47 protein-coding genes (1 of these 47 running past the window's edge) are annotated in these 57,671 nt (G+C 66.0%); 21 read left to right on the forward strand and 26 right to left on the reverse strand.

The genetic code is table 11. The features are described 5' to 3' along the window. A partial coding sequence (locus tag AC1HIY_RS16135; RefSeq protein WP_479577829.1) for an FtsW/RodA/SpoVE family cell cycle protein occupies window positions 1–3,361 on the forward strand: 3,361 nt, incomplete at its 5' end. A gap of 74 nt (window positions 3,362–3,435) precedes the next feature. Then, window positions 3,436–4,866, forward strand: a complete 1,431-nt coding sequence (locus AC1HIY_RS16140) for a Swt1 family HEPN domain-containing protein (protein WP_479577830.1) — start codon at window positions 3,436–3,438, stop codon at window positions 4,864–4,866. Here AC1HIY_RS16140 and AC1HIY_RS16145 read toward each other — a convergent pair. Then, window positions 4,863–5,687, reverse strand: a complete 825-nt coding sequence (locus AC1HIY_RS16145; protein ID WP_479577831.1) for a PP2C family protein-serine/threonine phosphatase — start codon at window positions 5,685–5,687, stop codon at window positions 4,863–4,865. The two genes, AC1HIY_RS16140 and AC1HIY_RS16145, sit on opposite strands and share 4 nt — an antisense overlap. 243 nt (window positions 5,688–5,930) lie before the next feature. Here AC1HIY_RS16145 and AC1HIY_RS16150 point away from each other — a divergent pair, with 243 nt between their 5' ends. Next, window positions 5,931–8,660, forward strand: a complete 2,730-nt coding sequence (locus AC1HIY_RS16150) for a PAS domain-containing sensor histidine kinase (RefSeq protein WP_479577832.1) — start codon at window positions 5,931–5,933, stop codon at window positions 8,658–8,660. Window positions 8,661–8,687: 27 nt separating this feature from the next. Here the strand turns inward: AC1HIY_RS16150 and AC1HIY_RS16155 are convergent, their stop codons facing one another. Together AC1HIY_RS16155 and AC1HIY_RS16160 are read right to left on the reverse strand one after the other, a co-directional pair. Next, on the reverse strand, window positions 8,688–9,764 hold the full coding sequence (locus AC1HIY_RS16155; protein WP_479577833.1) for a hypothetical protein: 1,077 nt from the start codon (window positions 9,762–9,764) through the stop codon (window positions 8,688–8,690). 23 nt (window positions 9,765–9,787) lie between these two features. Continuing rightward, entirely contained in the window at window positions 9,788–12,121 is a 2,334-nt protein-coding gene (locus AC1HIY_RS16160) for a S8 family peptidase (RefSeq protein ID WP_479577834.1), read from the reverse strand. A gap of 490 nt (window positions 12,122–12,611) precedes the next feature. Between AC1HIY_RS16160 and AC1HIY_RS16165 the strand changes: the two genes are divergently transcribed. Then, window positions 12,612–13,205, forward strand: a complete 594-nt coding sequence (locus AC1HIY_RS16165) for a hypothetical protein (protein ID WP_479577835.1) — start codon at window positions 12,612–12,614, stop codon at window positions 13,203–13,205. 209 nt (window positions 13,206–13,414) lie between these two features. On the opposite strand, the gene queG is transcribed toward AC1HIY_RS16165, so the two are convergent. The 3 genes from queG to rpsT form a co-directional block, all read right to left on the reverse strand. Then, window positions 13,415–14,386, reverse strand: a complete 972-nt coding sequence (gene queG / locus AC1HIY_RS16170) for a tRNA epoxyqueuosine(34) reductase QueG (protein ID WP_479577836.1) — start codon at window positions 14,384–14,386, stop codon at window positions 13,415–13,417. A 148-nt stretch (window positions 14,387–14,534) separates the two neighbouring features. Continuing rightward, the gene (locus AC1HIY_RS16175; protein WP_479577837.1) at window positions 14,535–15,479 is read right to left on the reverse strand and encodes a PKD domain-containing protein; all 945 of its coding nucleotides are present in this window, start codon (window positions 15,477–15,479) and stop codon (window positions 14,535–14,537) included. A gap of 266 nt (window positions 15,480–15,745) precedes the next feature. After that, window positions 15,746–16,000 carry a 30S ribosomal protein S20 gene (rpsT, locus tag AC1HIY_RS16180; protein WP_479577838.1) on the reverse strand — a complete coding sequence of 85 codons (255 nt, stop codon included), beginning with the start codon at window positions 15,998–16,000 and terminating at the stop codon, window positions 15,746–15,748. A gap of 167 nt (window positions 16,001–16,167) precedes the next feature. On the opposite strand from rpsT, the gene AC1HIY_RS16185 reads away from it, so the two are divergent. From AC1HIY_RS16185 to AC1HIY_RS16235, 11 genes are all read left to right on the forward strand, one after another. Then, on the forward strand, window positions 16,168–17,076 hold the full coding sequence (locus AC1HIY_RS16185; protein ID WP_479577839.1) for a M23 family metallopeptidase: 909 nt from the start codon (window positions 16,168–16,170) through the stop codon (window positions 17,074–17,076). Window positions 17,077–17,152: 76 nt separating this feature from the next. After that, entirely contained in the window at window positions 17,153–17,596 is a 444-nt protein-coding gene (locus tag AC1HIY_RS16190) for a bactofilin family protein (RefSeq protein WP_479577840.1), read from the forward strand. Then, window positions 17,571–17,918, forward strand: coding sequence for an AtpZ/AtpI family protein (locus AC1HIY_RS16195; RefSeq protein WP_479577841.1), 348 nt, complete (start codon window positions 17,571–17,573; stop codon window positions 17,916–17,918). Before AC1HIY_RS16190 ends, AC1HIY_RS16195 begins: the two co-directional genes overlap by 26 nt. A gap of 170 nt (window positions 17,919–18,088) precedes the next feature. After that, on the forward strand, window positions 18,089–18,394 hold the full coding sequence (locus tag AC1HIY_RS16200; protein WP_479577842.1) for a hypothetical protein: 306 nt from the start codon (window positions 18,089–18,091) through the stop codon (window positions 18,392–18,394). Window positions 18,395–18,441: 47 nt separating this feature from the next. Continuing rightward, the gene (atpB, locus tag AC1HIY_RS16205; protein WP_479577843.1) at window positions 18,442–19,659 is read left to right on the forward strand and encodes a F0F1 ATP synthase subunit A; all 1,218 of its coding nucleotides are present in this window, start codon (window positions 18,442–18,444) and stop codon (window positions 19,657–19,659) included. Window positions 19,660–19,728: 69 nt separating this feature from the next. Further along, entirely contained in the window at window positions 19,729–19,956 is a 228-nt protein-coding gene (atpE, locus tag AC1HIY_RS16210) for an ATP synthase F0 subunit C (protein WP_456424482.1), read from the forward strand. Between the two features lie 160 nt (window positions 19,957–20,116). After that, window positions 20,117–20,626, forward strand: a complete 510-nt coding sequence (gene atpF, locus AC1HIY_RS16215; protein ID WP_479577844.1) for a F0F1 ATP synthase subunit B — start codon at window positions 20,117–20,119, stop codon at window positions 20,624–20,626. Window positions 20,627–20,673: 47 nt separating this feature from the next. After that, window positions 20,674–21,228 (forward strand): ATP synthase F1 subunit delta, encoded by a 555-nt coding sequence (atpH, locus tag AC1HIY_RS16220; RefSeq protein ID WP_479577845.1) that lies wholly within the window; start codon window positions 20,674–20,676, stop codon window positions 21,226–21,228. A gap of 76 nt (window positions 21,229–21,304) precedes the next feature. Further along, on the forward strand, window positions 21,305–22,897 hold the full coding sequence (gene atpA, locus AC1HIY_RS16225) for a F0F1 ATP synthase subunit alpha (protein ID WP_479577846.1): 1,593 nt from the start codon (window positions 21,305–21,307) through the stop codon (window positions 22,895–22,897). A 73-nt stretch (window positions 22,898–22,970) separates the two neighbouring features. Then, entirely contained in the window at window positions 22,971–23,894 is a 924-nt protein-coding gene (atpG, locus tag AC1HIY_RS16230) for an ATP synthase F1 subunit gamma (RefSeq protein WP_479577847.1), read from the forward strand. A 163-nt stretch (window positions 23,895–24,057) separates the two neighbouring features. Continuing rightward, complete coding sequence (locus AC1HIY_RS16235; RefSeq protein ID WP_479577848.1) at window positions 24,058–26,769, forward strand: methyl-accepting chemotaxis protein; 2,712 nt, start codon at window positions 24,058–24,060, stop codon at window positions 26,767–26,769. A 91-nt stretch (window positions 26,770–26,860) separates the two neighbouring features. Here AC1HIY_RS16235 and AC1HIY_RS16240 read toward each other — a convergent pair whose 3' ends face one another. Continuing rightward, the gene (locus tag AC1HIY_RS16240) at window positions 26,861–30,517 is read right to left on the reverse strand and encodes a multifunctional oxoglutarate decarboxylase/oxoglutarate dehydrogenase thiamine pyrophosphate-binding subunit/dihydrolipoyllysine-residue succinyltransferase subunit (RefSeq protein ID WP_479577849.1); all 3,657 of its coding nucleotides are present in this window, start codon (window positions 30,515–30,517) and stop codon (window positions 26,861–26,863) included. Between the two features lie 195 nt (window positions 30,518–30,712). Continuing rightward, the gene (locus AC1HIY_RS16245; RefSeq protein ID WP_479577850.1) at window positions 30,713–31,375 is read right to left on the reverse strand and encodes an HAD family hydrolase; all 663 of its coding nucleotides are present in this window, start codon (window positions 31,373–31,375) and stop codon (window positions 30,713–30,715) included. A 162-nt stretch (window positions 31,376–31,537) separates the two neighbouring features. Here AC1HIY_RS16245 and AC1HIY_RS16250 point away from each other — a divergent pair, with 162 nt between their 5' ends. Next, window positions 31,538–33,499, forward strand: coding sequence for a HAMP domain-containing methyl-accepting chemotaxis protein (locus AC1HIY_RS16250; RefSeq protein ID WP_479577851.1), 1,962 nt, complete (start codon window positions 31,538–31,540; stop codon window positions 33,497–33,499). A gap of 28 nt (window positions 33,500–33,527) precedes the next feature. On the opposite strand, the gene AC1HIY_RS16255 is transcribed toward AC1HIY_RS16250, so the two are convergent. From AC1HIY_RS16255 to AC1HIY_RS16295, 9 genes are all read right to left on the reverse strand, one after another. Then, a complete protein-coding gene (locus AC1HIY_RS16255; RefSeq protein WP_479577852.1) occupies window positions 33,528–34,523 on the reverse strand; it encodes an NAD-dependent epimerase/dehydratase family protein in 996 nt (331 codons plus the stop codon). Then, window positions 34,520–35,926, reverse strand: coding sequence for a 23S rRNA (uracil(1939)-C(5))-methyltransferase RlmD (gene rlmD, locus AC1HIY_RS16260; protein ID WP_479577853.1), 1,407 nt, complete (start codon window positions 35,924–35,926; stop codon window positions 34,520–34,522). Before rlmD ends, AC1HIY_RS16255 begins: the two co-directional genes overlap by 4 nt. A 61-nt stretch (window positions 35,927–35,987) precedes the next feature. Next, window positions 35,988–36,584, reverse strand: a complete 597-nt coding sequence (locus tag AC1HIY_RS16265; RefSeq protein ID WP_479577854.1) for a Crp/Fnr family transcriptional regulator — start codon at window positions 36,582–36,584, stop codon at window positions 35,988–35,990. A gap of 227 nt (window positions 36,585–36,811) precedes the next feature. Next, complete coding sequence (locus tag AC1HIY_RS16270) at window positions 36,812–39,310, reverse strand: BamA/TamA family outer membrane protein (RefSeq protein ID WP_479577855.1); 2,499 nt, start codon at window positions 39,308–39,310, stop codon at window positions 36,812–36,814. 41 nt (window positions 39,311–39,351) lie between these two features. Then, complete coding sequence (locus AC1HIY_RS16275) at window positions 39,352–39,570, reverse strand: DUF2795 domain-containing protein (protein ID WP_456429690.1); 219 nt, start codon at window positions 39,568–39,570, stop codon at window positions 39,352–39,354. 200 nt (window positions 39,571–39,770) lie between these two features. Beyond that, window positions 39,771–40,748 carry a peptidoglycan DD-metalloendopeptidase family protein gene (locus tag AC1HIY_RS16280; RefSeq protein ID WP_479577856.1) on the reverse strand — a complete coding sequence of 326 codons (978 nt, stop codon included), beginning with the start codon at window positions 40,746–40,748 and terminating at the stop codon, window positions 39,771–39,773. Between the two features lie 332 nt (window positions 40,749–41,080). Beyond that, window positions 41,081–41,509 (reverse strand): FKBP-type peptidyl-prolyl cis-trans isomerase, encoded by a 429-nt coding sequence (locus AC1HIY_RS16285; RefSeq protein WP_479577857.1) that lies wholly within the window; start codon window positions 41,507–41,509, stop codon window positions 41,081–41,083. 76 nt (window positions 41,510–41,585) lie between these two features. After that, a complete protein-coding gene (locus AC1HIY_RS16290) occupies window positions 41,586–41,981 on the reverse strand; it encodes a RidA family protein (RefSeq protein WP_479577858.1) in 396 nt (131 codons plus the stop codon). Window positions 41,982–42,008: 27 nt separating this feature from the next. After that, the gene (locus AC1HIY_RS16295; protein WP_479577859.1) at window positions 42,009–42,917 is read right to left on the reverse strand and encodes an alpha/beta fold hydrolase; all 909 of its coding nucleotides are present in this window, start codon (window positions 42,915–42,917) and stop codon (window positions 42,009–42,011) included. 223 nt (window positions 42,918–43,140) lie between these two features. Here AC1HIY_RS16295 and AC1HIY_RS16300 point away from each other — a divergent pair, with 223 nt between their 5' ends. Next, window positions 43,141–43,932, forward strand: a complete 792-nt coding sequence (locus tag AC1HIY_RS16300) for an SDR family oxidoreductase (protein WP_479577860.1) — start codon at window positions 43,141–43,143, stop codon at window positions 43,930–43,932. Here the strand turns inward: AC1HIY_RS16300 and AC1HIY_RS16305 are convergent. From AC1HIY_RS16305 to AC1HIY_RS16320, 4 genes are all read right to left on the reverse strand, one after another. Beyond that, complete coding sequence (locus AC1HIY_RS16305; protein WP_479577861.1) at window positions 43,898–44,368, reverse strand: HD domain-containing protein; 471 nt, start codon at window positions 44,366–44,368, stop codon at window positions 43,898–43,900. The genes AC1HIY_RS16300 and AC1HIY_RS16305 overlap by 35 nt on opposite strands. Window positions 44,369–44,420: 52 nt before the next feature. Next, entirely contained in the window at window positions 44,421–44,900 is a 480-nt protein-coding gene (locus tag AC1HIY_RS16310; RefSeq protein WP_479577862.1) for a nuclear transport factor 2 family protein, read from the reverse strand. Window positions 44,901–44,929: 29 nt separating this feature from the next. Beyond that, a complete protein-coding gene (locus AC1HIY_RS16315; RefSeq protein WP_479577863.1) occupies window positions 44,930–46,177 on the reverse strand; it encodes a TolB family protein in 1,248 nt (415 codons plus the stop codon). A 98-nt stretch (window positions 46,178–46,275) separates the two neighbouring features. Then, window positions 46,276–48,354: a prolyl oligopeptidase family serine peptidase gene (locus AC1HIY_RS16320; RefSeq protein WP_479577864.1), complete on the reverse strand. Its 2,079-nt coding sequence runs from the start codon at window positions 48,352–48,354 to the stop codon at window positions 46,276–46,278. Window positions 48,355–48,621: 267 nt separating this feature from the next. Between AC1HIY_RS16320 and AC1HIY_RS16325 the strand changes: the two genes are divergently transcribed. Further along, complete coding sequence (locus AC1HIY_RS16325) at window positions 48,622–49,725, forward strand: T9SS type A sorting domain-containing protein (protein ID WP_479577865.1); 1,104 nt, start codon at window positions 48,622–48,624, stop codon at window positions 49,723–49,725. Window positions 49,726–49,807: 82 nt separating this feature from the next. Here AC1HIY_RS16325 and AC1HIY_RS16330 read toward each other — a convergent pair whose 3' ends face one another. The 4 genes from AC1HIY_RS16330 to AC1HIY_RS16345 form a co-directional block, all read right to left on the reverse strand. Beyond that, window positions 49,808–50,875 (reverse strand): phosphotransferase, encoded by a 1,068-nt coding sequence (locus AC1HIY_RS16330; RefSeq protein WP_479577866.1) that lies wholly within the window; start codon window positions 50,873–50,875, stop codon window positions 49,808–49,810. Window positions 50,876–50,963: 88 nt separating this feature from the next. Continuing rightward, window positions 50,964–51,182, reverse strand: coding sequence for a YgaP family membrane protein (locus tag AC1HIY_RS16335; protein WP_479577867.1), 219 nt, complete (start codon window positions 51,180–51,182; stop codon window positions 50,964–50,966). A gap of 217 nt (window positions 51,183–51,399) precedes the next feature. Next, window positions 51,400–52,080, reverse strand: coding sequence for a Crp/Fnr family transcriptional regulator (locus AC1HIY_RS16340; RefSeq protein ID WP_479577868.1), 681 nt, complete (start codon window positions 52,078–52,080; stop codon window positions 51,400–51,402). Between the two features lie 150 nt (window positions 52,081–52,230). Continuing rightward, window positions 52,231–53,583: an OmpP1/FadL family transporter gene (locus tag AC1HIY_RS16345; protein ID WP_479577869.1), complete on the reverse strand. Its 1,353-nt coding sequence runs from the start codon at window positions 53,581–53,583 to the stop codon at window positions 52,231–52,233. Between the two features lie 282 nt (window positions 53,584–53,865). Between AC1HIY_RS16345 and AC1HIY_RS16350 the strand changes: the two genes are divergently transcribed. From AC1HIY_RS16350 to AC1HIY_RS16360, 3 genes are all read left to right on the forward strand, one after another. Beyond that, complete coding sequence (locus AC1HIY_RS16350) at window positions 53,866–54,657, forward strand: GntR family transcriptional regulator (RefSeq protein WP_479577870.1); 792 nt, start codon at window positions 53,866–53,868, stop codon at window positions 54,655–54,657. 127 nt (window positions 54,658–54,784) lie between these two features. Continuing rightward, window positions 54,785–55,312, forward strand: coding sequence for a rhodanese-like domain-containing protein (locus AC1HIY_RS16355; protein WP_479577871.1), 528 nt, complete (start codon window positions 54,785–54,787; stop codon window positions 55,310–55,312). A gap of 26 nt (window positions 55,313–55,338) precedes the next feature. Continuing rightward, entirely contained in the window at window positions 55,339–56,784 is a 1,446-nt protein-coding gene (locus AC1HIY_RS16360; protein ID WP_479577872.1) for a serine hydrolase, read from the forward strand. A 6-nt stretch (window positions 56,785–56,790) separates the two neighbouring features. Here AC1HIY_RS16360 and AC1HIY_RS16365 read toward each other — a convergent pair whose 3' ends face one another. Next, a protein-coding gene (locus AC1HIY_RS16365) for a serine hydrolase domain-containing protein (protein WP_479577873.1) crosses the window boundary here: on the reverse strand, window positions 56,791–57,671 show its 3' portion. Its footprint extends 178 nt past the window's final position; only the last 881 of its 1,059 coding nucleotides appear in the window; the start codon falls outside the window, past its right edge; the stop codon is at window positions 56,791–56,793.

Genomic DNA, 57,671 nt, shown 5'->3' on the forward strand with positions numbered 1-57,671 from the left:
CGCGCTGCCCAACGTGGGCTTTCTGAACACGAGCGCGCTCGCCGTGCCTGCCCGGGAGGCCGAACGCGGCGGCCGGGCCTTCCGCGCGCGACTGGCGCGAAGCCGCGAGCGCCTCGGCCTGACGCCCGACGGCCGCGTGCGACACGACACGACCACGACGGTCTTTGCCGCCACGGGCACGCTCCGCGTCGAGGGGCGCGTCCGCGACGCGGCGGGCCGGCCGATGGCGGGCGTGACGGTGACGGCGCGCGGCAACCGCACCGCCGAGACACGAACGGACGCAGACGGTCGGTTCCGCCTGGTCGGCTTCAGCCGGGGCGACAGCCTCGTGGTGCGGCCCGTGGCGCAGTACCACGCCTTCACACCCGCCATCTTCCCGCGCCTCGACGGAAACACGCGCGCCCGCTTCGAAGCGAGCGAGCACCGCATCCCCCTCTTCGAGAGCGCCGCCGCCCTTCAGCGCGTCAAGCCGCGCCTCGTCGTGCGCGACCCGGCGACGTACACCCGGCGCTTCTGGGGACTGGCCTTGGTCTACTTCGCCGTTTTCTATGGCCTGCACCTCTTCTGGTTTTTCCGCCGCTTCGCGGGCGACGCCGTGCTCCTGCCGGTGGCGCATCTGCTCACGGGGCTGGCGCTGATGCTCATGTTCAGCCTTCAGGACCCCCTCCGCGACCTGATGCGGGCCGAAGGGTTCGTGACCGGGATCGGGGTCGGCGGCGCGCTCCTGGGCCTCGTCAGCGGGTTCGATTTTCAGCACAAGGGGTGGCGGCAACGGACCTTCTCCTGGCTCGGCCTCGGCGTGGCCACGGCGCTGATGCTCTTCCTCTTCGGCTCCGGTCCCACCGGCAGCGACGCCCGGGTGAACCTCGTGCTCCCGCTCTTCGGCAGCGTGCAGCCGGTGGCGCTCATCAAGCTGACCCTCGTGCTCTTCCTCGCGGGCTATTTCGCGCGGCACTGGGAGTTTCTCCGCGAACTCAAACAGCGCAACGGACTGCCGCGCGCGCTCCATCGGCTCAACCTCCCGCGCGTGCGCGATGCGCTGCCCGTCGTCGTCGGCATCTTCGGGGCGGTGCTCGTCTTTTTCGCCCTGCGCGACATGGGACCGGCGCTTGTCGTTGCCTGCACGTTCCTCGTGCTCTACGGCATCGCGCGCGACCGGTGGCCGGCCGTGGGTCTGGGCTTCGCGGCCCTCGCGGGTGTCTTCTGGTACACCTTCCGCACGCGCGCCGTGCCGATGGTGGCCGAGCGCATCGAGATGCTCCTCTCGCCGTGGGAAAACTTCGCGCGGGGCGGCGATCACCTTGCGCATGCCTTCTGGGCCATGGCCACGGGCGGCCTCACGGGGCAGGGCATCGGCCTCGGGCATCCGGGCTACATCCCGGCGGCGCATACCGACATGGCGTTGCCCGCCCTCGGCGAAGAGATCGGGCTGATCGGGCTCGTCGTCGTCTTCGCGCTCTATGCCCTCCTCGTCTATCGCGCCTTTTACATCGCCCTCCGCGCGCGGGGCGTGTACAGCCTCTTCCTCGGCCTCAGCGTGGCGCTCCTCCTCTTCTTTCAGGTGTTCCTCATTGCCGGGGGCGCCTTCGGCGTGCTTCCGCTCTCGGGCGTCGTCACGCCTTTCCTGAGTTTCGGGAAATCGTCGATGGCGGCGCATTTCGTGATGCTCGGGATGCTCATGAGCCTCTCGGCGCACCCAGCCTCGGAAGTGCAGTGCGAGGCGCAGAACCGCCATTTCCGGCGGCCCGTGCGTCGCGTGACGGCGGCGGCGCTCGTGCTCTTCGGCGGGCTCGCGGCCCGTGCCGGGTACCTCCAGACGATGCGCGCCGACGCGTGGGCCGTCAGGCCGGCGCTCGTCGTCCGGGGCGACGGCGGGCGGGCCTACGTCTACAACCCCCGCATCCTCGACGCCCGACACGCACTCACGCGCGGCACCATCTACGACCGCAACGGCATCCCGCTCGCCACGAGCCGGTGGGAGGAGGTCGAGCGCTTCCGTACGGTGTACGAGCAGCTGGGCGTGGACGTGGGCCGGATGAACCCGACGGATGCGCGCCATTATCCGTTCGAGGCCTTTACGTTCTATCTCCTCGGCGACGTTCGCACGCGCGTGAAGTGGGGGGCGAAGAACAGCCTTTATGCCGAGAACCGGTACCTCTCGCACCTCCGAGGTTATGACAATCATCCCCGGCCCGTCGAGAAACGGCGCACGCGCGCGGGCGCGGCGGAGCCCCTCGTGCGGTATGATTATGGGGAGCTCATCTCGCTCGTGCGGTACGGGACGAAGAGCGGCGCGGCGCGCGCGCTCCTCCGCCGGAACCGCGACCTGTACCTGACCATCGACGTTCGGCTTCAGGCGCGGGTGGCCGAGCTGCTGGAGGAGCGCGCGCCGGAAGGGAAGGTGGCCTCCGTCGTCGTCCTCGACGCCGCCACGGGCGACGTGCTCGCCTCCGTCACGCATCCCCTGCCCCGCGCCGCCTTCACCGATCCCGCCGCCGCCCATGCCGACGCCGACCTCTTCGACCGGGGCTTCGGGAAGGGCGCGAAGCCGCCCGGCTCCACGTTCAAACTCGTCACGGCCATCGCCGCGCTGCGCAAAGACCGGGACGCCGTCCATTGGACGCATACCGTGCACGCGCGCGACCGCTATGCCCGCCGCCACGAACCGACCGGCAGCGTGGACATGGCGCGAGGCCTCGTCGCCTCGTCGAACGTCTACTTCGCCAACCTTGCCCGCGAGGTCGTCGGCGCGGATTCGCTCCTGGCCACGATGGAGCTTTTCGGCTTCGGCCTCGGCGGCCCGTCGCTCACGCGGCGGCAGAAGCGCGCCCTCCTCCGGACGCCGGACAACCTGCGGCAGGCCGGTTTCGGGCAGGGACCGGTGACGGGCAGCCCGCTCGAAGCGGCGCGGGTCGCGGCGGTCGTCGCCAACGGCGGCGCGCTTCCGGAGGTGCGGTGGGTCCGCTATCCGAAGGGCGACCGGCGGCCCGTGCGATACGTGCTGCTGCCTCCCGACGCACGCATGCTCGCCGCCTTCATGCGCCGCGTCGTCACCGACCGCGAGGGGACCGGCCACCGCCTCCGCAACCTCTCGGTGCCGATGGCGGGAAAGACGGGCACCGCCGAGGAGAAGGCCTGGGTGCGGCGCGACGGCCAACGGGTCCGCGTGACCCTGAACCATGCCTGGTTCACCGGCTTCGCGCCATACCATAGGCCCGATGAGCCGGGCGGCCCACAGATCGCCGTGGCGGTGCTCGTCGAGAACGGCGGCGCGGGCGGCGCCGTGGCGGCCCCCCTCGCCGGCGCCGTCGCCGAAGCCGCCGCCGACCTCGGCCTCATCCCCCGTGACGAACCTCGATGAAGAAGCGGCTTAAAAGAGAGACGGAGTCCCTGCCGACCCGCTCGCCGGGCTTGAGGAACGCCTTTTCCGAACCTTTGCCTGACGAATCCTCGAACCACGCATCCTCGAACGTGTGCGCCATGACCTCCGTGAACGAACAGCTCTCGTACCGGGCCCGCGTCGGCGATGCGCTCGACGTGCTCCACCGGGTGCTTCATCCGTACATCGAGCGCGAGATGCGGCTCGTCTACGGCGAACGGTGGATGCGCGAGGCACGGGCGGCATTGCACAACAAGCCGGTCGAGACGTGGGACACGAGCGACCTGCTCACGCTCATGTATGCGAAGTTTCACCAGGTCTTCCGCGAGATCGGGCACGAGGGACGGAGCCGGGTGAGCCTCTTGCGCGAGATCCGAAAGCGATGGGCGCATCAGGGCGCGCTCTCCCTCGAGGAGACCCGCCGCACGCTGGAGACGGCGATCCTGCTTTTGCGCGCCGTCGGGGCCGACCCGGAGGCCGCCCGGCTGGAGCCGCATGTGCTGGAGTTGATGCAGATCGAGCTTCGGGAAAGGCTCCTCGCCCCCGGCGCGTCCGAGGCCGACGCCGAGTGGATGCGGCAGGCGCAGGCCTCCATCGAACGGCTCAAACGCGCGCACGACGAGGCGGCCTCAGCCGGGGAAGACGACGCGGTCGATCCGCTATGGGAAAAGGGGCTTCGGAAGCTCCGCGTCCTTTTCCGAAAAAAGCCTCCCTCCGAGCCGCTCGAACTGCGCCGGAGCCTCCTCGACGAGATCGAGCACGCCGCCGAGCCGTACCGCCGGTCGTTTCCGTTCCACGGGCTGACGCTCCACGTGCTCGCCCCGGACGAGGCCGCGCGGCAACGCTTCGAGACGGCGCTCGGCGGGCAGCGCGAGCCTTTCGCTGCGGCCGTGCTTCGTCGCCTCGCCGACGCCCGCATCCCCGCACCGGGCAGCCTGCACGTGCGGTGGAAGTTCCATGGCGCGCCCCCGCAAAAGCTCAAGGATCGGTTCGAAGAGCATCCGTACCACGTCGAATGGCATCAGCGGCGGGCGGCGGCGACGGCCACGCTGAAAGTGATCGCGGGGCGGGCCTCGAAAGAGGAGTACCTGATCCGAAGCGGCGCGCCGGTCACCCTCGGGCGGCAGGCCGAAGTCACCGACGAGCGGGGGCGCATCGTCTGGCGCAATACGGTTGCCTTCCTCGACTATGAGGATCCCCGCCTCGACGAGGACGAACAGCACATCCACGCCACCATCTCCCGCGTGCACGCCCGCATCGCGTACGACGAGGCCGCCGCCGTCTTTCGCCTCTACGACGAACAGAGCACGTGCGGCACGTCGGTGGTGCGAAAAGGGTTCCTCGTCCCGTTTCAGGTGCGGCGACAACCCGTCGCGCTTCAGGACGGCGACCTCATCTACCTCGGCAAGGCGAGTCTGCGTTTCACCACCGGGCGTTCCGGCGGGCGGTCCCGCTCGGGCTCCCGCTCCGGGGCGAGGCGGCGTTAGGCGCGCTCTCCGGCCGCGACCACGTCGAGGAGGGCGACGGTGATGTTGTCCAGACCGCCGGCTTCGTTGGCGGCGTCGATCAGCAGGGCGCACGTCTGTTGCGGCGGCGCGTCGGTGGAGAGGAGCTGCCGGATCTCGTCGTCGGAGAGCATGCCGTTGAGACCGTCGCTGCACAGGAGCAGACGGCAACCCGGCGTCAGCCGCGCCTGCGCGACGTCGGGCGCGGGGCGATGGAAGTCGTCGCCGAGGCTCTGCGTGATGAGGTTGCTCTCGGGATGGCGGCGCGCTTCTTCCGGCGTCAGGTGGCCGAGCTTCACGAGTTCCCACACGAGCGAGTGGTCGGACGTGAGCAGGTCGAGCTCTCCGGCGGGGGTGAAGAGGTAGCCCCGGCTGTCGCCGCTCCATGCCAGGAAGATCCCGTCGGCGATGATCCATGCCAGGACGGCCGTCGTGCCCATGCCCACGCGTCGGGGGTTCCGCACGGCGTCGTCGGCGACGGCCCGGTGCGCCGTCATGAGGGCCTCCTTCACGTACTCGAGCGCGGCCTCGTCGGAAGCGGGAAGCGTGGAGAGGTCCGAGAAGAGGGCCCGGACGGCCTCGACGGCGATCTTCGAGGCGTGCTCGCCCGCCCGCATGCCGCCCATGCCGTCGGCGACCATGAGCACGACCCCGAGCGGGCCGACGGGAAAAGCGTCTTCGGGAAGAACATCCCACGAACCCGCCGGAAGGTCGGTCCCGACGGCGAAGCGGTCTTCGTTGTGCGCGCGCCTCCGCCCGGTGTCGGTCTGAGCGCCGAGCCGTATGAGGAGAGGGAGGTTCATGAGGGGGCGAATCAATTTCCGCAAGGTAAATCATCCGTCGGCGGTGGGCAACCCCGGGCTTCGAATTACCGTGCGCGGCGGCCGCGCCCCCGGACGGCCGATGATGACGTTCGGAACGTCGGCTTCGAAGGGCGAAGAAGCGCACCGAATCGGGGGAAAACACGATTTGGCCCCTTATTTGCCGCGGCCGAGAGGCGTCCCGCTCTTCTCTCTCGTTTCCGCCGAAACCGCGTTTATTGTCCGATGTCCCTTCCCGAATGGAAACTCATCTCTGCCTACGGCGCGCAAATCTTGCCGCACCTTCCGGATCGCGCCGACGTGGCCGTAGCCGAAGTGGACGGTCACGGCGTGTGTGTGCGGATCAACCCGCTGGGCGCGTCGCTGTGGGGCTGGCAAAGGGGGGAGCGTCTGCCGGGCGAGATCGTCGGCATGCTCGGCGAACTGCCGCCGGAGGCGCCGCGCCTGTTGCCCGTCAAACCCGGGGGGTTGTTGTTGCTGGGGCTGAGGAGCGGACGGGCGGCGGGGTGGATCCTCGTCGGCTATCCCGAGGAGGAGACGGCGTCTGAGGATGCTCCGCACTTCAGGACCCTCGTCGAGCACATGCCCGTCCTCGCACTCCGGATGCGGGCCGACGGCACGGTGCGCTATGCCAACGCGGAGGCGCGGCGCATGACCGGCTATACGCCGGAGGAGATGACCGGACGCGCGTTCTTGCATGAGGTCGTCCTTGCGGAAAATCAGGAGCGGCTCACGGAGACGTTCGAGAAGGCCCTCTCGGACGGACACGCCTCGGTGCGGACGCCTTTTCGGACCCGGAGCGGGACGCTTCGCGTGGCCGAGATCCATCTTTTTCGGGCGTCCGATAGCGTCGGAGCCGAGCTCGAAGGCGTCGTCTTCGACGTGACCGAACGGATGGAAGTGGAGGAGGCGCTCTTTCAGAGCGAGTCGCTCTATCGCGCGTTCCTCGAACAGAGCCCCATCGGGATGCTTCATCTCGACGCCGAGGGGATGATCACTTTCGAGAACCATCCGTTCCGGCAGATCGTGGGCGAAGGGGTGGAGGATGCGTGGATCGGGCTGAACATCTTCGAGATTCCCGGCCTCGACCTCGGGATTCACGGGCCGGTGCGGGACGTGCTCGAAAAGGGAAAGGCTTTTCGCGGCGTGGAGGCCGCCTTCGAGCGCCGCTCCGAGGCGGAGGCGCGCCGTCTCGTCGTGCATGGCTCGCCGATTTTTTTGCCGGGCCGCGTCGTCGTCGGCGGGGTGCTGATGATCGAGGACGTGACGCGCGAGCGCCGGCGCGAGGAGGAACTGGCGCTCCGGGATCGCTACGGGAAAGCCGAGGGCGACCTGCGGTCCGCCGCGCTTGCCCACCCGGACGAAAACCGGTTCTTGAGGGAGGCGGCCCGCATCCTCGGCGAGGTCGCCCGAGCCGACCGGGTGCACCTGCTCCTTCACAACCCGGTCGATGCCCTGTGTGAGAGCCGCGCCGTGTGGGTGCGCGCGACGGCTCGAACCGATGCGCTGCACCTCCGGCACGACGACTTCCCCGCGCTCCGCACGCTCGAGGCCTCGGACCGGCGGCACGTCCACGCCTGCGGCGAGGCGGCGGCGGCGCGCCCGCTGCTGGCCCTCACCGGCGCTTCCGAAGCGCTGTGGTCGCTTTTCCATGACGGTGAAAGGCTGGGCGGCTTCGCCCTCTTCGAGCGCGTCGGGGAAGGGACGGAGCCTCCGTGGAACCACGCCGAACGCAGCCTGATCGATCACCTCGTCGGCGTTTTCGAGACGTTGTGGGCGTGGGTGCAGGTCGGCAACCGCTATCGCCAGACCGTCGCCGCCATCGACGACGGGCTCTTCCACTTCACCTTCGCCGAAGACGGCGAGCGGCACTACCTCTTCGCCACGCATCAGTTCGAGACGCTCGTCGGCCACGCGCCGGAGGCGCTTCTCGAACGCGGCCCTTCGGCCCTCCGCTGGCTCGACGACCTCGTGCACCCGGCCGATCACGCGCTCGTCCGCGCGCACGACGAGGCGCTCCGGAGCGGGCGCGAGCACCGCGTCGTGTACCGTGTGCGCCGCCCCGACGGTTCGACGCGCTGGCTCCGCGAGCACGCCACGCCCCACCGCGACGACGCCGGGCGCGTCGCCGTCAGCGGCATCATCGCCGACGTGACCGAGCAAAAGACCGCCGAGGAGGTGCTGCTTCAGGCCAAACAGGAGGCTGAAGCTTCGAACCGGCTCAAGACGGCGTTCATCGCCACGATGAGCCACGAGATCCGCACGCCCCTCGGCGCCGTGAGAGGCTTCGCCGAACTGCTCGCCTCCGAGCTCGAGGAGTGCGAGGCGCCGCTGCCGCCGCAGGTCCACGAGTTCGTCGAGGCCATCCGGGACCGCGCCCAGCACATGCTCACGCTCGTCAACGACCTCTTCGACCTCTCGAACGTCGAGATGGGCGCGGTTACGGTGCAGCGGGCGCCGCTCAACCTCCACGCCCTTCTGCGTCCCGTCCTCGACAAGATCGCGCCCGAGCTGGAGCGGAAAAAGCTCACGCTCTCCTGCGACTTCGACCCGGTCAACCCGGTGGTGGTGGGCGATCCCCGACGCATCGAACAGGTGTTCTCGAACTTGCTGTCCAACGCGATCAAGTTCACCGAATCGGGCCGTGTGTCCGTACGGACGCGGCGGCAGGAGCACGAGGTGCTCGTCGAGGTGCGCGACACCGGCGTCGGCATGGCCGAGGCGTACGTGCAACGCCTCTTCACACCGTTCTCGCAGGAGGACGACTGGCGCAGCCGCCGTTTCGAAGGCGCCGGCCTCGGCCTCGCGCTCGTCAAACGCCTGCTCGATCTGCTCGGCGGGCGCATCGAGGTGGAGAGCGAGAAAGGCCGGGGCACGACGTTCCGCGTCTACCTCCCCGCCGCGCATCGCACCACGTCCCGCACCCGTCCGAAGCGCGCCCGCCCGCGCGCCTGACCGGGCGCGTCACGTCGGAGACGGTGATCAGGGCTTCGGTCCCAAGGTCAACGGCACGGTGTAGGTAATTACATCGGTTTGACCAGGTTCGATCATGCCTGAGACCTTACCCAAAACCAGGTCTACTATGAACACGCCGGTAACAAAACCTGATACATAGGCCGTATGTCCATCGGGTGTGAGCGCAAATTCTGCCGTCACCCCAACGTCAAGGGTTCCCATGTAAGAATTGGTGCGTGTATCAAAAAGGAATAACTTCAAGCTGGGAATAACCTCTATGTTCAGATGAGTGCCGGGGTCCGAGACGTAGAGGGTGTCGCCGGAGGGGCTCAGCCCGAGCGAACCTCGTATATTCCCCCCGACCCAGGCCACGACCGAGTCCCGCTCCAGGTCGAGCACCGGGCCCCCGGCCACGTACAGGCGCCTCCCGTCCTGAGAGATCGCCATATTGTTGCGTAGAGAGCCCGTACTCGCGTAGGTGCGCACAACCGCGCGCCGCTCATAGTCGTAGGCAAAGATTCGCTTCTCGGTGTCCTTGGTATAGAAGATCGGTTGCGAAGGGTGAAACACGAGCCCTTGACGACTCAGACCCGACGTTCCGGCTTCGGCAATGTCCAGGGTGTCGAGGAAGGTAATCGTGTTGGTGCGCGTGTCGATCAGGCCGACGGGTTGGCCCGGCTCTTGAAACGTGTGTTCGACGAAGGCGACGAGCCCCGGCGGTCCGGGGAAGACGTTCACGGGGCGGTCGAGCAGCTTCCTGATGCGCCACGAGCGGGTATCGACGGCATAGAGCCCTCCGACGACTTCCGCCGGGCCCGGAGGAAGAATCCGCCCTTCGGCATCTCTGGCAACGATTGCTTTCCGTGTGCCCACATAGAGCGTGCGTCCGTCGTGAGAGACGGTGTGCGTCCAGACGCTGCCGAAGCCCCTCAATGTACGCACGACCTCGTTCGTGTTCGTGTCGATGACGAAGACCTCGTCCCGGCTCCAGTTGCCGGTGTAGAGATAGAAGCCGTCGGACGAAGGCGCGTCGGAGCCGAAGAGATCGCATCCGGCGGCGAAGAGGCACAGCGCGGCGAGCGGCAGACACAGGCGTAACGTCATGGAGCTTTTCCTCCAACCTTTCTCTATTTCAACAGCATCATGCGGCGCGTGGCGGTAAAGTTCCCTGCCGTGAGCCGGTAAAGGTAGAGCCCGCTGGACAGGGTCGAAGCCTCCCACACGACGCCGTGAAAACCCGCTTCGAGGAAGCCTTCCACCAGACGCGTTACCTCTCGTCCCGTCACGTCGTAAACGACGAGCGATACCGGTCCTGCTTCCGGCAAGGCGAATCGGATCTCCGTAGAAGGGTTGAAGGGATTGGGATAGTTCTGAAACAGTGCGTATTCCGCCGGAAATGAAGAGTTTGTCTTGCGGGTGATCTGCGTCTGGTTCGTTTTGCCGGCCGGAGCCAGATTGCAGCCGTTATAGGGATCGATCGCGACGTAAAAGGCGCCGGAGGTCGCCATCGTCCCGGTTGCATCGGTGACTTCGACCTTGAGTTGGAAATCCTGATCGTTGCTCACCGTAATCGAAGCCAGATCTCCACCGTATGCGGTCCAACTTCCGCAGGGGGGGGCATAGGGTTTCGGCGCAGCTCCGCCGGCACAGGAACTGAAATAGTACCACTGGTAATGCAAGGTTTTGATTCCATCCCATACGTCAGCCGTAAACGTTCCGCTTTGGTTGGGTTCGAGACAGGTCGGTCCATCCACGTCTGCGCCGGAGATGCGCAGGTCATAGAGGGCTTGATAAGCGTTGGCGCGACCATATCCGAAGTCCTGGTCAAATCCACTCGCGCCCATGTCGTCGGCGGTTGCCCGGATCGTGCTTACCACGTCATCATCGGTCAGCGCAGCTACCGAAGAGGACAACATCAGCGCGGCGATGCCGGAAACCTGGGGGCAGGCTGCCGAAGTGCCGCCGAAGTTGGCCGTGTAATTGTTCGTGGGCGTGGGCTCTCCAGCAGGGGGTTGCCAGTCGTATTCGGTATAGTTGGTCGGCGGGCAGACGCCATAGTTTCCAGGATTGTATCCGGGAGAGCCTGCGATGTCCAGGGACCACACGTCACCTCCTAGGTCAAGCCGGGTGTGGGCCTGGCCGTTGCAGATGCTTGTGCTGCCGACACCAAGATTGCCGCTGGGCGCGACGACGTCGAGTTCGGTGTCGCGCGGGCTGTAATTTTGAACGTTGCCGGACCGGTCAACGGCCCCGACCGTGAGGACGCCGGGGACGTTCGCGGGAAACGTGACGCAACTGTAATTTCCCATGCTGCGATTAGCGAAGTTTCCGGCAGAAAAGACGACGACGCTCCCGAGTCCCGAACGCCCCTGGCTCATGGCCTCTTCTATGGCGTCTCGCACCTGTGGAACGAAGTCCTGATTACAAACAGCCCCCACAAATTGATCAAAGAATCCCCAACTGTTGCTCAAAATGTGGGCGCCATTCATCCAGGAGAACTCGATGGCGCCAGCAATCTGGTCTCCCGATGCACTGTCATTTATGTTGTCATCAACACCATCATCGAAGATGCGCACCGGCATGATCTTGACGTTGGGGGCCATTCCGGCTACTCCTTTCGTATTGTGACTGGCGGCTATGAGGCCGGCAGCAGCCATCCCATGCGCTTCGTTGCCGCCGGGCGCACCTCCCGTTAAGTTAAAAACGTCGAAGCCCGGAACGAGCCGGCTCGCGGGAAGATCCTCGTGGGACGCAACCCCTTGATCGATAACCGCTACGATGATCGAGGAACTGCCCTTGGTAACGTCCCACGCTTCCGGCGCATCGAGGTCGATGTCGTTTGCCTGATTGAAGTAATACTGGTAGGTGAAATATGGATCGCCGGGGTTGCCGTGCAACTGTATGGGTAACACGAAGTCGGGCAGGGCGTACACGGCAGGCAAACTTTCAAAATATAGCTGGGACATCTCCAGAACGGATCGACCCGAAGCCGCCGTGATGCGGAAGGTATAGCGATGGGGGTTCGCTGCACTGATACGCACGACCTCTACATGATGACGCCGGTTCAGTCTTTCTATTTGCTCCGGTGTTACGGACGGCTCGAATCGCACCACGAATTGATCGAAAGGAATAGATTCTATTCCGTCGTTCAGGTATACCGGACTTACGACAGCCACTTCCGGCTTTGCATCCAAAGTCTCCACATAGCGTCCTACATCTTCAAGAGAAGTTTCCGGGCTTAGTTGACCGATAAAGAAATTCGGCGCGGCGCGCAAGGAATTGATAGTGGTAACGGGTACAATGGTGGTCAACAGATTGGCTACGTCGCTATGCGAGGACGTATCTTTGAGTTTGATACTGATTTTATCAGGTGATACGTCAAGGAAGACTTTTTGGCTTCCTCTACCATAGTAAAATGGTTTTTGAGCGAAAGCAGGCTCATTCAAGCCGAAAACGAACATTGAGGCGAGTATGAAAACGTATACTCTCATCGCATTCTTCCTCCAACAGTTTGAATTGAGAGGTGTGTGCCGACAAAACGTGATCTTGCCCGGATACTTGAATCGAAGAGATCGGGAGAAGCGCTCGTAGGAGATATGACCCGATAGAATGTAAATCAAAAAAAAAAACAACGTAAAGGGATATGTTAGTGCCCTGTATTTAGTACCGGGCAATTTATGAGCGCATCCCCCGCACCCGTCCGAAGCGCGCCCGCCCGCGCGCCTGACCGGGCGCGTCACGTCTCCTTGCTCCGCTCCGCATTCGCCGGCGCGTTTCGGCCACTCGAATCCCGGTGGAAGATCTTTCTCCGGGCGTCCGCATACAATAAAAAGGTTGAACGGATGCGGGAGGAAGCATATGGCCGAAGTCGAAATACGGCGCAAGATCAACATTGGCGAGGTCGTCCAAAAGGCCCGCGTATTCAATTTCAAAAATGTCCCGCACGATGCAATGAGCGACGTTCCTTTGCCTCAGGTGGTGAGCCGCCTCTTTTCACTTTTGCGGGAGCGCGGGATCGATTACGTGCTCGTGGGCGGCATCGCCATGCTTCAATACGTGGAAGGCCGGAATACGGAAGACATCGACCTGATTGTGGCCGAGGAAGCCCTGGAAAAGTTGCCGGAAATCATCGTGTCGGGACGGGACGCATATTTCGCGCGCGGGACCTTCTCCGGGCTGAAAATCGATTTTCTGTTGACGAACAATCCCTTCTTTGAGCACGTCCGGAGGCGTCACGTCGTCCGGCATTCGTTTTACGAAGAAGACATCCTGACCGCTTCCGTAGAGGGTCTGTTGCTCCTCAAAGGGTACGCGCTGCCCTCGCTCTATCGTCAGGGGAGTTTCACGCGCGTCGGGCTTTACGAAAACGACATCGCCACGCTGATTTACGCATACCGCCCCGACCTCGGGACGCTCTTCGAGGAATGGGCGCCCTTCATGAGCGCCGCCGACCTGAGCGCGCTTCGCGGGATCATCGATGAAATCATGGAGCGCATCGAGCGTTTCAGCCGGGGCCTGGGCGAAGACGAAACCGCTGAGGGGTGAAGCCGATATGGATCATTTGGAAAAAGAGTTGTCTCGTAAACCACCTACACTTCTCTACCACTATACCTCTCAGAGAGGTCTTCTTGGGATTCTTAAAAATAAGATACTATCGGACATGGTGAGACGTTGCCGATATGGATTTGGGATTTCGATTCAATAAGGAATGACTTCATTTAAAGCCGTCGTGAGCAGGAGAGACGTTGTCGCGGTCACGTCTCCGCATCGCCCTCCGCATTCGTCAGCGCGATGCGCACGTTCCGGAGGAACCCTTCGAGCTTGGCGCGCTTGACCGGGCTCTTGCGAAAGCGGCGGCGGAATTCCTCCAGGTCCAGCTCGATCCACTCGCGCAGTTCCGTATCCGTCACGCCGGGGCGCGGGGCATAGCGGGGCTCGGCCGTCGGGCGCTTGAACTTGTTCCACGGGCAGACGTCCTGGCACACGTCGCACCCGAAGATCCACGTGCCCATGCCGGGTTGAAGCGCTTGCGGAATGTCGTCGCCGCGATGCTCGATGGTGAGGTACGAGATGCACCGGTTCGCGTCGACCACGTACGGCTGCACGATGGCGTCGGTGGGGCAGGCGTCGAGGCAGCGGGTGCACGCGCCGCAGTAGTCGGGGATCGGCCCGTCGGGCGGCAGCGGGACGTCGACGATGAGCTCGCCGAGGAAGAAGAACGAGCCGAGGGAGCGGTTGATGAGGTTCGTGTGCTTGCCCATCCACCCGAGGCCGGCGCGCCGCGCCCACGCCTTATCCATCACCGGGGCCGAGTCCACGAAGGCGCGGCCGCAGACGCCGCCGAGGCGCTCGTCGAGCCAGGCGAAGAGGCGGAAGAGCTTCTCCTTCATCACCTCGTGGTAGTCGTCGCCCCACGCGTACCGGCTGATCTTGCCGACGCGCTCGCCCCCGGCGTGCTCGACGGGCTGGTAATAGTTGTGGAGCACGGAGACGACCGACTGCGCCCCCTCGACGAGCGCGCGCGGATCGACGCGTTTGTCGAAGTTGCGCGCCATCCATCCCATCGTGCCGTGACGGCCGCGCGCGAGCCACGCTTCGAGGCGGCGGGCCTCCTCGTCGAGCCGCTCGGCCTTCGAGATGCCGCACGCGTCGAAGCCGAGCCGGGCGGCTTCGGCCTTGAGCGCGCGGGCGAGCTTTTCCTGAGCATGTGCGTCGAAGCCGGGCATGGCGGCGGGGCGTGGGGGAGGTGGAGGATACCCGGGCGAACGCGGCGGGATGCGTGGAGGTTCATCGGGACGCGCGGGTCACGAAAAAAGCGGGTCCGCCCGAAGGCAGACCCGCTCGTTCCTTAAGGGAAAAGAGCCTCGGAGGCGCTCAGTTGCGGACCGGGACGGTGTCGGCGCGGCGGTACTGGCTCGTGCCTTCCTTCTTGCTCGTCACGCCGGTGACGCGTCCGTGGCCCTCGGCGGTCAGGCGGCTGGCGGCCACGCCGCCCTGCGTGTAGAACTGCTCGACGGCATGGGCGCGGTCGGTGGAAAGCTGCTGGGCGCGGCGCTCACCCGGCGCGGCCCATCCTTCGATGCGGGCGTTCAGGTTCGGGCACTCGTTGAGGATCTCCAGGTTGTCCTGAAGCGCGGCCCGCGCCTCGTCGGTGAGCACGCTGCTGTTGCGCTCGAAGAAGGCCGCATTCATCTCCGTCACTTCCCGGCAGATGGCCGCTTCGTAGAGGCGGACGGTGATCGTCAGCGTGCGCGAGTCCGAGCCGGCGTCGTTCGACGCGTTCAGCGTGACGGTGTACGTGCCGGGATTGCTGAAGGTGTGGGTCGGAGCGGCCTGTGTGCTCGTGGCGCCGTCGCCGAAGTCCCAGCGATAGGAGATGGGCATGTCGCCGGTCACGCCGGCCTGGAAACGCACCGCCGTGCGCGTGTCCGGGTTCATGTTGTCCGCCGAGATAGAGGCGATTTGCGCCGGTACGGGCGGGTTGTAGACGACCACGTTGGCCTGTTTGGAGTCGGTTGATTTTACACCGCGGTTCGTCGCCGTGAACGTGACCGTGTAGGAGCCGGGCGCGTCGTAGGCATGGGTGGCCGAGGTTCCTTCCGCCGTCGTGTTGTCCCCGAAGTTCCACGTCGTGGTTACGGGCTGCTTGGCGTCCTCGTTGATGGTCGCCGAGAACGTGCCCGTCTCATGGGTCTGAAGGCTGTCCGGCGCCGAGATGGAGAGCACCTCGACGGGGACGCTGCGACAGCCGATCATGCCGAGGGTGGTCACCGCAAACAGGGCTGTGAGGAGAAACGGGAAACGAGGGTGCTTTTTCATGTCGAACTGGGTTTGATCTGGAAGGGAAAGGTCGTTGTTGCAGTGGGAGTGGGGTTCTTCCGCGAAGGGATGGCACCGGGAAGATAGTATAAGGGGAGTAACAAACTCATCATTTCACGAAAGATAAACAATCTTGCCGCATTTTCTGAAGGATGATGCGCGCCTCCTGGGGGAAAAGCGCTTCTTTCGGGGAAGGGCCGGGGAAATAAGAAAAGCCTGCCTCCGGGGGGAGACAGGCTGACGCTCTGGGGGGCGAACCGGCCGGTTCAGTCGAGCGCGTTGACCCGTTTTTCGAGGGTGCTTTTGTAATTGGCGGCCGTGTTTCGATGAATGATGCCGAAGGCGGCGAGGCGGTCGAGGTACGCCTTCACTTCATTCAAGCGTGCCGTCGCCTCCTGTTTGTCGGTCGTGGCGCGGAGCTTTTTGATCATCGTGCGCATTTTGGCCCGGTGGAACCGGTTGCGGGCCCGTCGTTTCTCGTTTTGCCGAACGCGCTTGAGGGCGGATTTATGCTGTGGCATGGGTGTTCAGGTAAAGTCTTTCGTCATGATCGTGCGCAAAGCCACACAAGGTACGTTGCCTTTGGGCGAAAGTCAAGCATGGCTTTTTCCGTGTGAGCGGGCGTGGAACCCGCGTCGGCGCGGCCTCGTTGAGCGCGCAGGACGTCCCCTACTTCGCCTGCGCCGACATGTTCTCCTTTTTGACCGAATTCACACGCGATCCGAATAGCACGTACACCGTCCTCGTGATGGATGAGGAGGGCATGGAGCAGCCGCGCCCCTACCGGGTGCGCCCGAAGCGCCTGCTGATGTGGTGGACGGGCACGGCGCTGGCGCTGGCGCTGGCGCTGCTCTCGCTCGTGATCTTCACGCCGTTGCGCGAGTGGATCCCCGGCTACGGCACCGCCGAGATGCAGCGGAGCGCCCGGCTCAATGCGCTCCGCCTGGCGGCCATGCAGGATTCGCTGGCCATGCAGCAGCAATACATGAGGCAGCTTCGGAACTTGATGCTGGGGCAGATCGACTCTTCGCTGGTCGGCGGCGAGCGAGCGCCCGAGCCGACGCTCGCCGTCTCGGGCGAACTGGCCGAGGTGGCCGCCGACCCGCTCTCCGAGGATTGGTCCGACCACGAGCAGCCCGCCCTCTCCCTCGAACGCCTCCCCGCCGCCGAGACGCCGCCGGTGACGCCCGTCTCCACGGCAGGCGAGCGTTACCTGACCCGCCTTCGCTTTCCCGTGCTGCCGCCCGTGAACGGCTTCCTCACCCGCGGCTTCGACGCTCGCACCGGGCACTATGCCATCGACCTCGCCGTAGAAGAGGGCAGCGTGGTGCGCGCCGTCGGCGATGGACACGTGATCTTTGCCGACTGGACGCACGAAGGCGGCTTCACCCTGGCGATTCAGCACGCCGACGGCTACGTCTCCGTCTACAAGCACAACCAGCGCCTGCTCAAACGCGTCGGCGACCGGGTGCGCGACCGTGAGGCCATCGCGCTCAGCGGCAACTCCGGCGAGATCACCACCGGGCCGCACCTGCACTTTGAACTGTGGCACAACGGGCTGGCTCAGGATCCCCGGCTCTATTTTCTCGGGCTCTGAGCCGCACCCGAGGCCTCGCATCCCCCCGAAAACAATGGCTCTATTTCGCAAACCAACCAACCGGCAGACACAGTCCATGGCACGACAGGCGAACGTTCCCGCACCTGCACAAATCAACATGATCGGCGAGGGCGCCGTGTTCGAAGGCACGTTGCGTGCGAAAAGCGACGTGCGCGTCAGCGGACGGATCATCGGCAAGCTCATCGTCGAGGGCAAGGCGATCCTGGCTCAGGAGGGGATCATCGAGGGCGAACTGGTGGCGACCAGCGCCGACGTGGCCGGGCGCATCGAGGGCGAGATCCACGTGAAGGAGCGCCTGCTGCTGAAAGGCTCGGCCCGCATCGACGGCAACGTTTCGACGGCGCGTCTGGTGGTCGAGGAAGGCGCGATGTTGAACGGCGAATGCAAGATGGGTCGGCTGGAGGAAGGCCGGGCCGCCGCGCTCAAACAGAACGGCGCAGCGGCCGCTCCCCCCCGAAATGCCGAAGACAAAAATGCCGAAAACAAAGACGCCCGATAAGGAGCCGCCCCGTCGGCCTTCCTCCGCTTCTCCAGAGGAGTGGCGCGCCGGCCTCCGGACGGCAGGGCCGTATCTGGGGCTCGGTATGCAACTGGCCTTCACGATGCTCTTCTTCGTGGGGCTGGGCTACCTCCTGGATCGCTGGCTCGGAACCTTGCCGTGGTTTCTCATCGGCGGGGCCGTGGTGGGCATGACGGCGTTTTTCATTCAGCTTTTCCGCGTCAGCGCCGAAATGAGCGCGCAGGCAAAGATGGAGCGCGAACGCAGGCTGGCGGCGCGCCGGCGGCGGGAACGCGGGGAAGAGGACGACCCGGCGTCGTGAAGAGGGCGCGCCTCGGGAGGGCTCCTCATCATATCTTCTTGCATTCACCCACTATTGCCCGTCCTTTCATTCATAATTCATTGCGCCGTATCGATCCCCTTGGGCGTTTCTGCGTAGTTTTGCGTGCTGCCTTTGAAGGCGAGCCGACACGAAACCATTAGCGCCTCAAGATGACTGCGGATCTCTGGTTGAGCATAAGTCTGGGGGCAGGTATCGGGCTGGCGTATGGGGGATTCAGCTATCTGACTTACCGGCGCGCGCTGTCCGCCTCGAAACGGCGTTTTCAGGTGATCGTCTGGGGCGGCATGCTGATTCGTATGTTTGCGGCGCTGGCGCTGATCGCGCTCATCGTGGCGCTGGCGCCGGTTCGACCCCTGGCGTTCGTCGGGGCCTTCTTTGCCGTCTTTGCGTTGTCGCTGGCCCTTGAAGTGTTCTTCTTACACCGCACGCCGCTGGCCGGGCCGCCTGTCGATTAATAGGCCGTCGGTGACGTCTGCCGTCCGGACGCTGTTTTTTCTGGAGTATGATGCATCCTTACTATAAAAACGTCCTGATCCTGCTCGTGGCGCTGCTGGCCTTGCCGGTCGGCGCGCGTGCGCAGGAGCATGAGTCGGAAGGGGGGATGAACCCCATTCACCACGTGACGGACGGCTACGTGCTCGACTTCGAGCCGTTCGGCGAGGTCGAGTTGCCGCGCATTTTCGTCGTGCGTCGCGCCGACGGGAGTCTGGGCGTGGACGTCTACGGCTCGACGCACGCCGCATGTGCGTCGGGGGAATACGTGCCGGCGACGGAGGAGGCGCACGAACCCGCCGGGATGGAGGAAGGGACGGAGGCGCACGGCGGGGCGGAGGAAGCCGGGGCCGAGTGCCTGGAGGCGGAACTCGTGCCGGCCGCCGGTCGGCTCATCGCCGACCTTTCGATCTCGCGGCATCTCGTCTTTGCCTGGATCGGCGCGCTCATCGTGCTGCTCATCTTCGTCAGCCTGGCCCGTCGCTACGAGCGCGGCGTCGGGCGGGACACGGCGCCCCGGGGCGCTTTCCAGAACCTCTTCGAGACGCTCATCGTCTTCGTGCGCGACGACATCGCCCGGCCCAACCTCGGCGACAAGTACCGGCGCTACCTGCCCTATCTGCTGACCATCTTCTTCTTCATCCTGACGTGCAACCTGCTGGGCCTGGTGCCCTTCGGGATGACGGCCACCTCCAACATCGCAATCACGGGAGTGCTGGCGACCTTCACCTTCCTTCTGACGCAGCTCGGCGGCACGAAGGATTACTGGAAGCATATTTTCTGGCCGCCCGGCGTGCCCACGCTCGTCAAGCCGATCCTGATCCCGGTCGAGATCCTGGGATTGTTCACGAAGCCGTTCGCGCTCGCCATTCGTCTTTTTGCGAACATGACGGCGGGGCACCTGGTCATTCTCAGTCTGATCGGCCTCATCTTCACGTTCGGCAGCCTCTTCGGCGCGGGGGCGGGCTACGGCGTCGCGCCGGTGAGTGTGGCTTTCTCGCTCTTTATCTACCTGCTCGAACTGCTGGTGGCCTTCATTCAGGCCTATATCTTTACGATGCTCTCGGCGCTCTTCATCGGGATGGCCGTCGAGGAGCATCATCACGAAGGCCATGAAGACTACGGTCTGCAGTCTCTGGCGACCCTCGAACACCCCACGCCGATCCTCGTCGGGCAAGACGGCGATCAGGCGCACGCCGCTGTGGCGGAGCCGGCTCCGGCTCACTAGACCCGGAGCGCGTGGTTATAGAAGCACCCTAACCGTACCGTCAACCAACACCACGATACAGGAGAACCCATGGAACCGACAGCTTTAGCATACCTCGGCGCAGGGATTGGCGCTGGTCTCGTTGCGCTCGGCGCAGGCCTCGGCATCGGTCGGCTGGCCGGCCCCGCGATGGAGGGCTCGGCGCGCCAGCCCGAAGCCGCCGGCGACATCCGCACGTCGATGATTATCGCCGCCGCCCTGATCGAGGGTGTGGCGCTTTTCGGACTGGTGATCTGCGTGCTGCTGGCGATCAAGTAAGCTCGCCCGGCACACCGCATCGTCCGCACCATAGCGCTCCGGCCCCTGCCTCCGGGCAGGGTCGGCAGCTCCCCGGCAGGCCTCACCGCCTCTCGGGGAGCTGTTTCCGCCTGTGGCCGACGCCCACTGTTTTTAACCGACTCTCGCAGAGGGAATAACGATGTACGACATCCTAGCCGCGGGGCTGCTCTCGCCGAACGTCGGCCTGATCTTCTGGATCACGGTCACGTTTTTGCTCTTGCTCTTGCTCTTGCGTCGCTACGCCTGGGGGCCGATCCTCAAGGCCCTCGACACGCGCGAACGCAAGATCGAAGAGGCGATGGCGCGGGCCGAGCAGGCGCTTGCCGAAGCGCGAAAGATCCAGGCCGACAACGACCGCGCCCGCCGCGAAGCCGAGCAGGAGGCCCAGCGCATCCTGCGCGAAGCCCGCGAAGCCGCCGAGCACCTGCGCACCGAAGAGGTCGAGAAGACGCGCGCGCAGATCCGCCAGATGCAGGAACAGGCGCAGGCCGAGATCGAGCGCGAAAAACAGAGCGCCCTCGACGCCCTCCGCGCCGAGGTGGCCGACCTGGCCATCAGGGCGGCGGAAAAGATTCTCCACGAGAACCTGGACGCGGCGCGGCAGCGCAAGCTCGTCGATGCGTTCATCGACGAGCTTCCCAAGAACTGAATGAGCAACGTTGCGACGTTCGAACGTTTTGACGTTGGTGAAAATCGATGAGCGAAATCACCATTGCCCGGCGTTATGCGCAGGCCCTCTATGAGGCCGCCGAAGCGGCCGGTCGCGTCGAGCAGGTCGATGCGGACGTGGCTATGATCCAGGCCGCTCTCGCCGCCTCGCGGGAGCTGCGGCGGTTCTTCGGGAGTCCCGTCATCTCGCGCGAGAAGAAGCGGACCGTCGTGGAGAAGCTCTTCGGCGGGCGCGTCGCGCCGGTGACGCTCCGCTTTCTGCAACTGCTCGTCGAGAAGCGGCGCGAGGCTCTTTTCCCCATGGTGGTGAAGGCCTACGGCGCGCTCCGGGACGAGCGTCTCGGCATCGTCGAGGCGAAGGCGAAGGCGGCGCAACCCCTCACGGACGACGAAGCGCGGGCGCTCGCGCAGGCGCTCGAAAAGATGACCGGGCGGCGCATCCGCATGGACGTGGAACAGGCGCCCGGACTGATCGGCGGCGTGGTCATTCGTGTGGGCGACACCGTCTATGACGGCAGCGTGCGGCATCAGCTCGAAAGCCTCCGCGAACGACTCGAACACGGCTCGTTTTTGAACAACTGAGCAAAGGCCGGGCGAACCGGCCAGAGCGGAGCCGCAAGTTTCTCAAGACCAGCAACCCTTTAGATAGAGACCAACCATGGCAACGGCGATTCGACCCGACGAGGTGACGGCGGTCCTCAAACGCGAACTGGGCGGCTTCGAAGCCGAAACGGACGTCTATGAAGTGGGCACCGTGCTCCAGGTGGGCGATGGTATCGCGCGCATTTACGGCCTGTCGAACGTGCAGGCGAGCGAGCTGATCGAGTTCCCCAGAAGCGGGGTGACGGGCATGGTGCTCAACCTCGAAGAGGACAACGTCGGCGCGGTGCTCTTCGGCGAAGTCGATTCGGTGAAGGAAGGCGACGAGGTGCGGCGCACCAGGCGCATCGCTTCCATCGAGGTGAGCGAAAGCATGCTCGGACGCGTCATCGACCCGCTCGGCACGCCCATCGACGGCCTCGGCGTGCTCACCGGCGAGAAGTACGAGATGCCGCTCGAACGCAAGGCGCCGGGCGTCATTTATCGCGAGCCGGTGAAAGAGCCGCTCCAGACCGGGCTGAAGGCCATCGACTCGATGATCCCGATCGGACGCGGCCAGCGTGAGCTCGTCATCGGCGACCGACAGACCGGCAAGACGGCCGTGCTCGTCGATACGATCATCAACCAGAAATCGACGCACGAGACCGACAGTCCGGTCTACTGCATCTACGTGGCCGTCGGGCAGAAGAACTCGACCGTGGCGCAGGTGCGCCGCGCCCTCGAAGAGAACGGCGCGATGGCCTACACGGTGATCGTGAATGCGCCGGCCTCGGCTCCGGCGCCGCTTCAGTACATCGCGCCCTACGCCGGCGCGTGCATCGGCGAGTACTTCCGGGATACGGGCCGCCACGCGCTCGTCATCTACGACGACCTCTCGAAGCAGGCCGTCGCCTATCGCCAGGTGTCGCTGCTCCTGCGCCGACCCCCGGGCCGCGAAGCCTATCCCGGCGACGTGTTCTACCTCCACAGCCGCCTGCTCGAACGCGCCGCCAAAATCAACGGCAGCGACGAGGTGGCCCGCCAGATGAACGACGTGCCGGCCTCGATCAAGGACCTCATCAAGGGCGGAGGCTCGCTGACGGCGCTCCCGGTCATCGAAACGCAGGCGGGCGACGTCTCGGCCTACATCCCGACGAACGTGATCTCGATCACCGACGGGCAGATCTACCTCGAAGCCGACCTGTTCAACGCCGGTGTGCGCCCGGCCATCAACGTCGGCATCTCGGTCAGCCGCGTCGGCGGCAACGCGCAGATCAAGGCGATGAAGAAAGTGGCCGGCACGCTCCGCCTCGACCTGGCGCAGTACCGCGAACTCGAAGCCTTCGCCAAGTTCGGCTCCGACCTCGACCCGGCCACGCAACGCCAGTTGCTCCGGGGCGAGCGCCTCGTCGAGGTGCTCAAGCAGGGCCAGTACGATCCGATGCCGGTCGAGCATCAGGTGGCCATCATCTATGTCGCCACGCAGGGCCTGCTCGACGACGTCCCGGTAAACCGGGTCAAGGACTTCGAGAACGACTTCCACGAGCGGCTCAAGCTTCAGCACGCCGAGGCGCTCGCCTCCATCCGTGAAACGGGCGTGATGAGCGACGAGGTCGCCGAGGTCTTCCGGAAGGTGGCCGAGGATCTGGCCAAACTCTATTCGGAGAAGTAACGCGCCGGAAACCGCGACGCCGCGCGGCCCATGAGGCCGGCTCCGGCGCGCATCACGTTTTAGGTTCTACCCTATGGCAAGCCTTCGCGACATACGGAACCGGATCGTTTCGGTGCAAAACACGCAGCAGGTGACGCGCGCCATGAAGATGGTGTCCGCGGCGAAGCTGCGGCGCGCCCAGGAACGCATCTTCCAGACCCGCCCCTACGCCTATAAGATCGGCGAGATCATCAGCCATCTCAAAAGCCAGATCGACCCGGCGACGCACGTCCTGTTCATGCCGCGGGAAAAGACCGACGGCGCGCTCGTGGTGGTGGTCACCGCGGACCGTGGCCTGGCCGGCGCCTTCAATACGAACATCATCAAAGTGGCCGAGCAGACCATCGCGGAGCGGTATCGGGAGATCCACGAGCAGGGCAACCTGTACCTGATCTGCATCGGACGCAAGGGACACGAGCATTTCCAGAAGCGCGGTTACCGGCTCGTGGGCGACTTCCGGGGCGTCTTCGATCACCTCTCGTTCGACACCGTGCAGGAGGTCGTCCGCCTCGTCATCGACGGCTACCTCGAAGACCGGTGGGACGTGGTGGATGTGGTCTATAACGAGTTCAAGAACACGATCTCGCAGAACCGCATCGCCGAGCCGTTCCTGCCGCTGCGCGGGGAACAGTTCACCACGCCGGTGATGGAGCGCACCGTGACGCACCGGGCCGAGCTGAAGGAAGGGCAGGCCGTGGACTACATCTTCGAACCCGACGCCCGCACCATCCTCGACGAACTCGTGCCGCGTTATCTCAACTATCAGCTCTGGCGCGTATTGCTCGAATCGAACGCCGCCGAACAGGGCGCGCGCATGGTGGCGATGGACAACGCCACCACGAACGCCGAAGAGCTGATCCGCGACCTCCGGCTGAAGTATAACCGGGCGCGCCAGGACGCCATCACGAAGGAACTCATCGAGATCACCAGCGGCGCCGATGCGCTGGAGAGCAGCTGAGCCGGAACGCCCACGTTTAGATGCGAAAGGTCGCCCCTGTCCGGGGCGGCCTTTTTTCGTTTCCGCGCCCGCGAAGAGACCTGCATTTTTCTTAAGGTGGTTCCAAAGTATCCGATGCCTCGGGTAACCTTAGCCTCTATGTCCATTCAGCAAAGCGTCGGCTATGAACGTTCTCAAACACTTCTTTGATTTCAAAAGCATCAGGCATAAAATCGCCCTCGCGGCCGGTATTCTCGTAGCCGGTCCGATCCTCACCATCGGCCTGATCAACGTCCGTCAAACCTCAAGCGTCCTCGAACATCAGATCGAACAGCAACTCGTTCAGCAGGCGAACATCGTCGAGGGACGGGTGGACGATTTTTACCGGCTCATCCGGCGGAATGCCGCGGCGATGGCGCTCAATGATAATCTGAAGGCCTACGTCGAGCGAGCGTCGCGGTATGGCGCGTCGCGGGTGCCCACGCGGTATGCGAGGGCGGCGGCGCGACAGCTTCAGCAATATCAGGAAGCGCACTGGGGACCCTTTCACCACATCATGCTGGCCAATGCCGACGGGGAGATCATCCTGAGCCCGAACCGGACCCCGGACCTCTCGCCGAGCGGCCACTTCGGCGACGACCTCTCCGAGTCGCCTTTTTTCAAGGAAGCGCTCGACCACGCCGTCACGACGGACTTCTTCGGGTTCGAGGAGAAGGACCATTATCATCAACTCCTGCTTCAGCCCGTGAAAGTGGACGGCGAGACGCTGGGCGTGCTGGTCTTCGAAGTCTCCATCGATTACCTAAACGGCCTGCTCAATGAGGATCACGGCGATGCCGCGCCGCACATTTTCATGGCTACGCTGGAGGGCCGGGAGGTGCGTTCCGCCAAAGAAGAGGACGTGCGCCACGACGGCCCCGTGCTCGATGCCGCGAAGAAGGGGAGCGTGGTCGGTTTCTTTCCCGGCGCGGACGGAAAAGAACGGTTCGGTTATTACAAGCGCGCGCTCGATTATCCATGGGTGTTCGGGCTTACCGTGGACAAGGCCATGGCCTTTGCGCCGGTGACCGAGAGCATGCGGACGATGATCACATTCATTCTTTTCAGTCTGCTCATCACCGGTTTTCTGGTGTTTTTCCTGACCGGGCGGATCTCGGGGCGGCTGAGAAAGATCGCGGGGGTGGCCGAGGAGATCGCCGGGGGCAAGCTGGACCTCCGGCTCGAGCCCGGCGCCAACGACGAGATCGGGCGGCTGGCCCAAAGTTTCAACAAGATGGCGCATCACGTGCAGCTGCGCCTGCTGGCGCTGGAGACCGCCATCGAGGCGGCCCGGGAGTTCGACAGAGACCTGAACAGCCGGGAAGGGCATCGCAGGATTCTTCGGGGCGCGAAGGAGATCGCTTCGGCGAAATACGCGGCCTTCGGCGTGCTCGACGAAGAGGGGAAGCTGAAAGACTTCCTCACCGAGGGAATGTCGGAGGCGGAGATCGCGCGGATCGGCCATTACCCCGAGGGCAAGGGGTTGCTCGGGCACTTGCGTGACATGAAGGGCGCGCTGCGGCTCGAGGACATGTCGGAGCATCCCGCCTCGGAAGGGTTCCCGCCGGGGCATCCGCCGATGAAGAGCCTTCTGGCCGTGCCCATCCGGCACGGGGGCCGACTGCTGGGCACGCTTTACCTCTCGGACCGGGAAGAAGGCGACGAGCCCTTCACGGAAGAGGAGGAGGTGCTGGTGCGGTTGCTGGCCGACATGTCGTCGGTGAGCATGGCCTCGCGGCGCGCCCGGCGGGCGATGCAGGAGCAGGAGGCCTACCTGACGCACAGCGTCGAGCAGATCCTTGCGGCCATGGACCGCTTCGCCGACGGCGATCTCGAAGCGCATCTGGAGAACGCGCAGGTGGAAGTCATCGATCATCTGTATGAAGGGTTCAACCGGGCCGTGAGCCGCATCCGCGGGCTGATCCAGGAAGTTGCCGAGGCGGCTTCGAGCACGGCAAGCGCCGTCGAAGAGATCGGCGCTTCGACGGAGACGCTGGCCTCGAGCACGAGCGGGCAGACGGCGCAGTCGCAGGAGGTGGCCGCCGCCATCGAGGAGATGACGCACACCATCTCGGAGAACGCGCAGACGGCCACGTTCACCGCCGAAGCCGCCGGGCAAAGCGGCGCGCTGGCGCAGGAAGGCCGCACGGTGGTGCAGCGGACGGTCGAACTGATCGAAGAGATCGTCTCGTTCGTGGGCGAGTCGGCGGAAGCCGTCGAGGAACTGGGCGCTTCGGGACAGCGCATCGGCGAGATCACGGCCGTCATCGAGGAGATCGCCGAGCAGACGAACCTGCTGGCGCTCAACGCCGCCATCGAGGCGGCGCGCGCCGGCGAGCATGGACGCGGCTTCGCCGTCGTGGCCGACGAGGTGCGCAAGCTGGCCGAACGCACCACCGACGCCACGCGACAGATCACCGAGATGATCGACAGCGTTCAGCGCGAAACCACGGCGGCGGTCCGGACGATGCGCACCGGCAACGAAAAGGTCCGGCGGGGACGCGAGATGGCCGGTGAGGCCGGAGCCGCGCTCGACAAGATCGTCGATCAGGTGGAGCGCGTGCTCGACTGGGTCAATCAGATGGCGGCGGCGACCGAAGAGCAGTCTTCCACGAGCGCCGAGATGGCGCGGAGCATCGAACTGATCGCCGAGGATACGGCGAAGGTCGTCCAGGAGATCGGACAGATCGACGGCGCCACGAAGGAACTCTCGCGCCTGACGACGAGCCTGATCTCGGCCGTGGGCAAGTTCAAGATGTCGCACGACGCTTCGCACGCGCCCCGGGCGGACCGTCCGCCGGCCGCCCGCGCTTCCGCCCCTGAAGTCCGGCGCGGCGCGCCGCACTACGAGGGCTGAGGCCGGTTCCTCGAGGCCTTCCGGGCCGTTCGGGCGCGCGCCGCCCGGACGGCCCGGTCGTGTCGGCGCGCCCCCCACACCCGCCCCGCGCTTAGGCGACGGCGGCTTGCTGCTCTTCCTGATGCACGTGTGCGCTGCCGGTGGCCGGGCTGGCGCTGGCGGGCCGGCCGACGTAGCCGACGCGGTGCTCGCAGTCGCCGTGGAGCGCTTCGAGCAGCCCGTCGAGGCGGTAGCGGAGGAAGTTCCACGCGCCCATGTTGGCAGGCTCTTCCTGCACCCACACCACGTCCTTCACGTTCCGATACCGTTCCATCTGGCTGCGGATCTCGTCTTCGGGGAACGGATAGTATTGCTCGATGCGGGCAATGGCCACCTTGTCCCGTCGGTCCTCGTTTTTCTGAAGCGCCTGGAGGAGGTCGTAATACACCTTGCCCCCGCAGAAGAGGAGCCTTTCGGCGGTGGCGGGGTCGGCCTCGGCGGGATACACCGGGTGGAAGCCCTGCGCGCTGAAGTCGTCCGGGTCGGAGACGGCCAGCGGATGGCGCAGAAGGCTCTTCGGAGACATCACCACGAGGGGCCGGCGCACGGGGCTTTTGACCTGTCGCCGGAGCGCGTGGAAGAAGTTGGCCGGCGTCGTAAAGTTGCCCACGATCATGTTGTCCTCGGCGCAGAGCTGGAGGAAGCGTTCGAGGCGGGCCGAGGAGTGCTCCGGTCCCTGTCCTTCATAGCCGTGGGGCAGGAGGAGGACGAGGCTGCTCTGCTGCCCCCACTTCTCGGCCGCGGCCGAGAGGAACTGGTCGAAGATGATCTGCGCGCCGTTGGCGAAGTCGCCGAACTGCGCTTCCCAGAGCACGAGCGCGCGGGGATCGGCCACGGAGAAGCCATATTCGAAGCCGCAGACGGCATACTCCGAGAGGAGGCTGTCGTAGATCGTCAGTTCGGCCTGCCCCTCGCGGATGTGGTTGAGCGGGATGTACTCCTGGCCCGTCTCCTGATCGTAGAGGACGGCGTGGCGGTGGCTGAAGGTGCCGCGCCGGGAGTCCTGCCCGCTCAGGCGCACCTTCGTGCCTTCGATCAGGAGCGAGCCGAAGGCCAGCGCCTCACCCAGCCCCCAGTCGATCCGGCGCTCTTCGAAGAAGAGCTTCTCGCGCCGCTGAAACTGCCGGAGGAGCTTCTTGTGGATGTGGAACGTGTCCGGGAAGTGCGTCAGCGCTTTCACGATGGCTTCGAGCGCTTCCCGCGGCGCGCGCGTGTCCACCGCCGCCGGGGCGGGGCGGGACTTTTGCTCCGGAGGCGGGGCCGCCCGGTCCTCCTCTTTGGCTTCGAGGGCCTTCGTTCGCGCGAAGGCTTCCTGCAGGCGGGCGCGGTAGTCGTCGAGCATATGCTCGGCTTCTTCCGGCTTCATGTCGCCGCGGCGGAGCAGCAGTTCGGTGTAGATCTTCCGGACCGAACGTTTGGCCTCGATCTTCCGGTAGAGGAGCGGCTGCGTGTACGTCGGTTCGTCGCCCTCGTTGTGGCCGCGCACGCGGTAGCAAAGCATGTCGATAACGACGTCTTTGTTGAAGACCTGGCGGTAGTCGAGGGCCAGGCGGGCCACGCGGATGCAGGCTTCCGGGTCGTCTCCGTTGACGTGGAAGATGGGGGCCTGGATCATGCGGGCGACGTCGGTGGCGTACGTGGAGCTGCGGGCGTCCTGCGGGCCGGTGGTGAAGCCGATCTGGTTGTTGATGACGATGTGGATGGTTCCGCCGGTGCGATAGCCCGGGAGCTGGCTCAGGTTGAGCGTCTCGGCGACGACGCCCTGCCCGGCAAAGGCGGCGTCGCCGTGGATGAGCACGGGGATGACGGCGTCGTGATAGTCCCCCGTCGGCGCTTCGACCTTCCGGGCGCGGAGCTGCTCCTGCTTGGCCCGCACCATGCCCTCGACGACGGGGTTGACGGCTTCGAGATGGCTCGGGTTCGAAGCCAGCGTCAGGTCGATCTTTGCGCCGCTCGGCGCCTCGTGCACCGCGCGCGCGCCGAGGTGATACTTGACGTCGCCCGAGCCTTGCATGGTGTTCGGGTCGAGGTTGCCTTCGAACTCGGAGAAGATCACCTCGTACGGCTTGTTCATGATGTTGGCGAGCACGTTCAGGCGTCCCCGGTGCGCCATGCCGATGACCACCTCGTGCACCTCCTGATCGGCGGCGTCGGAGAGGATCATGTCGAGCATGGGGATGACCGTCTCGGCGCCTTCGAGTGAGAACCGCTTGTGGCCGATGTACTTCGTGTGGAGGAACGTCTCGAAGGCCTCGGCGGCGTTGAGCTTCTGAAGCATGCGCAGCTTGGCCGCCTGCGAGATCGGCTCGACGCCGCGCACCGGCTCGATGCGCTCCTGAAGCCACCGCTTCTCGCCCGGGTCGGAGATGTGCATGAATTCGATGCCGACCTTGCGCGTGTACGTCTTCCGCACGATGTCGAGCACCTCGCGCAACGGCAGCACGTCGGCGCCGCCGAGCCCGCCCGTGACGAACTCGCGGTCGAGGTCCCAGATGGTCAGCCCGTACCGGGCGGGGTCGAGCTCGGGGTGGTACGCCCACTGGTATCCCAGCGGATTGACGTCGGCCTGAAGGTGGCCGCGCACGCGGTAGGCGCGGATGAGCTGGAGCACACGGGCCTGCTTGTGCACCATGTCCATCCCGGCGTCATGATGCACCCGGCCCACCTGCGGCGTGTTGTCCTTCGCAAAAGAGTAGGGCTGGTAGGGGATGTTCAGATGCCCGAAAATCTCCTCGTAAAAGTCGTGCCGGCCCAGGAGGAGTTCTTCGACGTACTTGAGGAACGCGCCGCTCTCGGCTCCCTGAATGATGCGGTGGTCGTACGTCGAGGTGATGCTCATCACCTGCGAGATGCCGGTCTTGCCGATGAGGTCGGGGGGGATGGCATAGTACTCGGTCGGATACCCGATGGCGCCGACGCCGACGATGACGCCCTGCCCCTGCATCAGGCGCGGCACGCTGAGCACGGTCCCGATCATGCCGGGGTTGGTGAGCGTGGCCGTCGTGCCTTCGAGGTCCGAGAGGTCGAGGCTGTTGGTGCGGGCGCGGCGGACGAGGTCGTTGTACCGGCCGATGAGCTGCGCGAAGGTCAGCCGGTCCGCGCCCTTGATGTTGGGCACGAGCAACGTGCGCTTGCCGCGTCGCTCCACGTCGATGGCGAGGCCGAGGTTGACCTGCTTCGGGATCACGTGCTGGGGCGTGCCGTCCTCGCGCCGGAAGATGGTGTTCAGGTTCGGATACGCCTTGAGGCCCTTCACGATGGCCCACGCGATCATGTGCGTGTAGGACACCTTGTCGCCGCCGACGTAGCGCTGATAGTCGTTGATGAGCGCCCGGTTTTCGGCGATGAGCTTGACCGGGACGGTGCGCACGGAGGTGGCGGTGGGCACCTTGAGGCTGGCCTCCATGTTCGCCGCGATGCGGGCGGCGGCCCCGCGCAGGGGCTTCACCTCGGCGCCTTCGGGGATGGGAACGGCGGGGATCTCCGGCTCCTGCACCGCGCCGTCGCCTCGCTCGGGCGGGCGCGCCACGGGCGGGGCCACCTCGGTCACGGCCGGCTGCTCCTCCACGCTCCGCGCCGCAACGAAAGAATCGTCGGGGCGATAGTCGGCGAAGAACTCGCGCCAGCTTTCACTGACGCTCTCCGGATCGGCCAGGTATTGACGATAGAGTTCTTCGATGTATCCGGTATTGAACCCAAGCGTACTCACAACGAAAGTCGGTTTGGTGGGAGAATCTTCAGATCTGCGAAACTACCGTACGATGCCCCCAAGGTAAGGATTCCGTCGCCGGGAAGGATACCACCCGAAATCGAAGAATCACGAAGAAAGGAGCGGCCTTCGCCTTTTTCGGCTCGCGCGTTTCCACGTCTCGGCGCTCGATGCCGGACGGCGGTCCGGTCGTCCTCACCAGCCGAGGCGACGGGCCAGCTCGGCGAAGGAGGCGACGGTGAGGTGGGCCCCGGCGCTGCGGAGCGCTTCGGCGTCGAAGGAGGAGGTCAGCCCGGCGACGCGACATCCGGCGGCGACGGCCGAGCGCACGCCGTTCGTCGAGTCCTCGATGACGAGCGTTTGCGCCGGGCGGGCGCCGAGGCGCTCCGTCGTCAGCCGGTACGGCTCGGGGTCGGGCTTGGCGCGCGTGACGTCGGCGGCCGTGACGACGGCGTCGAAGTAGGGGTGGAGGGCGAACGTGTCGAAGGCGAGGCGGAGGGTGGCGGGATCCGAGGAGGTGGTCAGGCCGAGGCGTCCGCACCGCTCGGCGGCCCGCCGGACGAAGGCGAGCGCGCCGGGGATCGGGCGCACGTCGCGAAGCAGGTCGAGGAAAATCCGACGTTTCTCGGCGATGAGCGCGTCCATGTCGAGACCGTCGGCGGCGCAGGCGCGGAACAGGTGCGCGAACGCCTCGCGCGTGGTGCGCCCCTTGATTTCGCGAAAGACCGACGGCGGCGCCTCGAGGCCATGCGCGGCAAAGACGATGCGCTCGGCCTCCTCATGGAGCGGCTCCGAGTCGATGAGGACGCCGTCGAGGTCAAAGATGACCGCCTCGGGGTTCGGAAGGAGCGGAGGCAAGGTTGGGACCATGGGAGCGGGAAGCAGGCGTATGGCTATGAAATCCTGAAGTTAAGATAGCTTTCCGTGTTCCGATAATACCGGTACACCATCGCAGTTTATCTGCGCTGCCACGTTTTACCTACGCCGCCACAGTTTACTCAGGAAATCCCCTTTCTTGTAATGAAGTCGATAAGAATTGCCCATCGCCTGGCGCTGGGCTTTGCCGTCCTGTTGCTTCTTTTTTGCGCCAACGGGCTGTTTTCGCTGAACCGGATGAATGACCTTGCGCGTCTGACCCGGGATCTGTACGATCATCCGATGACGGTGAGCAACGCCGTGCTGGAAGTCGAGAAAAACGTGCTGAAGATCCACCGGGCCATGAAGGACATTGCCCTGACGAAGGATCCGAAGCAGCTTGAAGTCTATCAGGAGCGCATAGCGGCCTACGAGAGGGAAGCCGAGGCAAAATTTGCGACCATCCGAGCGCAGTTTCTCGGAGACCCTTCCATGTATGAGGAGGCGATGGCCGCTTTTCACGACTGGAAGCCGATCCGCGACGAGGTGATCCGGCTCAAGCATGAAGGGAAAGAGGACGAAGCCGCCGCAATTACCCGGGGCAAGGGGGCGGATCAGGTAGCCCTCGTGGAACGGAGAATGGCGGCGCTCAGAGACTTTGCGCACGGGAAAGCCGCCGATTTCCTCGAAAGCGCTGAGGCGACGCGGCGTCGCACAATGATGCTCACGGTGCTGTCGTTGCTGGGTGTTCTTTGTTTCGGCAGTCTGCTTTCCGTATGGATCACGCGAGGCATCAAAGGTCCGGTGGCGCGTCTGGAACGAGCGGCGCAGGAGGTGGCGGCCGGCCGTCTGGACACCCACATCGCCGTGGAGCGTGAGGATGAACTCGGGCGTCTCGCGCAGACGTTCAACCTGATGATCGAGCGACTGAAAGCGGCCATGGACGAGGTCCGGTGTCAGAGCGAGGCCACCGAGGCCGCGTCCCGGGAAGCGGCCGCCGAGGCTCGCCGGGAGGTGCAGGCGCAGCAGGTCTATCTGGAAGCCCGGGTCAATGAGATGCTGGATCAGATGAACCGCTTCGCCTCGGGAGATTTGACGGTGGCCCTCGAGACCGCACGGGACGATGAGATCGGGCGGCTGTTCGAAGGCTTCAACCGGGCCGTATCCAACGTGCGGACCATGCTTCAACAGGTCCATACGTCCACCGCGGACGTGTCCGCCTCCTCACAACGCATTCAAACCTCGACCGAACGCCTGGTCCACGGGAGTCGAGCCCAGTCGGCGCAAGCCGCCGACATTGCGGCGGCCGCCGAAGAGATGAACCACACGATTGCAGAGACCGCGGGCGTGGCCGCCGAGACGGCGACGGCGGCGGTCCGAAGCCGCGAACACGCGCAACAGGGCGAAGCCGTCGTCCTCCGGACGCAGGACAAGATCCGTCGCATGGCGGAGACGAGCAGCGCAGCCATGGAAGCCGTCGAACGGCTCGGAGGGGCCAGCCGTGAGATCGGCAACGTGGTCTCCTTCATTGCTGAAATCACGGAGCAGACGAACCTGCTGGCGCTCAACGCGGCCATCGAGGCGGCGCGCGCCGGCGAGCAAGGCCGCGGCTTTGCCGTGGTGGCCGATGAAGTGCGCAAGCTGGCCGAACGCACGACCGACGCCACCGGACAGATCGACGAGATGGTCAAAACCATGCAGGCCGAGGTGGACCGCGTGGTGCGCCTGACCCGAAACGGGCAGGAGGAGATGACGCAGGGGTTGGAACTGGCGAACCAGGCCGGTGAGGCCCTCAAGGAGATCGTCGAACAGACGACACAGGTGGGCGCGTACATCGACCAGATCGCTTCCGCAAGTGATCAACAGGCCGCCACCAGCGAAGAGATCGCGCGCATCATCGAAGCCGTCTCGTCCGCTTTGCAATCCTCCGCCGAGAACATCGAGGAGATTGCCGACGTGGCCGGGGCCATGAATACGCTCATGGAAGCGCTGCGGCAACAGGTGAGCCGGTTCCGCCTCGAGACGGCGCCCCGCCCGCCCGTCGCCGCTCGGGAAACGGGGACGCGGGAACGGGCGGCTTCCCGAACCACCGGTCCCACCGTCCGGGAGGGCGCTCCGGCGGCCTAGCCCCTTCGGCGTCGAGACCTTTTCGCGCTCACCGCAGCCATCCCCGGGCGCGGTACCACGCGATGGTCTCGCGGATCCCCTCTTCGAGGGAGACCGTCTGCCGGTAGCCGAAGTGGCGGCGGGCCTTTTCGACCGAGCACATCTTGCAGGCGCGGCGGATCTCGCGGGCTTTCTCGCGGTTGAGCGGCGGATAAGCGCCGAAGAGCTTGCCGCCGATCTCGGCCACCGCTCCGATCACCTCGACGAGCGGGCCGGGCACGGGGATCGTGAGCGCCTTCTTCCCGAGCGCGGCCGTCGTGGCGGCTTTCACCTCGTTCCACGCATACTGCGCCTCGCTGCCGATGAAGTATGTCTCGCCGGCGGTGTCCGGGTGCTCGGCGGCGTCGATCATGCCGCGCACGAGGTCGCGGACGTGGACGAGGCTGAGGTCGGGCCGGTCGGCGTCGCCGATGACGGGACAGAGGCCCCGGTTGACGGTCTGGAAGAAGGTGAGGATGTCCGTTTCACGCGGGCCGTAGACGGCGGGCGGGCGCACGACGACGAGGGGCAACTCGGCATGATGCGGCGCGAGCGCCTCTTCCATCATCGCCTTGCTCTTGCCGTACCGGCTGATCGGGCGGAGCGGCGTGGTCTCGTCGGCGACGGGCACGTCGGCGGCTCCGACGGCGGCCAGGCTGCTCGTGACGAGCACCTTCGCCACGCCCGGGTTGACCGCGCGCACGGCCTCGAGCAGGCGGAGTGTCCCCCGGACGTTGGCTTCCTCGAAGGCCTCCCACGTCTGCGCCCGCGTCAGCCCGGCGACGTGGAAGACGTGGCTCACCCCGCGCACGCCCTCGCGGAGCGCCTCCGCATCGCCGAGGGCGCCGCGCACAGGGACGACGTCGAGCCCGTCGAGCCATTTGAGGCGGCTCCGCACGAGGCACCGCACCTCGCCGTAGCCCCGCTCCCGGAGCGCCTCGACGAGGTGGCTGCCGACGAAGCCGGTGCCGCCGGTGACGAAAGCGGTTTTCGTGTCGGAACTCATGCCTCCGGTCTCGCTCGCAGCTTCACCACGTTCTCGACGTGATGCGTGTGGGGGAAAAGGTCTACGGGTTGAACGGTTTCGATGGTGTACACGTCGCGGAGGAGGGCGAGGTCGCGGGCCTGCGTGAGGGGGTTGCAGCTCACGTAGACGAACCGCTCGGGCCTCAGACGCGCGATCTGCTCGACGACCTTTCGGTGCATCCCCGCGCGGGGCGGATCGGCGATGAGCACGTCGGGCCGCCCGTGCGTCCCGACGAAGGCGGGCGTGAACATCCGCATGAGGTCGCCGCTCGCGAACGTCACGTTCTCGACGCCGTTGGCCGCCGCGTTCGCCCGCGCATTCTCGACGGCCTCCTCGATGAGCTCCACGCCGATGACGTGTCGCACCCGGTCCGCGACGAAGATCGAGATCGTTCCCGCGCCGCAATACAGATCATACAGCAGGTCGTCCGGGCGGAGGTCGGCAAAGTCGCGGGCGGTCTCGTAGAGCCGCTCGGCCTGCCGCGTATTCGTTTGAAAAAAAGCATTCGGCGCGATCTCGAAGCGGTGCGGCCCGATCCGGTCGTGGATGACCCCGGGGCCGAAGATCGTGTGGATCGCCTCGCCGAAGGCCGTCTGCGCCACGCCCGTGTTGACGGTGTTGACGAAGGTGGTCACTTCCGGAAAGGCGTCGCGGAGGTAGTCGGCCATCGCAGCCATGCGTTCCTCGGCGAAGCCGTTCGTGACGAGGTTGACCATCACCTCGCCGGTATGGGCGCCCTGCCGGAGGACGAGGTGGCGGAGGAAGCCCTCGTGCCGCCGTATGTGCCACGGCTTCCATCCCTGCCCGCGCACGAACGTCCGCACGCCGTTGACGATCCGCACGCTCAGCTCGGACGGGAGATAGCACGCGCGGAGGTCGAGCACCTTGTTGAAGCTGCCGGGCACGTGAAGGCCGAGGGCGAAGCCGGTGTCGAAACGTTGGCCGGAGGCGATCTCGTCGGGGGTCAGCCAGCGCTCGGCGCTGAAAGAGAACTCCATCTTGTTCCGGTAGAAATACGTCTCCGGCGCGCCGAGCGTAGGCTGCACGTCCACATCCGGGAAGCCGCCGTGATGCGCGAGCGCCTCGGCGACACTCTGCCGCTTGGCCTCGCATTGCGCGGCATAATCGACGTGCTGCCATTTGCATCCGCCGCATACGCCGAAATATTCACAGCGGGGTTCGGTGCGCAGCGGGCTCGGCGTGAGCACTTCGAGCAGGCGCGCCTCGGCGTAGTTCTTCTTGCGTTTGAAGACGCGCGCGCGCACGCGGTCGCCCGGGACGGCCCCGGCCACGAAGACGACGTATCCGTCCCGGCGGGCAAGCGACTTGCCCCGGTCGGCGAACTTTTCGATGTCGAGGGTGACTTCGGTTCCTTTTTTCAAGAGCGGGGGAGGCGTGAGGTGGATAGGAGGGAGGGACGTCTTTCGGGGGACGGACAGGGGGCTAGGCGAGGGTGGGAGCGGCGGGCGGGTTTGCGCCGTTGAGCAGGCGCATGGCCGCCGCTTTGCCCTGTCGTTCGGCAAGGAGGCGCACCGTCTCCACCTGCCGGATCGCCAGATGCCGGGCGAGCGCCATCGTCACGGCGGCGGCGGTCTTCGGCGTGCGGCGGAGCATCGTCTTGAGGTCCGGGCTGAAGAAGCCGAGCACGCGCGTTTCGGTGAGGGCCTGCGCCGTCTCCATGCGCCGAAGGTCGCCCGAGCCGAAGAGCGAGATCTCGCCGAAGATCTCGCGCTCGCCCACCTGACGCAGTTCGTAGATGACGCCCGCCTCGTCTTCGGTGAAGAGCCGCACGCGTCCGCGCTGCACCACGTACAGGCCGAGGCCCGGGTCCTGTTCGTAGTACAGAAACTCGTCGCGTTTATAGGTGCGCACGTGCATGGCTTCGGCCAGCTCGCGCAGGTCGCCGCGCGCCAGCGTTTGGAAGACGGGCGATTCCTGAAGGGTTTCGACGATGCTTCGAAGCTGTGCGTCTTCCTCCCGCCGGAACAAGCGCCGGTAGAACGCCCGCGCGAGGCCGGAGACGTTTCGCGCCGTAGTCATGAGCAGGTCCGTGGATCGTTGGCTGAGGCAGGCTCTGGAGTGTTTTTGCGCGAGCCCCCGGAGCAAGTCGCAAGGTTGCGCGCCGTCATGGTTCGGGAAGCATATAAAAAGCACTCGGTGAAGGCGAGGCGCTCGCTCGGGAGGGCGGCAGAGGCTGGAAGCATGAGGGCGGCGCCTCGGTTCCATGCTTCGCCGATTCTTCCCGGCTCTGGCCCGTTCGGCATTGCTCAGAAGGCGTGTCCGATGCCGAAATGGAGGAGCGGGTTGCGCAGGCCGTCCGGCAGCAGTTCGCCCTGGCGCACCGGGTCATGCACCTTCACGGCGAGGTCGAGCCGGAGGATGAGGTATTCCCACGCGAGGCGCAACCCGATCCCGGAGCCGACGCCGAGTTCTCGGTAAAAAGAGTCGAAGCGAAAGCGGCCCTCGCGAGCGCCGGGATTGCGCGGGCCGAACCAGACGTTGCCCGCGTCGGTGAAGAACGCCGCGATCCAGTTCGCCTTCAACACGTTGCTCAGAAACGTGTTGCGCCATTCGATGCTCGTCTCCAGCTTGATGTCGCCGCCGAGGATGTTGGGAGCGCCGTTGTTGGGGCTGTCCCGTCCGGTAAACGTGACCGTGCCGGGGCCGAGTTCGCGGAGCCGCCAGCCGCGCACGCCGGCAGCCCCGCCGCTGTAAAACCGCCGGTCGAAGGGGATGATGTTGGCGCGTCCGGTCGGGTGCGCCACGCCGACGATGAACTTCCACGCCAGCACCGAGTGGCGGCGGACGGGACGGTACTGCCGCACGTCTCCGACGAAGCGAAGGTATTGACGGTAGATCAGCCGGTTGCCCGAGCGGCCACCGCCGAAGAAAGGCAGGCCGGGGACCGCGCCTTCGAGGCTGTCGGGAGAGAAGATGAAGCGGTCGAGCAGATAGGGCAGGTTGCCGCCGATCTCGAAGGCGGCTTCATAGCTGTAGCCGGCGTCGCGGGTGAGCGGGTTCAGGCGGGCCGAACGCAGGGTGTAGCGAAGCGCGTTGTTGATCTGCGGCTGCGTGTAATCCTCGATGATCTGGGCCTGCTGAACCGTGTCGGGGATCGAGCGGAGCACGTCGTCGAGGAACGCTTCCCGAAAGCCGCTGAGCGTGTCGGGGTTGTTGAGCGAGAGGTCGAGCAAGTCGATGAAAGAGGAGACGGTGGGGGTGTGCCGCATCTCCAGGCGGAAACGCGCCGACCCGCGCCCGCGCAAGACGAGGCGCAGGGCGTCGCGCCGGGCCGCGAGCAGGCTCAGCGAGAGTTGCGTGCGCGTCTCGAAGAGGTTGAACAGGTCGTCGAGCGCGTGGAAAGGTGCGATCAGATAGGGATACGTGAGCGCCGTGGTTACCTCCCACTGGGACGAAGTGACGCCGAACTTTGCGTCGAGGTCGGCGGCAAGCGAGCCGGTCATGCGGAAGCGGAACGATTCGCCGCCGCCGAAGAGGTTGAGGTTCTCGTACGTGACGCCGACGCCCGCGCCGAGCTCGTTGTCGGCGTCGGCGAGCGCGCCGCTGCGCTGGATCATGAACGTTTCGAGCCGGATCTGATGCCGTCGCCGCGTGCGCGCTTCGATGCGGTGGGGCAGCCGCGGGGCGTTGTCGGGCGGCACACGCACCGTGTCCTCGGGCTGGGCCAGGATGTCGGTGAAGGCAAAAACGCCTGTGGCGTCGAGGCGGCGCTTCGTGGCGAGCAGCTCGTCCTGATTGTACCACGTTCCGGGTGTGAACCGGAGTGCGCGGAGCAGCAGGTCGTCGTCGAGGTGGGCTTCCCCTTCGATCTTCAGGGTAATGCGTCCCCCGGCGACGCCTTCCTCGGGCGGCGGCGTGGCGAGCGTGTCGCGGCGCAGGGGCGCTTCGGGCTGCGGCCCGGTCACGGCGAAGTGCACGTCTCCAAAACGATAACGCGGCCCCGGTCGGAGGCGGAAGATGACGTCGAACGAGTCGGCCCGCACCGGCACGACGATGGCGTGGATGGAATCGCGTGTGGCGGCGGCATAGCCCTCGCGGTGGAGGAAGGCGAGCAGCCGCCGGCCCTCTTCGAGCAGGGTGGGGGCGGAATAGCGCTGATCTCTAGCCCTGAAACGCAGGGGATCGTCCTCGTCGATGCGCTCGTGGCGGAGGAGCGTGCCGCGCGTGAGCCGGAGCTTCTGTTCGTCTTCGAGAGCGTCCACGCCGTCGTATCGGACCTCGCGCACGAACGTGGGCGTGCCCGCCTCGATGACGAAGACGACCCGAACGCGGTCGTTCGGCCCGACGGGTTCGATGCGGGCTTCCACGGATGCCTTTTGAAAACCCTCACGGGCATAGAACAGCCGGAGGCGCTCCACGTCCGCCGCCACCACGGTCGAGTCGAGGAAGGCGGGGGGTTCGCCGGTGGCTTTGAGCGCCCGCCCGATGCCGCCGCCGATGGTGTCCCCGAAGCGGTAGAGCCACAGCCACCAGTTGGCGCCGGGGATGCCGAGGAAGCGGCGGTTGGCGCGCGTTCGGATGTGCAGGCGCAGCGTCTCGTCGGAGAAGAACGGATCACCGGCGAAGCGGACTTCGGAGACGATGGGCGCTTCCGAGACGAGGGGCGCTTCGGAGACGTCGGCCTGCCGGGCGAAAGCGCTTGCGGAGGAGAGCAAGAAGCCCAGCAGCAGGCTCAGCGCGAAGAACCGGAGGGGCGGGTCAGGAGAAACGTGCGGAAGGCCGGTTCCGGACGACGAGGGCCTCACGACGGGTCCGGCAGCGCTCCGGACCCCCTGGCCGGGGAAGACTATTCGTCCTCGTAATAGAAATCGTCGTCGGCCGTGGGATAGTCCGGCCATATTTCCTCGATGCTTTCGTAGGGCTCACCATCGTCCTCGATCGCCCTCAGGTTTTCGAGCACTTCGAAAGGAGCCCCGGTCCGCTCCGCATAGTCCAGAAGCTCGTCCCGTGTCGCTGGCCAGGGTGCGTCTTCCAGGTACGAGGCAAGTTCCAGCGTCCAATACATAATGTTTCGTTGGCAAGGTGCATGCAGCGGATGAGCACAGGGGGCCCTAACCGTGAGGGGAGCACTATAGCGCGTCGATTGGACAAAAGCAAGCGCCCGTTGCCGAATCCTCAGACGGCCGGAGAGGACAGCAGCCGGCCCGGCTCGTCGTGCTCATACGCTCCGGTACACCGGATGAATGACGTGAGAAGATCTGTAGATTAGTCGAACGAGATAGTGGCTTGTTCCGCCGCTTCCCGCAGTTTTTGGTACTCGGACGGCGTCATGCTGGGCGCAAAGAAGAAGATCGGGTTAATGGCGCGGCCGGTGGCGTCGTGCACTTCGTAGTGCAGGTGCGGCGCGTTGGAGAGTCCCGTGTTGCCGCTGTAGCCGATCAACTCCCCGCGCTTGACCTTGCGTCCCCTGCGAATGTGGCGGGGGATGCGGGAGAGGTGCGCATAGAGCGTGGTGTATCCGAGGGAGGGATGCTTCACTTTCACGTAGTTGCCGAAGCCGGAGCCCTTGCCCGCTTTCTCGATCACGCCGTCGCCGGTGGCGACCACCGGGGTGCCGCGCGGCACGTGAAGGTCGATGCCGTAGTGCATGCGCCGAACGCGAAGGATCGGGTGAAAACGCATCCCGTAGCCCGAGACGAGGGGGCCGTCGGTCGGAAGGATGGCGGGCATCTCCGCCATGCGGACCTCGTGTTCTTTGGCCAGCTGCACCAGTTCACGATAGCTCGCATTCTGAAGCCCGAGCTTCCGCTCCAGCCGGTCGATCTGCTCGGACGTCTGCCGAAGCAGCGACGAGGTGGTGCTCGAGAAGCGGCTGTACTCCTCGTAAGCATCCACGCCGCCGACACCGACCTGACGAATGTCCTCGGAAATCGGCTCGGCCTCGAGCAGGGAGCGGTACAGGTTCTGGTCCGTCTGCGAGAGTTTCTCGAGCTCGCTGGAGAACTCCGCCATGCGCTCGTCGACGCGGGCCAGTTGTTCCTGAAGCGCTTCGTTCTCCGCCTTCAGCGCCAGCTCCTGCGGCGTCTCGATCATATAGTCGATGCCCCAGATGAAGACGCCCGCCAGCAGGAGCGCAACCACCGTTACGCCCGCAAACTGCGCGTACAGGGTCTTGCGCGTCGCTTTGTGCTCAACGAAAGCACACTGCTCCTGGTCGTAGTAGTAGTAGCGGTTTTTTGACATACAAAACCGATTTTTAGCCAATCCGATGTCGCCGGGACACGTCTGGCTCGCATCGCAGGGACGGCGAAGAGAATCGCGCGACCCATGCGGTGCGCCACATCCTGGGTGAAACTATGGTGGGGTATCGGTGGGGGGCGCCGGCTAAAACGTTGTCCTGCCAAAACCGGAACGAAGCGCCATGCGCAAATCGTATGGAAAGTCCTCGCCCGGGGCGAATTTTGGCACAAACTTGCTGAATATAGCAGGCTTTTCCTCCGCTGTCAACTCCCGAACTGGTTCCGGGGCGAAGCCAATGCGCGATGGGAACGATGGTTCCCGCCGCCGCCCGGGCTTCAAAGGATCTTGACCAGTTCGATCTCGAAGACGAGCGTCTTGCCGGCAAGCGGGTGGTTGGCGTCGATGACGACGTTGTTCTCATCGACGGCGATCACGAGCGCCTGGATGACGCCGCCGTCGCGGAGATGCAGTTCGAGGTGCTGCCCGACCTCGGGGTTGGCGTCGGGCGGGAGCTGGTTGCGCGGGATCGGAACGACGAGGTCCTCACGATGCGCGCCGTAGCCCTCGTCCGGAGAGATCGTGCGCGACCGCGTCTCGCCTTCCTCCATGCCGACGACCGCTTCCTCGAACCCGGGAATGACCTGCCCCGAGCCGAGCGTGAACGACAACGGATCACGGCCCGACGATGAATCAAATACGGTCCCGTCTTCCAGTTTGCCGGTGTAATGCACCTCGACGGCGTCTCCCTTTTTTGCCTGTGACACGTGGTTTCCTCTTGTTGGATTTTGTAATGCAAAAAACATATACGCCGTGTGGAGGAGGAGGTTCGAGCCGGGAAAATCAGGGCTTCGGCACATAGGCGTCCGCCTCGATCTCGACGAGAAGGGCCGGGTCGATGAGGCGGGAGACCTCCACCATCGAGGTGGCCGGGCGGATCGCGGCGAAAACCTCGCCGTGCGCCCGGCCCACCGCCTCCCATGCGTCGATGTCGGTCACGTAGATCCGGGTGCGGACGACGTGCTCCATGCGCGCGCCGGCGGCCCGAAGCGCGGCCTCGATGTTTGCGAGGATCTGCACGGTCTGGGCATAGGCGTCTCCGCTGCCGACGAAGCTTCCGTCGGCGGCCGTGGCCGTGGTGCCGGAGACGTGCACGTGCGGCCCCACGCGCACCGCGCGCGCATAGCCGACCACCGGCTCCCACTTCGTGCCGGTCGTGATGGTCATTCTTTTCGTCATGGCGTTGCTCGAAGGTTGGTCGGGGTTTCAATCGGCCGGAGGGCGCTCGCCGGAGGCGCGCGCGACGAAGGCGAGGAAAGCGTCGAGCACCCGCTCGGGCGCTTCCACCTGAGGGTAATGGCCGATGCCGTCGAGAAGGACGACGTCGGCGTCGGGGAGGAGCGTTCGGAAGCGCTCCGCCATCTCCGCGCCGGAGACGGGGTCTTCGGGGCCGTTGATCAGGCGCAGCGGGGTTCGGGTGTGCCGGAGGGCGCCGGTCCATCGCTCGCGATGCCGCTCGCGCTCGTTCATGTACCGGATGATCCGGTGGGCCACGCGCGTGCCGCCGTTGTGCGAGACGAGCCTCCAGAAAGCGCGCAGATCCTCGTCCGTGGGCCGGGCGCCGGGGCCGAAGACGGCGCGGAAGCTTTTCCGGAAACGCCGCTCGGTGAGCAGCCGGCCGAGGACCGGGCCGAGGACGGGGTTGCGGAGCAGACGCTGGATGGGACGGGGCCGTATGGCTTCGGGAAAGAGACCGCCGTTGAGCAGGCACACCGAGCGAAGCGCCGGCCCGGAAGCGCCTTCGACCCGGCGCGCGAGCAACTCCTGCGCCACGGTGTCGCCGTAGTCGTGGGCGAGCACATGAACGGACGTGACGCCGAGGTGCAGGAGCAGCGCTTCGTGAAGCGTGGCCTGATCCATGAGGCTGTATTCATAGCGCGCGGGCTTGTCGGAGAAACCGAACCCGATCATGTCGGGCGCGATCACGCGGAAGCGGCGCGTGAGTTCGGGCCACAGCCTGTGCCAGTCCCACGAGGCCGTCGGGAAGCCGTGAATGCACACGAGCGCATCTCCCCGCCCGCCTTCCTTATAGAAGATCGTGTGCCCGCGATAGGAGAACGATCGCCCCGAAGCGCGCCAGGCCTTCAGCCCGTCGAGGCCTTCATACGTGTCCATGGGTCGTCTCCGGTTGGTATCTCAGACGGGAAGGTACGGAAATGTGCGCGGTAGGGCGACCGTCCGGTCGCCCTGCCAGGCGGTACCCTGACGCGCCGCAGGCGCACATGACGGCGAGCATCGCGAGCCCGAGGACGCGAGCCGACCGGCGCGTCAGTGCATCAACGTTTATCTTGTCCCCGAACCAACGTTTATCTTGTCCCCGAACCCAACCGAAACGACCATGAACGTAAGCGGAAAGACCGTATGGATCACCGGCGCGTCGTCGGGCATCGGGGAGGCGCTGGCGTATGGGCTCAGCCGTCGGGGGGCACGGCTCATACTCTCGGCGCGGCGGGAGGAACGGCTGCGCGCCGTCCGGCAAGCCTGTGCCCATCCGGAGGCGCACCACGTCGTCCCGCTCGATCTCGCCGACCCGGCCTCACGCACCGGCGCGGCGGCGCGCGTGCTCGAAGCGCTCGGCCCGGTGGACGTCCTCGTGAACAACGGGGGCGTCAGCCAGCGGGCGCTCGTCGAGGCCGTGGACGTGGACGTCATCCGGCGCATCATGGAGGTCAACTTCTTCGGCGCGGTGGAACTGACGAAGGCCGTTCTCCCCTCGATGCTCGAACGCGGAGCCGGGCACGTCGTCGTCGTGAGCAGCCTCGTGGGCAAGTTCAGCACGCCGCGCCGGTCCGCGTATGCGGCGTCGAAGCATGCCCTCCACGGCTTCTTCGACGCGCTCCGGGCCGAGGTGTGGGACCGGGGCGTGCGCGTGACGGTCGTGTGTCCCGGCTACGTGCGTACGGAGATCAGCCGAAACGCCCTCGCCGCCGACGGCAGGACGCACGGGCGGATGGACGCCGGGCAGAAGAAAGGCATCGCCCCCGAGCGGTGCGCCGAGGCGATCATCCGCGCCGTCGAAAAGAACCGCGACGAGGTGCTCGTCGGCGGCAAAGAGACACTCGCGGTGTACCTCAAACGCTTCTTCCCCGGCCTTTTCAACCGGATGATCCGTCGCGCGAAGGTGACGTGAGGCCGCGCGTCGCCTCTCGGTCCCGCAATAGATCCCATGCCGCCCGATACTTTCGGAGGCGGGCAAAGTCCTTTTCTGAGGGGTCGGCGATGCGGCGGAGGTCCATGTTGTCTTCGAGGTCGGCGCGCTTGACGAGGCGGGCGATGGGGTCCTTTCCGGCGCGGCGGACGAACGCTTCGTAGGGTTCGCCCGGCCGCCGCGTGAGGGCGTCGACGGCGGCCACGACGGCTTCGGGGAAACCGGCGGCGCGGAGGTCGTCGAGCGTGTGGGGCGTGTCCTCCACCACGTCGTGGAGCGCGGCGGCCATCATCGCAGCCTCGTTCGGCATCCGGAGCATCACGCGGAGGACGTGGAGCACGTACGGCGCGCCGCCCTTGTCCGTCTGTCCGCGATGCGCGCGCGCGGCGAGTGCGACGGCGTCTTCGAGCGTGGCCATGGGCGGCATTCGGGAAGAGGTTTTTTCGGAGCGAGGGAGCCTTCGGGCGGGGTCACTGCTTCGCCGCCCGGATCATCCGGACGACCTCACGGGCAAGGGCGTTCGGGATGGGGATGGTCAGGTTGTACTGCGCAATCTTCCACGCGCCGCCTTCTTTGACGAGCACGCCGGCGCCGCGTGTCTCGCCGAGGTTCGCGTTCTCGAGCGCCTCGTCGAACCACGCCGTCTGCCCGTCGCGGGCGAGATAGACGTGCCGTTCGAGGGGCGTATACGTCCACCCCCGACCCTGGTCGAAAATGGGCTTCGCGTATGCCTTGAACGCCGACACGCTCCACCGCTCGGTGGCGTCGGTGCCGAGGAAGACGGCGTCCTCGGCGAAGAGGCCGAAGTACCGGTCGAACGCGGCTTTCGAGGCGGCGTCGTGGAGGGCGTCGAGCACGGCGGAGACGGCGCGCTTCTCGTCGGAGGGTTGCGCGGCGGCGGTCGTCCACACGAAAGAGGCGGCGAGAAGGAGGAGCGCGGCTCGGGGCATGGCTTCGGGGGTTCGGGGTGAGAGGAAGGCTATTCGGCGTGAAGATAGAGGAGGCGGCGGCCCACCGGAAGGGTCTCCGAGGTCTCGGCGGCGGCGTTCACGATGCGGGCCGTCCCGTCGCCGTCGAGGAGGACGAGCCGCTCGTCGTCGAGCCAGCCCCACGTCCTCGCAAGCCCTGCCGGCGTCTCGCTCTCGTCCACCACACGGTAGCCGCCGAAGATACGGACGACCTTCTGAAACGTCGCGGCGTCGAGCCGCTGATCGAACACGAAGTTCGTGCCGGAGGGCGACCACCGGAAGTTCGTCTGGCTCACCATCGCGTTCGGGGTGAGCACGGAGTGTTTGCCCGTTTCGACGTCGTAGATGTAGATCTGCCGGATCTCGGGGCGGTCTTTCGCCTGCCGGTCGAAGGCGAGCTGTGCGCCGTCGGGCGCCCACGTCGCGTGGCGGGGGTGGACCTCGGCGGCGGCGACCTTCCGGGGGTTCGCGCCGTGGGCGTCGGCCACGAAGAGGGTCGAGTCGGCTTCATAGGCGCGCCGCTCGGGCACGTACGTGAGGCCGCGTTCGAGGTAGGCCATCCACCGCCCGTTCGGTGCGAAGGTGATCTCGTGCTTCTTCCGCGCGTCGATCCTGGCGACGTCGGCGCAGCCGTCCGGGGTGACCACGTACAGCGTCCGCCGGTCCCAGTTTCGCTGATCGCGCACGACGAGGTGGCCCTCGGGCAGCCACGTCTCCACGCCCCGCGCCGCGCGGCACCCGACGTCCCGCACGCCCGCCTCGTCGGCGATCATGATGCCGCCCGGCCCCATCTCCTCGACGCCCTCCGCCGAGCGCCGCGCTTCATAGAAACCGAAGGCGAGCTGTGCGCCGTCCGGCGACCACGCCGCGCTGTAGACTACGTTCGCGCCGCCGGTGTGGACGTCGCGCGCGGCGGCGGCTTCGAGGTCGACGACCGCCAGACGGGCCGCGTCTTCGCCCGCATATCCGACGGCCATGCGCCTCCCGTCCGGCGCGAGAGCCTCGGGACCGAGATATTTCGCGCCGGCGAGGAGCGTGGTCGTCGCGCCGGTGCGGTAGTCGTGCGCCACGAGGCCGCCGTCGTCGAAATAGAGGGCCGTGTACGCCGGGCCGCTCGGCGGCGGCGGCGGCGCTTCTTTGGCGGGCGGCGCGACGGGCTTCGGACCGGAGCACCGGCCCAGGCCGAGAAGCGTCACGGCGGCCAGGGCGATGCGCACGGTCGCGCGACGGAGAGCGGGAAGAGCGATGGGAACGGGCATGGGCTATGGGAACGGGCAGCTTTCGGGTGGTTCGAAAAAAGCCAAGATACGGCGGCTCCGCGTGAAAGCGGGGAGAAGAACCGGCCTCGCCTTCCGGGTCATTTCAGCATCCGGTCGAAGAAATCGGCGGCGTCGCGGTAGGCGGCGAGCCAGCTTCGATGAAGGAGGAAGCCGTGCACCTCGTCGGGAAAGATCCGCTGTTCGAAATACACGCCCTGCCGCCGGAGCGACTCGGCGAGGTCGACGGACTCGCGGAACGGGACGTTGCGGTCGTCGTCGCCGTGGATGAGAAGCACCGGCGAGCGCCACGTGTCGACGGAAGCCATCGGCGAGGATTCGAAGGCGAGGCGGGCCGCTTCCTCGCGCGCTTCGGGGTTGTACGACGGGACGAAGTTGCGGATGACCACGTTCCAGTCGTGCACGCCGTGGAGGTCGACGCCGGCGGCGAAGAGGTCGGAGGCGCGGGCGAGGCCGAGGGCCGTCAGGTAGCCGCCGTACGAACCTCCCCACAGCCCAATGCGGTCGGGGTCCACGTCGGCTCGGTTGCGAAGGTAAAGGCCTGCCCCGAGCACGTCGTTGAACTCACTCGCGCCGCGCGCGCCGTAGTTCAGCGCTTCCCGAAATTCCATTCCGTACCCGATCCCGCTCCGGTAATTGACCGAAAGCACGACGTATCCCCGGCTCGCCAGGTACTGGTTCATCGCGTATGCATTGTGATAATAGCCGCGATGATGGAAGCCGAGGAGCATCTGTCGCCGCGAGCCGCCGTGGAAGAAGAGCACCGCCGGATGCCGCTCGCCGGGCGTGTGGCGCTTCGGAAGGAAAAGCTGCCCGTGGATCGTCAGGCCGTCGGCGGCGGAGAAGAGGACCTGTTCCGGTTCGACGAGCGTCTCGGAGGGGAAGTCCGTGGGAAGGGCGTCCGGGGCGAGCCACCGGCGCGCGCCGCCGTCGAGGTGGGCGGGGTGGGCGGGATGCGTGCCCGTGGAGGCGAGCGCGAGGATCGCGCCGCGCGTCGTCATCACCGGCGCCCACTCGATGCCGCGCCCCGAGGAGACCGCCGCCGGCGGCCCGCCGTCGACCGCCACCCGCCACACGTGCTGCCGGTCGATGTCGTCCTGATTCGATGAGAAGAGGACTTCGGTGCGGTCCGGTGTGAGGGAGACGAACTGCACCTCGAACGCGCCGGGGGTCAGGAGCGCGGCCTCGCCGCCCGCGACGGGGACGGCATAGAGGTGCGTCCACCCGTCGCCTTCCCACGGAAAGACGAGGCGGTCGTTCGCACCCCAGAAGATCTGGTTGGCGGCGGAGACGCCCCGGAACGCGCTGCCCGTGCCCTCCTTCGCCCGCCATACCTCACGCGCCTCGCCCGTCGCCGCGTCGGCCACGCGGATGGACCACGGAAGGGCGCTCCGGCGCGGCATGAAGGGCAGCGCCTGCCGCTCGTTCGGGATGCGGAGGAAGGCGAGGCGCGTGCCGTCGGGCGACCATGCCGGGTTGGAGTCGTGGTTCACGGAGGGATCGAGGTACCGGAGGCGGCGCGAGGCGACTTCGAAGACGCCGATGAAGCTGTGGTCGCCCCGGTTGCTCACAAAGGCGAGGCGCGCGCCGTCGGGCGAGAAGCGGAGCGCGGAGGCGCGCCCCCGGATGGTGAAGAGCTTTTCGGGCGCGGGCTCGGCGTCGTCGAGCCCGACGCGCCACACCTGCCCGTTGTGCACGAACGCCGCCCACGTTCCGTCCGGCGACACGGCGGGCGCGCTGCCCTCGGCGAGGCGTTTCGGCGCGCCGCCCGCGACGGCGACGATCCACAGCTCACGCTTCGCGCCGTCGGGGTTGCTCGTGGGGTTCGGGATCTCGCCCGCGCGGTTCGGCGCACCGCCGCGCACGTACACGAGGTGCGTGGCGTCCGGCGTAAAGACGAGGCTGCCGAGCGCCTGCCCGTCGTCCTCGGCATAGTCCGTCACGCGACGCCCGCGATAGTCCGGACCGTCGGCTACCCAGAGGTTTCGCGCACCTTGCTCGTTGAACACCCACGCCGCGCGGTCGTGCCCGGGCGCGGCGACGAGGTCGGACGGAAACGGTGCGCCGAGCACCTGTTCGAGCGTGAAGGCGGACTGACCCCACGCGAGGCTCGGGAGAAGGAGGAAGGCAAAGAGGGCCGGGAGGAAGCGGGCTTTCATGACGCATGGGGGAAGGTGGGGAGGTCACTCGGGAAGGCGCGGCGCCGCGCCCGCTCAAAATAACGGTTCCGGGCGAACCGCGCTCGTTTTCTCCGATGCGCCCGTGGACGGGTGAAAAGTCCCATGCCGAAATAGGGTCGCTTCCCATTTTACCGGCGGAAGCCGTTCCCCGATACCTTTCGCACGGGAGCGCGATCCACCACCATCCCCCCTTCTCTTTTTCGCATCCCGATACACCCGAAGACCGAATTCACCCGGAGAGGAAGGATGAAGAAGCTGTTGTGGACGGCGGCCCTCGGGCTGCTGGGGATGAATACGTACGCCCAGTCGCATTTTTCGAACTGCTTTTCGAACACGGGAGACTATGCCACGGTCATCTTCCCCGAAACCTTGACCTACACGTTCGCGGCGGGGGACGAGGTGGCCGTGCTCATGCCGGACGGCGCGTGCGCCGGAGTGATCGTGTGGAACGCCGCCCCGCAGGCGCTCACCCTCTGGGGCGACGACAGTATCACGGGGGTCGTGGACGGCTTGCAGACGGGCGACTCGCTCGCCTTTCGCCACTTCGACGGCGTCGAAGAGCGGGACCTCGCCGTCGCGTACGATCAGAGCGATCCGATCTATGAGGCGGATACGTACGTGTCGAACGGGCTGTACGTGCTCGCCTCGGCGGAGGTCGTGACGCCGCCCGACATGGCGGTGACGCTCACGCCGCCCACGGACTCGCTCACGATCCCGCCCGAAGGCGGCGTGTTCGATTACGACGTTGCCCTCGTGAACCACACCTCCACGACGCAGACCTCCGAGGTGTGGGTGAACGTCGCCGGCGTCGGTGTGAGCATTACGCTCGGGCCGGTCCCCGTCACCCTCGCCCCGGGCGACACGCTGCTCAAAACCCTCACGCAGAACGTCCCGGCGGGCGCGCCCGCCGGCGCATACACCGTCACCGGATACGCCGGGAGCTTCCCCCTCATGGACGACTCCGACGCCTTCGCCTTCGAAAAGACCGCCGGGAAGCGCGGCGCCGGCCCCGTGGCGACGGACTGGGCCTCGACGCTCGACCGCCTCGCCGCCGGGAACGCCCCCGGCGCGTCGAAAGCCGTGCCGGAGCGCTTCGCCCTCGGCGCGAACTATCCGAACCCGTTCAACCCGACGACGGTCATCACGTACGACCTGCCCGAGGCGCGCGCGGTGACGCTGACGGTGTACGACGCGCTCGGGCGGCGCGTGGCGCGGCTGGACGAGGGCGTGCAGTCGGCGGGACGCCACCGGCTCCGCTTCGACGCCTCGCGCCTGAGCGCCGGCGTCTACGTCTATGCGCTCGAAGCGGGCGACTTCCGGGCGGCGCGGCGCATGGTTTTGCTCAAATAGTTCGCCGCTCCGATACATGCCGGGGCGCGCCCGTCTTCCCCTCATCCGGCGGGCGAAACACGCCCGGCATGGCGCGTCGCCCTCATGCGTCTCCGCGTGGGGGCGACGTCCGTTTCGGGACGGGACAGGCGCGGCGAAAGACGTCCTCGGCTTCGGCGAAAGAGACGGAGGCGAGGCGTTCGAGCGCGTCCCATGCCGCCGCTTCGCTCACACCGAGGTAGGCGTTGTCGGGGGCCTGCCGCCGCGTCCTCGCGGACAGGCATACGCTCGTGCACAGCCGCATCGTGATCAGCCCGAAAAGCGCGCGAAGTTCAACCTCGGTGAGGGGATACGCCGCGTGATAGCCCGCCGCCACGTGCGCCGCCGCCGCGAGGAGGTCGGCTTGTCCGAACATCGCGTACGCGGCGGCCACGGCGAGTTCGGACACCGTATACGTGTGCACCATGTCGCCGAAGTCGATGAGGCCCGAGAGGGTCTTTTCTCCCGAGGGCCCGTGGGCGACGAGGACGTTGTAGTCGTTTCCGTCGTTGTGGATGACGCTTTGCCGGAGCGCGGGCAGGAGGGGCGCCACGCCGGAGTCGAAGCGGCGCAGGTACTTCTCGACGAGCGTTCGGAGGGCGGGCGTGGGGAGGTGGCCGAGGCGGTCGTACAGCTCGGCGTAGCGTCGGAGGTCCCACACCAGCGTGCGGCGCATGGCCGGGTGGGTAAAGGGTTCGAGGGCTTCGTCGAGCCGGCCGAAGGCGCGGCCGAGGCTTCGGAGGAGCGCCGGCGCATGGGGCGTCGCCTCGGCGAAGGGGCGGCCCGGCAGAAAAGCGACCATCCACACGTGGTGGCGGAGGCCGGAAGCGCCGGAGACCGTCGTCAGGAGCGCGCCGGTGCGGGTCGGGCGCACGCGCGGCGTCCGGAAAGGCAGGCGGCGCGCGGCGAGGTGGGCGAGAGCGGCCTGCTGAAACGCGAGCGCCGCCGGGTCCTCGGCGGCGTTGGCGATTTTGAGGACGAATGCGTCGCCCCCCTCCGTTCGCAGACGGAAGTTCTGATCGCTATAACTGGGCAGCGCCCGTGCGCTCACGTCGAGGTCGTAATGCCGCCGCACGAGGCGACGGGCGTCTTCCTCCGAAAAAGCCGGACGCGTGCTCGGGTCGGGGGCCATGGACGACGAGGGATGGGACGAGGGCGGTCGGTTCAAGATACGTCACGTGACGCGCTCGCCGCACCCGCTCGCCGAAAAGACCGGGCGTTTATCCCCGGGCCGCCTCTTCTTTTTTGCGGGTCGAAAGGTGGAACGGCGCGTAGAGCGGGCAGAAGCTGACCGTGCTCGTGAGCAGGAAAATCACGGCCACGATGCCGAGGATGATGGCGAGGGTGCCGCTCACCGTGCCGGTAAGAACGAGCGCGCCCAGCACGAGGGCGACGACGACCCGTACGATGCGATCGACAGTGCCCATATTCTTTTTCATGACGATACCTCCAGTAAGGTTTGGTGATGCGACAGCGTCAGGTCACGAGCCATTGCACGAGGACGACCGCCCCGGCGATGACGCCCAGGCAGATCAGGCAGACGATCAGGAGTTTGAATGCTTTGGAACCGTCCACGTCTCGTCCTCGGATGGTTCGTGAGATCCTGTTGCCATAATAATGCCCGTGTGACCAAACGTCTGTGATTAAGTCACATTGTCATAGGAGGTTCGCTTTTTTTCGGAGGCCTTCGAGGTTCGTAAGGTGGATTGCGCCGCGTGAGAGGTTCAGCAGTCCTTCCCGCTCGAACTCCTTCAGGTTGCGGCTGACGACCTCGCGGGCCGTGCCGAGCTCGTCGGCGATGGCTTCGTGCGTGGTCCGCAGGTCGGTTCCTTCGCCGACGGCCGCCACGAGGTAGGCGGCGATCCGCGCGTCCATACGTCGGAACGTGACCGCCTCGACCACCGTGATGACGTCGGCGAGACGCTGCCAGAGCAGGTCGAAGACGTACTGCCGCCAGACGTCGTGCTCGTCGAGCCATCGGCGAAACGTCGCCGCCGGAATGAACGCTGCCGTCACGTCGCTCTCGGCGACGGCGAAGGCGGGGAAAGGATGCTCGGTGAGGATGCACGAAGCCGTGAGGATGCAACTCTCGCCCGTCTCCAGCCGGTAGAGCGTGATCTCGCGTCCCTGATCACCCGACTTGTACACGCGCGCCGAGCCCGAAAGCACGAGCGGCAGATGCCGACACCGGTCGCCTTCCATACAGATGAAGGCCTTCGGAGGGGCCGACGCCCGATGTGCCTGCGCGAAGAACGCCTTGCGGAAAGCTTCCGGGCTCGTTCTCAAAAAAGGAAGCGCCTGAAAAACCTCTTCCTCAAAGCGCGACAGGTCCGGCATGGGGCAGGGGGATGGGTGAGGTCAGACGACAAGGTACGGTTTTCGACGGGCAAAGGGGAAGCTCCGCTCTTCCACAAAGGAAAAGGCAGGACGCCGGATCGACGCCCTGCCTCAGGAGAGGAGGTAAGCCTGCGATTCCGATGCCTTTGCTCAGAGCCCCACGTGCACGCCGAAGATGAACGTCAGCGTGGAGAGTTCACAATCCACTGAGGCGCCCGGCACCGTTCCGAACTGCGGGTGCTTCCAGTTCCCGCTCACGTCGTTCTTGAGGCCGTACTGAGCGGCGAAGGAAGCCGTCACCTTGTTCGAGAGCACGTAGGAGAACCCTCCGGCGAGGTGATGTTGGATGATGGCGGGCGAGGGCGTGTTGAAGAACACCACGTCGCTGTCGATGGGGTTGTCGTTGTGCGCATAGCCGAGGCGCACCGGCAGACGCGGCGTCAGGTCGTACTGCACCCCCGTCGCCACCACCACGATGCTTTTCCAGCCAAAGCCCTTCACGGCTCCAAACGGGTCGAAGCCGACCTGATCGAAGCCGTTCGTGTGCGCGAAGTCGATGTACCGCACGTCGGCGACGAAGGTCCAGCGTTCCACCCCGGAATAGCTAAGTCCGGCGGAGACGATCATGGGGTAGTCCATGTCGAAGGAGAAGGTGCGGGGGGCGCCCGTCTCATCCTGTCCGTCGAACTCGAACGGGTCGAAGTTCTGGGTGGATTTGAAGGAGGCTCCGAGGTTGAAGCCGGAGAGGTCGGTGATCTGGAGGCCGACCTGGAAGCCATAGCCGAGCGTCCCGGTTTTCGGCGCGGCGCTATAGGTCGGGAAGCCGTCGCCGTTGGCGTCGTTGGGCGGTGCGGCAGGGAACGGCGTCACCCTCAGCGTGGCATAGTTGAGCGTGGGCGCAACGCCGATGGACACCTTGTCGCTCAGCCGGTACGCCGCCGTCGGTGAGACCTGCAGGAGGGCGAACTCGGAACTGATGCTGCCGAAGCCCATGCCGCCCGGCGGTTGCGGAGTGAGGATGGGGTTCGTCGGGTCGAGAGGATGATCGACGCCGAAGCCGCCCACGCCGAAGGCGCTCAGGCCGAAGGCCCACCGGGAGGCTTCGGGAGCATAGACGAAGCCGACGGCCGGGATCGGGAAGGGGCCCGCCTGGCTGTCGGTGACGCCGGACATGCGGACCGGCGGGCCGAAGGGGCCGAAGGCTCCCGGCTCCACCGTCGAGGCCAGATCCCCGGTGGGGATGAGCACCTGAAGGCTCAGGTCGAGAGCGTTTCCGGGAAGCATCGTGATGCCGGCCGGATTCCAGTGGAGGGCCGTCAGCCCGTCCTGCGGGAGGGCCATGCCCGCGCCGCCCCAGGCCTGGTCGACCGGGCCGACGCCGTTGAGTACGTGGCCCGTCTGCCCCCACGCCGTCGTCGCGAGAAAGGCCAGGGTGAGGATCGTCGCGAGCGCCCGGCTCGCGCGGCGGCGGACGCTCGTGGAAGATAAATTTGCGTCTGTCATGGTATCACTCCGTTTTCGTGATCGGGAATGCCGAATCCTTCAGGAGCACCGAAAGATGATCGGGAGGTCTACCCGATTCGGGCGCTTGCTTCAAGGATCGGCCTGGAGCCGCTTTCATGGGGTAAGGGAAGAGGGCCTTCGCAGAGACGGCAATACCGGAAAAAAATCGTGGGCGATTCGCTTACATTGTAGAATGACATGTTATGACACGTATTGTTGTAATGACATATTTTTCGTATCATGGGCACGCCCATCGCCGCCATTGAAAGATCAGGGGAAGAGATGTTAAAGCCGGGACGCCCGCGCCATGAGCAGGTAAGCAGTTGGATGCGGGAGCAGATTGAAGAGGGGGTTTTTGCCGCGGATGAACGTTTGCCCTCCGAGAGCCAGATCGGAGCGCGCTTCGGGGTCAGCCGCATCACGGTGCGGCGGGCCTTGCAGACGCTGGAGAACCAGGGGCTCATCTACCGACGGCAGGGGCTCGGGTCGTTCGTCAAAGACAACCGGGTGCGGCAGGGGCTCGTTCGCCTGACCGACTTCGTCGAGGACATGACGCAGGCGGGCATCGAAGCGGCCTCCCGGGTGCTTTTCCAGGGCCTCGAACCCGTCCCGCCGGACGTGGCCGCCGCCCTCGAACTCGCCGAGGGCACGACCGTCCTCCGCCTCGATCGTCTCCGCCTCGGCGACGGCGAGCCCATCGCCTTCGACCGGACGTGGATGCCCGTCTTCTATGCCCACCTCCTCGAAGGGCACGACCTGGAGCGGGAAACCATCTATCACATCCTGGAACGGGACTACGAAATCCCGGTGCTCCGGGGCCGGTATCGGATCGAGGCCGTCAACGCGGAAGCCGAGATCGCGGAGCGGCTCGGCGTTTCCGAAGGCCGGGCCCTCCTGCTGATCACCCGCACCTCCACCACGCACGGCGACCGCCGCATCTATCTCCAACGGCGGTATTACCGGAGCGACCTCGTGGCGTACGAACTCGAGCTCGAGCGTGCTTCCGAACACCGGGGGTCTCTCGCGCAGGGGTTGCCGTTGCGCGACTTCGAGCCGGTCTTCAAAAAGCGCTGACCGGACCGCTCGCGCCCGTCGTTGCGGGGGAGGGCGGATCGGACGAGGCGCGCCGGCGTATACGTGCGCCCGGCCCGGCATCTCCGCGCCCCGGATCCTCCACAAACGAGCATCGATGAAACGGCGAATGTTGATTCTCGCAATGGCGCTCTTCGGCCTCGTCGGCGTGGGCGCGGTGTATGCGCAAAGCCTGACGTGGTCCGTCGTACACCGCATGGTCCGGAGCAATTTCCCGGAGGTGCGGCAGATCTCCACCGACTCGCTGGCCGCGCGTCTGAGCGCTCCGGATCTGCCGCCGCCCCTGCTCCTGGACGTGCGGACGGAGGCCGAGTTCGCCGTGAGCCATCTCCTCGGGGCCGTCCGCGTGGATCCGGAAACGCCGGACCTCGCCTTTCTCGACACCCTCGCCCGCGACGCGCCCATCGTCGCCTATTGCTCGGTCGGCTATCGCTCTTCGAAGCTCGTGCGCACGTTGCGGGAGAAGGGCTTCACGAACGTCTCGAACCTCGAAGGCTCGCTCTTTCAGTGGGCCAACGAGGGCCGGCCGGTCTACCGCGACGGCGAGATCGTCCGGCAGGTGCATCCGTACGACCGGGTGTGGGGTATGCTTCTCCAAAAGGAACTGCGGGCCTATGCGCCCGCCCCTTCGAACTGACCGGCACGCACAGCCACGGACGATCTATGCGATTTTTTTCGATGAGCCTGCGAGGACTTGGAGCGGCGCTCGCGCTTCTGGCCGGGATGGAAGGTGCGGCGGCGCAGACGCCGAACTTCGAGGACCTGAAGGCGATCATCCCCGAGATGATGGAGGAAGCCGAGGTGACCGGTCTCGCCCTGGCGTTCATCGCGGACGGAGCGCCGGTGTGGGCCGAGGGCTTCGGCGTCCGGAGCGCCGTGACGAAGCCGCCCGTGACGGCGCACACCGTCTTCGAGGCCGCCTCGCTGAGCAAGCCCGTCTTCGCCTACATCGTGCTTCAGCTCGTCGATGAGGGCGTGCTCGAGCTCGACGCGCCGCTGGCCGATTATCTCCCGTACGAAGACCTCGCGGCGGACGAGCGATACCGTGCGATCACCGCGCGCATGGTGCTCAGCCACACCACAGGCCTGCCGAACTGGCGTCCGCCCGGCGGCGACCTCACGCTCGCCTTCGATCCCGGCGCGCGCTTTCAGTATTCGGGGGAGGGCTTCCTCTATCTCCAACGCGTCGTCGAGCACCTGACCGGCGAGCCGTTGCGCGTGCTCGCGGTGAAGCGCGTCTTCGAGCCGCTCGGTATGATGCAGAGCAGCTTCGTGTGGGAGGATCGCTTCGGCCCGGACATCGCCGTGGGGCACCTGGCGGACGGCGCCGCGCTCGACAAGTTCACGCCCGTCGAAGGCAATGCGGCGTCGAGCCTCCACACCACCGCGCCGGACTATGCCCGCTTCGTCGCCGCCGTGATGAACGGAGAAGGCCTGAGCACAGCCATGCATGAGGCCATGCTCTCCCCGCAGTCCGACGCCGAAGACGGCATCCACTGGGGCCTCGGGTGGGGGCTTCAGGAGACCGCCGACGGCCGTGCCTTCTGGCACTGGGGCGACAACCGGGGCTACAAAAGCTTTGTCATCGCCTTCCCCGAACAGCGGCGCGGGCTCGTCTTCTTCACGAACAGCGACAACGGTATGCTCCTGCTCCACGCGCTTCTCGCCGAAACGCTGGGCAGCGATCAGCCCGCCGCCGATTGGCTCGGCTACGACCGGTACGACGACCCCCAGCTTCGGATGGTGGCGGCGCTCTTCAAGGTCATCCGCGAACAGGGCGTCGAAGCCGCCATCGCGCAGTATCACGCGTGGAAGGACGGCGGCGCGTATCCCCCCGTCGTCTTCGAGGAAGAGATGCTCAACACGCTCGGCTACCGGCTCCTGCGCTCGGGGCACGTCGAGGACGCCATCGAGATCTTCAAGCTCAACGTGGAGATGTTTCCCGGCGCGTACAACACGTACGACAGCCTCGGCGAGGCCTACATGATCCACGGCGACCTCCGGGAGGCGCTTCAGAATTACCAGAAGTCGGTCGAGCTCGACCCCGGCAACGTGACGGGCGCGCAGATGATCAAGCGGCTTCGGGCGGCCCTTTTGAAGAAGCAGTAGACGCGCTCACCGGAATCTCGGCACGATGCGCCCGGCGATGAGGTCGAGGATGGCCAGTTCCTGGGTTTCCTTCTGTGCGGGCGAGACGTCCCACGCCGCCGTGGTGACGACGAGGAGGTCGAGCGCGGGCACGCCGTAAAGGAATTGCCCGCCATAGCCCCAGGCGAGTGTGACGTTTTCCGTCTGTCCTTCGTCGAGCCAGAAGAGGTAGCCGTAGTCGACGTCGGCGAGGGGGCCGTACTGCCAGTCGAGGCGGTATTGCTCGACGGTCGCTTCCCGCACCCACGCGGCGGGGACGATCTGTTGGCCGCCGTACCGGCCCTCCTGCGCGATCATCAGGCCGAGGGCGGCCGCATCGCGAGGGCGAAGCTGAAGGCCCGCGCCGCCGTTATAATACCCCTGTTTGTCCGTCTCCCACGCCAACTCCGTGATGCCCATCGGACCGAAGAGGTAGGTCTCGGCGAAGGCTTTCGTGCTCATCCCGGTGGCCTCGGTGAGGAGGGCCGAGAGCAGGTGCGTGCCGCCCGAGTTGTAGTTGAAATACTGGCCGGGGACGGTGACGAGGGGCTTGTCGAGGACGTATTGAATCTGGTTCGGCGCGAGCATCCACAGCTGATATTCGGAGCCGTCCGTCTCGTGCCACTCGAAGCCGCCGTTCATCGTCATGAGCTGGGCGATGGTGAGGGCGCCCTTCTCCGCGTCGAAGTCGGCGATGCCGGTGAGGAAGTCGGCGATGGTCTGGTCGGTGCTTTCGAGGAAGCCCTCGTCGAGGGCGATGCCGATGAGCAGCGCGACGACGCTTTTGGTGACGGACCGGACGTGGTTGAGGCTGTCGGCGCGGTTGCCGTCATAATACCGCTCGAGCACGAGCCGCCCTTCGTGGAGCA

It is taken from the genome of Rhodocaloribacter sp. (assembly GCF_056451265.1).

What these genes read in the sequence shown, in the direction of transcription:
- AC1HIY_RS16145 (WP_479577831.1), bottom strand. Translation starts at nt 5,687, where the DNA reads ATGAACCTCCCTCTCCTCATACGGCTCGGCGCTCAGACCGACACCGGG.
- AC1HIY_RS16150 (WP_479577832.1), top strand. Translation starts at nt 5,931, where the DNA reads ATGTCCCTTCCCGAATGGAAACTCATCTCTGCCTACGGCGCGCAAATC.
- AC1HIY_RS16155 (WP_479577833.1), bottom strand. Translation starts at nt 9,764, where the DNA reads ATGACGTTACGCCTGTGTCTGCCGCTCGCCGCGCTGTGCCTCTTCGCC.
- AC1HIY_RS16160 (WP_479577834.1), bottom strand. Translation starts at nt 12,121, where the DNA reads ATGTTCGTTTTCGGCTTGAATGAGCCTGCTTTCGCTCAAAAACCATTT.
- AC1HIY_RS16165 (WP_479577835.1), top strand. Translation starts at nt 12,612, where the DNA reads ATGAGCGACGTTCCTTTGCCTCAGGTGGTGAGCCGCCTCTTTTCACTT.
- queG (WP_479577836.1), bottom strand. Translation starts at nt 14,386, where the DNA reads ATGCCCGGCTTCGACGCACATGCTCAGGAAAAGCTCGCCCGCGCGCTC.
- AC1HIY_RS16175 (WP_479577837.1), bottom strand. Translation starts at nt 15,479, where the DNA reads ATGAAAAAGCACCCTCGTTTCCCGTTTCTCCTCACAGCCCTGTTTGCG.
- rpsT (WP_479577838.1), bottom strand. Translation starts at nt 16,000, where the DNA reads ATGCCACAGCATAAATCCGCCCTCAAGCGCGTTCGGCAAAACGAGAAA.
- AC1HIY_RS16185 (WP_479577839.1), top strand. Translation starts at nt 16,168, where the DNA reads ATGTTCTCCTTTTTGACCGAATTCACACGCGATCCGAATAGCACGTAC.
- AC1HIY_RS16190 (WP_479577840.1), top strand. Translation starts at nt 17,153, where the DNA reads ATGGCACGACAGGCGAACGTTCCCGCACCTGCACAAATCAACATGATC.
- AC1HIY_RS16195 (WP_479577841.1), top strand. Translation starts at nt 17,571, where the DNA reads ATGCCGAAAACAAAGACGCCCGATAAGGAGCCGCCCCGTCGGCCTTCC.
- AC1HIY_RS16200 (WP_479577842.1), top strand. Translation starts at nt 18,089, where the DNA reads ATGACTGCGGATCTCTGGTTGAGCATAAGTCTGGGGGCAGGTATCGGG.
- atpB (WP_479577843.1), top strand. Translation starts at nt 18,442, where the DNA reads ATGATGCATCCTTACTATAAAAACGTCCTGATCCTGCTCGTGGCGCTG.
- atpE (WP_456424482.1), top strand. Translation starts at nt 19,729, where the DNA reads ATGGAACCGACAGCTTTAGCATACCTCGGCGCAGGGATTGGCGCTGGT.
- atpF (WP_479577844.1), top strand. Translation starts at nt 20,117, where the DNA reads ATGTACGACATCCTAGCCGCGGGGCTGCTCTCGCCGAACGTCGGCCTG.
- atpH (WP_479577845.1), top strand. Translation starts at nt 20,674, where the DNA reads ATGAGCGAAATCACCATTGCCCGGCGTTATGCGCAGGCCCTCTATGAG.
- atpA (WP_479577846.1), top strand. Translation starts at nt 21,305, where the DNA reads ATGGCAACGGCGATTCGACCCGACGAGGTGACGGCGGTCCTCAAACGC.
- atpG (WP_479577847.1), top strand. Translation starts at nt 22,971, where the DNA reads ATGGCAAGCCTTCGCGACATACGGAACCGGATCGTTTCGGTGCAAAAC.
- AC1HIY_RS16235 (WP_479577848.1), top strand. Translation starts at nt 24,058, where the DNA reads ATGAACGTTCTCAAACACTTCTTTGATTTCAAAAGCATCAGGCATAAA.
- AC1HIY_RS16250 (WP_479577851.1), top strand. Translation starts at nt 31,538, where the DNA reads ATGAAGTCGATAAGAATTGCCCATCGCCTGGCGCTGGGCTTTGCCGTC.
- AC1HIY_RS16255 (WP_479577852.1), bottom strand. Translation starts at nt 34,523, where the DNA reads ATGAGTTCCGACACGAAAACCGCTTTCGTCACCGGCGGCACCGGCTTC.
- AC1HIY_RS16265 (WP_479577854.1), bottom strand. Translation starts at nt 36,584, where the DNA reads ATGACTACGGCGCGAAACGTCTCCGGCCTCGCGCGGGCGTTCTACCGG.
- AC1HIY_RS16275 (WP_456429690.1), bottom strand. Translation starts at nt 39,570, where the DNA reads ATGTATTGGACGCTGGAACTTGCCTCGTACCTGGAAGACGCACCCTGG.
- AC1HIY_RS16280 (WP_479577856.1), bottom strand. Translation starts at nt 40,748, where the DNA reads ATGTCAAAAAACCGCTACTACTACTACGACCAGGAGCAGTGTGCTTTC.
- AC1HIY_RS16290 (WP_479577858.1), bottom strand. Translation starts at nt 41,981, where the DNA reads ATGACGAAAAGAATGACCATCACGACCGGCACGAAGTGGGAGCCGGTG.
- AC1HIY_RS16295 (WP_479577859.1), bottom strand. Translation starts at nt 42,917, where the DNA reads ATGGACACGTATGAAGGCCTCGACGGGCTGAAGGCCTGGCGCGCTTCG.
- AC1HIY_RS16300 (WP_479577860.1), top strand. Translation starts at nt 43,141, where the DNA reads ATGAACGTAAGCGGAAAGACCGTATGGATCACCGGCGCGTCGTCGGGC.
- AC1HIY_RS16305 (WP_479577861.1), bottom strand. Translation starts at nt 44,368, where the DNA reads ATGGCCACGCTCGAAGACGCCGTCGCACTCGCCGCGCGCGCGCATCGC.
- AC1HIY_RS16310 (WP_479577862.1), bottom strand. Translation starts at nt 44,900, where the DNA reads ATGCCCCGAGCCGCGCTCCTCCTTCTCGCCGCCTCTTTCGTGTGGACG.
- AC1HIY_RS16315 (WP_479577863.1), bottom strand. Translation starts at nt 46,177, where the DNA reads ATGCCCGTTCCCATCGCTCTTCCCGCTCTCCGTCGCGCGACCGTGCGC.
- AC1HIY_RS16320 (WP_479577864.1), bottom strand. Translation starts at nt 48,354, where the DNA reads ATGAAAGCCCGCTTCCTCCCGGCCCTCTTTGCCTTCCTCCTTCTCCCG.
- AC1HIY_RS16325 (WP_479577865.1), top strand. Translation starts at nt 48,622, where the DNA reads ATGAAGAAGCTGTTGTGGACGGCGGCCCTCGGGCTGCTGGGGATGAAT.
- AC1HIY_RS16330 (WP_479577866.1), bottom strand. Translation starts at nt 50,875, where the DNA reads ATGGCCCCCGACCCGAGCACGCGTCCGGCTTTTTCGGAGGAAGACGCC.
- AC1HIY_RS16335 (WP_479577867.1), bottom strand. Translation starts at nt 51,182, where the DNA reads ATGAAAAAGAATATGGGCACTGTCGATCGCATCGTACGGGTCGTCGTC.
- AC1HIY_RS16340 (WP_479577868.1), bottom strand. Translation starts at nt 52,080, where the DNA reads ATGCCGGACCTGTCGCGCTTTGAGGAAGAGGTTTTTCAGGCGCTTCCT.
- AC1HIY_RS16345 (WP_479577869.1), bottom strand. Translation starts at nt 53,583, where the DNA reads ATGACAGACGCAAATTTATCTTCCACGAGCGTCCGCCGCCGCGCGAGC.
- AC1HIY_RS16350 (WP_479577870.1), top strand. Translation starts at nt 53,866, where the DNA reads ATGTTAAAGCCGGGACGCCCGCGCCATGAGCAGGTAAGCAGTTGGATG.
- AC1HIY_RS16355 (WP_479577871.1), top strand. Translation starts at nt 54,785, where the DNA reads ATGTTGATTCTCGCAATGGCGCTCTTCGGCCTCGTCGGCGTGGGCGCG.
- AC1HIY_RS16360 (WP_479577872.1), top strand. Translation starts at nt 55,339, where the DNA reads ATGCGATTTTTTTCGATGAGCCTGCGAGGACTTGGAGCGGCGCTCGCG.